52 protein-coding genes and 4 tRNA genes (2 of these 56 running past the window's edge) are annotated in these 57407 nt (G+C 53.8%); 38 read left to right on the top strand and 18 right to left on the bottom strand.

The genetic code is table 11. The annotated features are described in order from the left end of the window. Window positions 1-1354, top strand: the 3' portion of a protein-coding gene (gene rep, locus IV433_RS22920; RefSeq protein ID WP_195816089.1) for a DNA helicase Rep. The gene continues 671 nt to the left of window position 1, outside the view; only the last 1354 of its 2025 coding nucleotides appear in the window; its start codon lies beyond the left edge, outside the window; it ends in the stop codon at window positions 1352-1354. Window positions 1355-1418: 64 nt separating this feature from the next. On the opposite strand, the gene gppA is transcribed toward rep, so the two are convergent. After that, window positions 1419-2912, bottom strand: coding sequence for a guanosine-5'-triphosphate,3'-diphosphate diphosphatase (gene gppA / locus IV433_RS22915; protein WP_195816088.1), 1494 nt, complete (start codon window positions 2910-2912; stop codon window positions 1419-1421). Between the two features lie 6 nt (window positions 2913-2918). Further along, window positions 2919-4211, bottom strand: coding sequence for an ATP-dependent RNA helicase RhlB (gene rhlB / locus IV433_RS22910; protein WP_195816087.1), 1293 nt, complete (start codon window positions 4209-4211; stop codon window positions 2919-2921). Between the two features lie 118 nt (window positions 4212-4329). Here rhlB and trxA point away from each other — a divergent pair, with 118 nt between their 5' ends. From trxA to IV433_RS22825, 17 genes are all read left to right on the top strand, one after another. Continuing rightward, window positions 4330-4656 (top strand): thioredoxin TrxA, encoded by a 327-nt coding sequence (gene trxA, locus IV433_RS22905; protein ID WP_013577537.1) that lies wholly within the window; start codon window positions 4330-4332, stop codon window positions 4654-4656. Window positions 4657-5072: 416 nt separating this feature from the next. Further along, window positions 5073-6332 carry a transcription termination factor Rho gene (rho, locus tag IV433_RS22900; RefSeq protein ID WP_195816086.1) on the top strand — a complete coding sequence of 420 codons (1260 nt, stop codon included), beginning with the start codon at window positions 5073-5075 and terminating at the stop codon, window positions 6330-6332. Between the two features lie 288 nt (window positions 6333-6620). Continuing rightward, window positions 6621-7706 (top strand): UDP-N-acetylglucosamine--undecaprenyl-phosphate N-acetylglucosaminephosphotransferase, encoded by a 1086-nt coding sequence (wecA, locus tag IV433_RS22895; protein WP_195816085.1) that lies wholly within the window; start codon window positions 6621-6623, stop codon window positions 7704-7706. 44 nt (window positions 7707-7750) lie between these two features. Further along, on the top strand, window positions 7751-8803 hold the full coding sequence (gene wzzE, locus IV433_RS22890; RefSeq protein ID WP_195816084.1) for an ECA polysaccharide chain length modulation protein: 1053 nt from the start codon (window positions 7751-7753) through the stop codon (window positions 8801-8803). Continuing rightward, the gene (wecB, locus tag IV433_RS22885; protein WP_195816083.1) at window positions 8800-9930 is read left to right on the top strand and encodes a non-hydrolyzing UDP-N-acetylglucosamine 2-epimerase; all 1131 of its coding nucleotides are present in this window, start codon (window positions 8800-8802) and stop codon (window positions 9928-9930) included. The genes wzzE and wecB overlap by 4 nt, the downstream gene beginning before the upstream one ends. After that, window positions 9927-11189 (top strand): UDP-N-acetyl-D-mannosamine dehydrogenase, encoded by a 1263-nt coding sequence (gene wecC, locus IV433_RS22880; protein WP_195816082.1) that lies wholly within the window; start codon window positions 9927-9929, stop codon window positions 11187-11189. The genes wecB and wecC overlap by 4 nt, the downstream gene beginning before the upstream one ends. A 2-nt stretch (window positions 11190-11191) precedes the next feature. Then, entirely contained in the window at window positions 11192-11881 is a 690-nt protein-coding gene (gene rffC, locus IV433_RS22875; protein WP_195816098.1) for a dTDP-4-amino-4,6-dideoxy-D-galactose acyltransferase, read from the top strand. Window positions 11882-11885: 4 nt separating this feature from the next. After that, entirely contained in the window at window positions 11886-13016 is a 1131-nt protein-coding gene (rffA, locus tag IV433_RS22870; RefSeq protein ID WP_195816081.1) for a dTDP-4-amino-4,6-dideoxygalactose transaminase, read from the top strand. Between the two features lies 1 nt (window position 13017). After that, a complete protein-coding gene (gene wzxE / locus IV433_RS22865) occupies window positions 13018-14268 on the top strand; it encodes a lipid III flippase WzxE (RefSeq protein WP_195816080.1) in 1251 nt (416 codons plus the stop codon). After that, complete coding sequence (locus IV433_RS22860) at window positions 14265-15347, top strand: TDP-N-acetylfucosamine:lipid II N-acetylfucosaminyltransferase (RefSeq protein ID WP_101079459.1); 1083 nt, start codon at window positions 14265-14267, stop codon at window positions 15345-15347. The genes wzxE and IV433_RS22860 overlap by 4 nt, the downstream gene beginning before the upstream one ends. After that, window positions 15344-16717 (top strand): ECA oligosaccharide polymerase, encoded by a 1374-nt coding sequence (wzyE, locus tag IV433_RS22855; RefSeq protein ID WP_195816079.1) that lies wholly within the window; start codon window positions 15344-15346, stop codon window positions 16715-16717. Before IV433_RS22860 ends, wzyE begins: the two co-directional genes overlap by 4 nt. After that, window positions 16707-17447: a lipopolysaccharide N-acetylmannosaminouronosyltransferase gene (wecG, locus tag IV433_RS22850; protein WP_195816078.1), complete on the top strand. Its 741-nt coding sequence runs from the start codon at window positions 16707-16709 to the stop codon at window positions 17445-17447. Before wzyE ends, wecG begins: the two co-directional genes overlap by 11 nt. A gap of 256 nt (window positions 17448-17703) precedes the next feature. Beyond that, a complete protein-coding gene (gene thrP, locus IV433_RS22845) occupies window positions 17704-19098 on the top strand; it encodes a bifunctional threonine/serine APC transporter ThrP (protein ID WP_195816077.1) in 1395 nt (464 codons plus the stop codon). Window positions 19099-19241: 143 nt separating this feature from the next. Next, window positions 19242-19318, top strand: a tRNA-Arg gene (locus tag IV433_RS22840). 63 nt (window positions 19319-19381) lie between these two features. Beyond that, a tRNA-His gene (locus IV433_RS22835) sits at window positions 19382-19457 on the top strand. A 29-nt stretch (window positions 19458-19486) separates the two neighbouring features. Next, a tRNA-Leu gene (locus tag IV433_RS22830) sits at window positions 19487-19572 on the top strand. A 59-nt stretch (window positions 19573-19631) separates the two neighbouring features. Further along, window positions 19632-19708: transfer RNA gene (locus tag IV433_RS22825), tRNA-Pro, on the top strand. A gap of 603 nt (window positions 19709-20311) precedes the next feature. Here the strand turns inward: IV433_RS22825 and hemY are convergent. The 4 genes from hemY to hemC are packed head-to-tail and all read right to left on the bottom strand — an operon-like array spanning window position 20312 to window position 24364. After that, window positions 20312-21508 carry a protoheme IX biogenesis protein HemY gene (gene hemY, locus IV433_RS22820; RefSeq protein WP_195816076.1) on the bottom strand — a complete coding sequence of 399 codons (1197 nt, stop codon included), beginning with the start codon at window positions 21506-21508 and terminating at the stop codon, window positions 20312-20314. 3 nt (window positions 21509-21511) lie between these two features. After that, window positions 21512-22663: a uroporphyrinogen-III C-methyltransferase gene (hemX, locus tag IV433_RS22815; protein WP_195816075.1), complete on the bottom strand. Its 1152-nt coding sequence runs from the start codon at window positions 22661-22663 to the stop codon at window positions 21512-21514. Between the two features lie 13 nt (window positions 22664-22676). After that, on the bottom strand, window positions 22677-23426 hold the full coding sequence (hemD, locus tag IV433_RS22810) for a uroporphyrinogen-III synthase (RefSeq protein ID WP_195816074.1): 750 nt from the start codon (window positions 23424-23426) through the stop codon (window positions 22677-22679). Further along, complete coding sequence (hemC, locus tag IV433_RS22805) at window positions 23423-24364, bottom strand: hydroxymethylbilane synthase (RefSeq protein ID WP_195816073.1); 942 nt, start codon at window positions 24362-24364, stop codon at window positions 23423-23425. The genes hemD and hemC overlap by 4 nt, the downstream gene beginning before the upstream one ends. A 330-nt stretch (window positions 24365-24694) precedes the next feature. On the opposite strand from hemC, the gene IV433_RS22800 reads away from it, so the two are divergent. From IV433_RS22800 to uvrD, 7 genes are all read left to right on the top strand, one after another. After that, window positions 24695-27253, top strand: a complete 2559-nt coding sequence (locus tag IV433_RS22800; protein WP_195816072.1) for a class I adenylate cyclase — start codon at window positions 24695-24697, stop codon at window positions 27251-27253. A gap of 158 nt (window positions 27254-27411) precedes the next feature. Continuing rightward, window positions 27412-27615: an LPS translocon maturation chaperone LptM gene (gene lptM / locus IV433_RS22795; protein WP_152324774.1), complete on the top strand. Its 204-nt coding sequence runs from the start codon at window positions 27412-27414 to the stop codon at window positions 27613-27615. Window positions 27616-27712: 97 nt separating this feature from the next. Beyond that, complete coding sequence (gene dapF / locus IV433_RS22790; RefSeq protein ID WP_195816071.1) at window positions 27713-28537, top strand: diaminopimelate epimerase; 825 nt, start codon at window positions 27713-27715, stop codon at window positions 28535-28537. After that, window positions 28534-29238: a DUF484 domain-containing protein gene (locus IV433_RS22785; protein WP_101079448.1), complete on the top strand. Its 705-nt coding sequence runs from the start codon at window positions 28534-28536 to the stop codon at window positions 29236-29238. The genes dapF and IV433_RS22785 overlap by 4 nt, the downstream gene beginning before the upstream one ends. Then, window positions 29235-30146: a tyrosine recombinase XerC gene (gene xerC / locus IV433_RS22780; RefSeq protein ID WP_195816070.1), complete on the top strand. Its 912-nt coding sequence runs from the start codon at window positions 29235-29237 to the stop codon at window positions 30144-30146. The genes IV433_RS22785 and xerC overlap by 4 nt, the downstream gene beginning before the upstream one ends. Continuing rightward, on the top strand, window positions 30146-30862 hold the full coding sequence (gene yigB, locus IV433_RS22775) for a 5-amino-6-(5-phospho-D-ribitylamino)uracil phosphatase YigB (protein WP_195816069.1): 717 nt from the start codon (window positions 30146-30148) through the stop codon (window positions 30860-30862). The genes xerC and yigB overlap by 1 nt, the downstream gene beginning before the upstream one ends. Window positions 30863-30958: 96 nt before the next feature. Beyond that, on the top strand, window positions 30959-33124 hold the full coding sequence (gene uvrD / locus IV433_RS22770; RefSeq protein WP_195816068.1) for a DNA helicase II: 2166 nt from the start codon (window positions 30959-30961) through the stop codon (window positions 33122-33124). A gap of 128 nt (window positions 33125-33252) precedes the next feature. Here the strand turns inward: uvrD and IV433_RS22765 are convergent, their stop codons facing one another. Further along, entirely contained in the window at window positions 33253-33729 is a 477-nt protein-coding gene (locus IV433_RS22765; protein ID WP_104924057.1) for a WbuC family cupin fold metalloprotein, read from the bottom strand. Between the two features lie 420 nt (window positions 33730-34149). Here IV433_RS22765 and corA point away from each other — a divergent pair, with 420 nt between their 5' ends. Both corA and IV433_RS22755 read left to right on the top strand, forming a co-directional pair. Continuing rightward, complete coding sequence (gene corA / locus IV433_RS22760; protein ID WP_104924058.1) at window positions 34150-35100, top strand: magnesium/cobalt transporter CorA; 951 nt, start codon at window positions 34150-34152, stop codon at window positions 35098-35100. A gap of 139 nt (window positions 35101-35239) precedes the next feature. Continuing rightward, window positions 35240-36307: an AbrB family transcriptional regulator gene (locus tag IV433_RS22755; RefSeq protein WP_370530276.1), complete on the top strand. Its 1068-nt coding sequence runs from the start codon at window positions 35240-35242 to the stop codon at window positions 36305-36307. On the opposite strand, the gene rarD is transcribed toward IV433_RS22755, so the two are convergent. Continuing rightward, the gene (gene rarD / locus IV433_RS22750) at window positions 36272-37186 is read right to left on the bottom strand and encodes an EamA family transporter RarD (RefSeq protein WP_195816067.1); all 915 of its coding nucleotides are present in this window, start codon (window positions 37184-37186) and stop codon (window positions 36272-36274) included. The two genes, IV433_RS22755 and rarD, sit on opposite strands and share 36 nt — an antisense overlap. A 102-nt stretch (window positions 37187-37288) precedes the next feature. Beyond that, window positions 37289-37771, bottom strand: a complete 483-nt coding sequence (locus IV433_RS22745) for a thioesterase family protein (RefSeq protein WP_195816066.1) — start codon at window positions 37769-37771, stop codon at window positions 37289-37291. A gap of 250 nt (window positions 37772-38021) precedes the next feature. On the opposite strand from IV433_RS22745, the gene pldA reads away from it, so the two are divergent. The 3 genes from pldA (at window position 38022) to rhtC (ending at window position 41518) form a co-directional block, all read left to right on the top strand. Further along, a complete protein-coding gene (gene pldA, locus IV433_RS22740; protein ID WP_195816065.1) occupies window positions 38022-38900 on the top strand; it encodes a phospholipase A in 879 nt (292 codons plus the stop codon). A gap of 128 nt (window positions 38901-39028) precedes the next feature. After that, window positions 39029-40861, top strand: a complete 1833-nt coding sequence (gene recQ, locus IV433_RS22735; protein ID WP_195816064.1) for an ATP-dependent DNA helicase RecQ — start codon at window positions 39029-39031, stop codon at window positions 40859-40861. A gap of 39 nt (window positions 40862-40900) precedes the next feature. Then, the gene (rhtC, locus tag IV433_RS22730) at window positions 40901-41518 is read left to right on the top strand and encodes a threonine export protein RhtC (RefSeq protein ID WP_165061892.1); all 618 of its coding nucleotides are present in this window, start codon (window positions 40901-40903) and stop codon (window positions 41516-41518) included. Window positions 41519-41581: 63 nt separating this feature from the next. Here rhtC and rhtB read toward each other — a convergent pair whose 3' ends face one another. Further along, window positions 41582-42202, bottom strand: a complete 621-nt coding sequence (gene rhtB, locus IV433_RS22725; RefSeq protein ID WP_101079436.1) for a homoserine/homoserine lactone efflux protein — start codon at window positions 42200-42202, stop codon at window positions 41582-41584. A gap of 121 nt (window positions 42203-42323) precedes the next feature. On the opposite strand from rhtB, the gene pldB reads away from it, so the two are divergent. Both pldB and yigL read left to right on the top strand, forming a co-directional pair. Next, window positions 42324-43316: a lysophospholipase L2 gene (gene pldB, locus IV433_RS22720; protein WP_195816063.1), complete on the top strand. Its 993-nt coding sequence runs from the start codon at window positions 42324-42326 to the stop codon at window positions 43314-43316. Between the two features lie 48 nt (window positions 43317-43364). Continuing rightward, complete coding sequence (gene yigL, locus IV433_RS22715; protein ID WP_195816062.1) at window positions 43365-44168, top strand: sugar/pyridoxal phosphate phosphatase YigL; 804 nt, start codon at window positions 43365-43367, stop codon at window positions 44166-44168. Window positions 44169-44238: 70 nt separating this feature from the next. Here the strand turns inward: yigL and glpT are convergent, their stop codons facing one another. From glpT to IV433_RS22700, 3 genes are all read right to left on the bottom strand, one after another. Next, entirely contained in the window at window positions 44239-45591 is a 1353-nt protein-coding gene (gene glpT, locus IV433_RS22710; protein ID WP_195816061.1) for a glycerol-3-phosphate transporter, read from the bottom strand. Window positions 45592-45830: 239 nt separating this feature from the next. Continuing rightward, a complete protein-coding gene (locus IV433_RS22705) occupies window positions 45831-46397 on the bottom strand; it encodes a DcrB family lipoprotein (RefSeq protein WP_195816060.1) in 567 nt (188 codons plus the stop codon). A gap of 131 nt (window positions 46398-46528) precedes the next feature. After that, on the bottom strand, window positions 46529-47200 hold the full coding sequence (locus IV433_RS22700) for a 7-cyano-7-deazaguanine/7-aminomethyl-7-deazaguanine transporter (RefSeq protein ID WP_195816059.1): 672 nt from the start codon (window positions 47198-47200) through the stop codon (window positions 46529-46531). Window positions 47201-47435: 235 nt separating this feature from the next. Here IV433_RS22700 and tusA point away from each other — a divergent pair, with 235 nt between their 5' ends. Further along, a complete protein-coding gene (gene tusA, locus IV433_RS22695; protein ID WP_104924837.1) occupies window positions 47436-47696 on the top strand; it encodes a sulfurtransferase TusA in 261 nt (86 codons plus the stop codon). 17 nt (window positions 47697-47713) lie between these two features. On the opposite strand, the gene IV433_RS22690 is transcribed toward tusA, so the two are convergent. The 4 genes from IV433_RS22690 to rsmD all read right to left on the bottom strand — a co-directional run bounded on the left by IV433_RS22690 (window position 47714) and on the right by rsmD (window position 51939). Further along, the gene (locus tag IV433_RS22690; protein ID WP_195816058.1) at window positions 47714-50083 is read right to left on the bottom strand and encodes a zinc/cadmium/mercury/lead-transporting ATPase; all 2370 of its coding nucleotides are present in this window, start codon (window positions 50081-50083) and stop codon (window positions 47714-47716) included. Window positions 50084-50199: 116 nt separating this feature from the next. Then, entirely contained in the window at window positions 50200-50826 is a 627-nt protein-coding gene (locus IV433_RS22685; protein WP_195816057.1) for a lysoplasmalogenase, read from the bottom strand. 221 nt (window positions 50827-51047) lie between these two features. Beyond that, window positions 51048-51326, bottom strand: a complete 279-nt coding sequence (locus tag IV433_RS22680) for a DUF1145 family protein (RefSeq protein WP_152324792.1) — start codon at window positions 51324-51326, stop codon at window positions 51048-51050. 1 nt (window position 51327) lies between these two features. Continuing rightward, entirely contained in the window at window positions 51328-51939 is a 612-nt protein-coding gene (gene rsmD, locus IV433_RS22675) for a 16S rRNA (guanine(966)-N(2))-methyltransferase (protein WP_195816056.1), read from the bottom strand. A 226-nt stretch (window positions 51940-52165) separates the two neighbouring features. Here rsmD and ftsY point away from each other — a divergent pair, with 226 nt between their 5' ends. From ftsY to rpoH, 4 genes are all read left to right on the top strand, one after another. Next, the gene (ftsY, locus tag IV433_RS22670; protein ID WP_195816055.1) at window positions 52166-53593 is read left to right on the top strand and encodes a signal recognition particle-docking protein FtsY; all 1428 of its coding nucleotides are present in this window, start codon (window positions 52166-52168) and stop codon (window positions 53591-53593) included. A gap of 5 nt (window positions 53594-53598) precedes the next feature. Then, window positions 53599-54261 carry a cell division ATP-binding protein FtsE gene (gene ftsE, locus IV433_RS22665; protein ID WP_195816054.1) on the top strand — a complete coding sequence of 221 codons (663 nt, stop codon included), beginning with the start codon at window positions 53599-53601 and terminating at the stop codon, window positions 54259-54261. Continuing rightward, a complete protein-coding gene (gene ftsX / locus IV433_RS22660; RefSeq protein ID WP_195816053.1) occupies window positions 54261-55241 on the top strand; it encodes a permease-like cell division protein FtsX in 981 nt (326 codons plus the stop codon). Before ftsE ends, ftsX begins: the two co-directional genes overlap by 1 nt. A gap of 319 nt (window positions 55242-55560) precedes the next feature. After that, window positions 55561-56418 (top strand): RNA polymerase sigma factor RpoH, encoded by an 858-nt coding sequence (rpoH, locus tag IV433_RS22655; RefSeq protein ID WP_152324796.1) that lies wholly within the window; start codon window positions 55561-55563, stop codon window positions 56416-56418. 70 nt (window positions 56419-56488) lie between these two features. Here rpoH and panM read toward each other — a convergent pair whose 3' ends face one another. Then, complete coding sequence (gene panM, locus IV433_RS22650; protein WP_195816052.1) at window positions 56489-56869, bottom strand: aspartate 1-decarboxylase autocleavage activator PanM; 381 nt, start codon at window positions 56867-56869, stop codon at window positions 56489-56491. A 404-nt stretch (window positions 56870-57273) separates the two neighbouring features. On the opposite strand from panM, the gene IV433_RS22645 reads away from it, so the two are divergent. Continuing rightward, on the top strand, window positions 57274-57407 hold the start of the coding sequence (locus IV433_RS22645; RefSeq protein ID WP_101079415.1) for a branched-chain amino acid ABC transporter substrate-binding protein. Its footprint extends 979 nt past the window's final position; only the first 134 of its 1113 coding nucleotides appear in the window; the start codon lies at window positions 57274-57276; its stop codon lies off the right edge, out of view.

Raw genomic sequence — 57407 nt, 5'->3', positions numbered from 1 at the left:
CATGATGGTGAAACTGCTGGTTGGCAACCGCGCACGTTTTACCGTAGTTGGCGACGACGATCAGTCTATTTACTCCTGGCGTGGTGCCCGGCCGCAAAACCTGGTGCTGCTCAAAGAAGATTTCCCGCAGTTGCAGGTCGTTAAGCTTGAACAGAACTACCGTTCCTCGCAGCGCATTCTGAAAGCGGCCAACATCCTGATAGCCAACAACCCGCATGTGTTCGAGAAGCGGCTTTTCTCGGAGCTGGGTTACGGCGAAACGCTGAAAGTAGTGACCGCCAACAATGAAGATCACGAAGCCGAGCGCGTGGTCGGCGAGCTGATTGCGCATCACTTTATCAACAAGACCGGCTATGGCGATTACGCGATTTTGTATCGCGGTAACCACCAGTCACGCCTGTTTGAAAAAATGCTGATGCAGAACCGCATTCCGTACCGCATTTCCGGCGGCACGTCGTTCTTCTCGCGGCCTGAAATTAAAGATTTACTGGCCTATCTGCGCGTCCTGACTAACCCTGACGACGACAGCGCATTTCTGCGTATCGTGAATACGCCGCGTCGTGAAATCGGTGCCGCGACGCTGCAAAAGCTCGGCGAGTGGGCAAATCAGCGCAACAAAGGTTTGTTTAAAGCCAGTTTTGATATGGGGCTTAGCCAGTATCTGACCGGGCGCGGCCTGGAATCATTGCAACGGTTTACGCACTGGATGGGCACGATTTCTGAGCTGGCCGAACGCGAACCGGTCGCGGCGGTACGGGATCTGATCCACGGCATTGATTACGAAAGCTGGTTGTTTGAAACTTCGCCGAGCCCGAAGGCGGCGGAAATGCGCATGAAAAACGTCAATCAGCTTTTCAGCTGGATGACCGAAATGCTTGAGGGCACCGATCTGGATGAGCCGATGACGCTCACGCAGGTGGTCACGCGCTTTACGCTGCGAGACATGATGGAGCGCGGTGAAAGTGACGAAGAGCTGGATCAGGTTCAGCTGATGACGCTGCACGCCTCGAAAGGTCTGGAATTCCCCTATGTATTTCTGGTCGGTATGGAGGAAGGATTATTGCCGCATCAGAGCAGTATCGATGAAGACAATGTCGATGAAGAACGGCGTCTGGCGTATGTGGGCATCACCCGCGCCCAAAAAGAGCTGACTTTTACGCTTTGTCGCGAACGTCGCCAGTACGGGGAATTAATTCGTCCTGAACCCAGCCGCTTCCTGATGGAACTGCCGCAGGATGATTTAGCCTGGGAAAGTGAGCGTAAAGTGGTCAGTGCGCAGGAGCGTATGGTGAAAGGGCAAAGCCATCTGGAGAAAATCCGTGAGCAGCTGGCGAAAGCCAAAGGCGGAAGCTGACAGGCAAAGAAAAGGCAGGGGATAAGCCCTGCCTCATTACTCGGTACGCGTTTTAACGAAAAAATCAGAGCTGTTCTTCGACGAACAGCGGCCAATGGACATAACTTTGCCAGTGGCTTTCCTGTTCCAGCTCTTCTGCCCTCAGCGGATGCTGGGCCAGCCAGCCCTGTGGCACAATCACATTCAGTTCATCGTCATTTGCCCGTAAACGCACGGCGGGCAACGTGTCGTCACGGCGGCGGCTGGCAAAGATAATCGCAAGCCGGAGAATGCGACAAAGACGTTGTGCCTGACGCGGCGGCACGGCGTTTTGCTCATTGAGCAACGGTAAATCGAGCGTCCCGTTCTGATTTTGCAACAGCGTCGCCAGCAGTTTTTTCTGCGCCGGCGTAAAGCCCGGTAAGTCTAAATGACTGATCAGATAAGCTGCGTGCTGAGGCGCTTTTTTGAAATCAACGCTCAGCCCGATTTCGTGGATCAGACAGGCGCTGTTCAGCAACTCGCGTGCGCGTGCATCGAGCTTCCATTCCTGCGCCACCTGCAACGAAAAGTTCTCTGCAAGCTGTGCTACGCGCTGTGCCTGTTCATTATCAAGCAGATAGCGGCGTTGCAGATTTCGCAATGTGCGCTGGCGAATATCCTGTTCAATCGGCAGATGCAGCATGCCGTAAACCAGACCTTCACGCAGTGCGCCACCGGCCAGCGTCATGGTTTCGATATTCAGGGTTTTGAAAATGGCGATGAGAATCGAAAGACCGCTTGGGAAAACCAGCGCACGTTCAAGCGTCAGGCCTTCAATTTCCAGCTCTTCCAGTTTCCCGCACTGAATCGCACGCTGTTTGAGCTGCTGAAGTTTCGGCAACGTAATGCGCTCATCCATACCCTGAGCGACCATGATTTCCTGCAGTGCCTGAACGGTGCCGGAAGCACCGACGCAAATCTGCCAGCCATTGGCGATCAGCTGAGGCGCTACCGGAAGGATCATGTCGATCGCAGCCTGTTCGGCCTGATCGAAGTTTTCTTTTGCCAGATTGCGGTCGGTAAAATAGCGCTCCAGCCAGGTCACACAACCCATCGAAAGGCTGAACAGTGTGGTGGCCTGTGCGCCGATACCGGTGACCAGCTCTGTACTGCCGCCGCCAATATCGACGACCAGACGTTTATCCGGGCCACCCGTGGTATGGGCAACGCCGTGATAAATCAGACGAGCTTCTTCTTCACCGGCAATGACCTGAATCGGGCAACCAAGGATTTCCTGAGCTTTACCCAAAAATTCGTCGGCATTGCTGGCAAGCCGCAGCGTTGCGGTGGCAACGACGCGGATTTGTTCGCGGGGAATATCCTGCAATCTTTCGGAAAACAGCTTCAGGCATTGCCAGCCACGTTGCATGGCTTCCTGAGAAAGCAGGTTTTGCTTATCCAGACCGGCAGCCAGACGTACTTTGCGCTTAATTCTGGCGAGGGTCTGGATACTGCCTGCCACCTCACGAACAACCAGCATGTGAAAGCTGTTAGAGCCCAAATCAATTGCTGCATAGAGTGAGGTGGAGCTTAGCATAGGTTATCAGCCCGGACGTTTACGGTTGCTACGTGGTGCGCTGCTGCGACGTGAAGACGAATTGCTGTTACGACGCGGACCGTTACCGGTACGAGAGCGAGCCAGACGTTTCGGCGCAGGTAAATCAGTTAACAGCGCTTCGCTGCTGTATTTGCTGACAGGAATGCTGTGACCGGTGTAGGTTTCGATTGCCGTCAGGTTCAGCGCGTACTCTTCACAAGCCAGGCTGATGGAATGACCGCTCAGACCCGCACGGCCGGTACGACCAATACGGTGAACGTAGTCTTCACAGTCGTCAGGCAGGTCATAGTTAAAGACGTGCGTAACGGCAGGAATGTGCAAACCACGGGCAGCAACGTCAGTCGCAACCAGAATGTCCAGCGTGCCTTGGGTGAAGTCCTCGAGAACGCGAAGGCGTTTTTTCTGCGGGACATCGCCGGTCAGCAAACCTACGCGATGGCCGTCGGCTGCCAGATGGCCCCAAACGTCTTCACAGCGGTGTTTAGTGTTAGCAAAAATGATGCAACGGTCTGGCCATTCTTCTTCAATCAGCGTCTGTAACAGGCGCATTTTCTCTTCATTCGAAGGGTAGAAGAGTTCTTCTTTAATGCGGTGCCCCGTTTTTTGCTCCGGTTCGATCTCAATCGACTCGGCATTATTCATGTTTTCGAACGCCAGTTCTTTCACACGATAGGAAAGGGTTGCTGAGAACAGCATGTTGAGGCGTTGAGTCGCAGGTGGCATCCGGCGGAAGATCCAGCGGATATCTTTGATGAAGCCCAGATCGAACATGCGGTCTGCTTCATCCAGCACCACCACCTGAATCGCGCCCAGGTCGATGTGGTTCTGTTTGGTGTAATCGATTAAACGGCCAGTGGTTCCGATGAGGATGTCCACGCCGCTTTCCAGCACTTTAAGCTGTTTGTCGTAACCGTCGCCGCCATAGGCCAGACCTAATTTCAGCCCGGTAGATTCAGATAATGCTTCGGCGTCGGAGTGGATCTGCACCGCGAGTTCACGCGTAGGTGCCATGATCAAGGCACGCGGCTGGTTAGTCTGACGACCTTCCGCAGCAGGGTGAGAAAGCAGATAATGGAAAGTAGACGCCAGAAAAGCCAGCGTCTTGCCGGTACCGGTTTGCGCCTGACCTGCAACATCACGCCCAGCGAGCGTGATCGGCAATGCCAATGCCTGAATAGGCGTACAGTAATGGAACCCTTTCTTTTCAAGGGCTTCAACTGCCAGCGGGTGCAGGGCGAAGTCGGAAAACTTCTGTTCGGTCAAGTGTGTTTTGCTCATAGTGTGGTAGAATATCAGCTAACTATTGCTTTACGAAAGCGTATCCGGTGAAATAAAGTCAACCTACTGTTGGTTAATGCTACATCAACAAGGTAAAGATAATCCTTTGGAGTAGAACATGAGCGATAAAATTATTCACCTGACCGATGACAGTTTCGACAACGACGTATTGAAAGCCGAAGGGCTGGTGCTGGTCGATTTCTGGGCAGAGTGGTGTGGTCCTTGTAAAATGATCGCTCCGATTCTGGATGAAATTGCCACTGAGTTCGAAGGCAAGCTGACCATCGCGAAGCTGAACATCGATGAAAACCCAGGTACTGCACCTAAATACGGCATCCGTGGTATTCCTACCCTGCTGTTATTTAAAGGCGGCGAAGTCGCAGCAACTAAAGTTGGCGCACTGTCGAAAGGTCAGCTGAAAGAGTTCTTAACAGCTAATCTGTAATCGGTCGGGATGACCAAAGCCAGGTGTTTAGCGGGCTGCCGTGTTTTTCACATTGTCCGCTAGACGCCTGTCAAGAAGCGTGCTAAGTTTACGCTTACTGCAAATAGAGCTTACCTGTAGTTTGATTCTTACGTTTTACTCTGTTGTGTCAAAAACATCTGCCTATAAAGTTTCTTTGAATAATAATTAAATTGAACTGGCGCTGTGCTTGACCATCTAACGGTTTTAACAAAAATCGGCTTTAAGACACCTTCAATATCATTGCCCCTCTAGAATATCGCCCGCGAGCGACTGCCTGCGGCTGGATTTCAAAGCTGTGATTTGAAGTGTCAGACAATAAACAGGCATGGATGACCCTGCCATACCCATTCACGACAGATGTTCGAGACATACCCCGAGTTTAAGAACCCACCATTATGAATCTTACCGAATTAAAGAATACGCCGGTCTCTGACCTGATTGCACTCGGCGAAAATATGGGGCTGGAAAACCAGGCCCGCATGCGCAAGCAAGACATTATCTTTTCAATATTGAAGCAGCATGCGAAAAGCGGAGAAGACATCTTCGGTGATGGCGTACTGGAGATATTGCAGGATGGATTTGGTTTCCTCCGCTCCGGAGACAGTTCCTACCTCGCAGGCCCCGACGACATCTACGTATCTCCAAGCCAAATTCGCCGCTTCAACCTTCGCACTGGCGACACCATTTCCGGTAAAATCCGCCCACCTAAAGAAGGTGAACGTTATTTTGCCCTGTTGAAAGTTAACGAAGTTAACTACGACAAACCAGAAAACGCCCGCAGCAAAATCCTGTTCGAAAACTTAACCCCTCTGCATGCAAATTCCCGTCTGCGTATGGAACGTGGTAATGGTTCAACAGAAGATTTAACCGCACGTGTACTGGATCTGGCCTCTCCGATTGGCCGCGGCCAGCGTGGTCTGATTGTTGCTCCGCCGAAAGCGGGTAAAACCATGCTGCTGCAAAACATCGCAACAAGCATTGCGTACAACCATCCTGACTGTGTGCTGATGGTTCTGCTGATTGACGAACGTCCGGAAGAAGTGACCGAGATGCAGCGTCTGGTTAAAGGTGAAGTTATCGCTTCTACCTTTGATGAGCCGGCATCCCGTCACGTTCAGGTGGCTGAAATGGTCATCGAAAAAGCTAAACGCCTGGTTGAACACAAGAAAGACGTCATCATCCTGCTGGACTCCATTACCCGTCTTGCACGTGCTTACAACACCGTGGTTCCGTCATCAGGCAAAGTTCTGACCGGTGGTGTGGATGCTAACGCCTTACACCGTCCAAAACGTTTCTTCGGTGCAGCACGTAACGTGGAAGAGGGCGGAAGTCTGACCATCATCGCTACTGCGCTGGTCGATACCGGTTCTAAAATGGATGAAGTTATCTATGAAGAATTCAAAGGTACCGGCAACATGGAATTGCATCTGGCGCGTAAAATTGCTGAGAAACGCGTATTCCCTGCGATTGATTACAACCGTTCTGGTACCCGTAAAGAAGAGCTCCTGACCACGTCAGAAGAACTTCAGAAGATGTGGATCCTGCGCAAAATCATTCACCCGATGGGTGAGATTGATGCAATGGAATTCCTCATCAACAAACTCGCCATGACGAAAACCAATGACGACTTCTTCGATATGATGAAACGTTCGTAATTTGGTGTAAAACTCAAACTAACGCCACGCTAAGCCGTGGCGTTTTTTGCTTTTGGTAGCTACCATAATGCTACTTTGGTGAAATTGTCAGACTATTCGGATAATAGCTGATGGTTTTTCCAGTGCCCTTTCTTTATTTTATCGGTTTACTGCCCAAGAAATGGCAACAGATAAGGTCTTGCCTGAGACAAAACCATAACTGTCACCATAGGATTTGATTTAAGGCTGTGAGGTTTATGATGCTCTCGATTCCACGCACCTTATTTTTGCAGAAGAGATCTCTTAACTGTGAATTTACTCAATATGAGTACTGAGCTTGCCATTGTTTTCGTATTTTCATTCCTGTTTCTGTTCGTTGCCCGGAGGGTGGCGAATAAAATCGGACTCGTAGATAAACCCAATTTTCGCAAACGCCATCAGGGTTTGATCCCGCTGGTCGGCGGTATTTCTGTGTATGCAGGGGTTTGTTTCGCCTTTCTTATCACCAGCTATGTCATTCCCCATGGCAACCTTTATCTCGCCTGCGCGGGCTTGCTGGTGCTGGTCGGCGCGCTCGATGATCGTTTCGATATCAGTGTAAAAACCCGCGCGATGGTGCAGGCCGTGGTGGCCGTAGCGATGATGAGCTTCGCGAATCTTACGCTGCGTAATCTCGGGCATCTTATCGGTCCATGGGAAATGGCACTGGGGCCGTTCGGCTATCTGGTGACCCTGTTTGCCGTCTGGGCGGCGATCAACGCCTTTAATATGGTGGATGGTATCGACGGACTGCTGGGCGGATTATCCTGCGTCAGTTTCGGTTCTCTGGGCATCATTATGTATGGCAGCGGGCACATGGAGCTGGCGCTCTGGTGCTTTGCCATGATTGCCGCCATCCTGCCTTATATCCTGCTCAATCTGGGCGTCTTCGGCCCCCGATATAAAGTGTTCATGGGCGATGCGGGTAGTACGCTGATTGGTTTTACGGTGATCTGGATCCTGCTGCAAAGCACGCAGGGCGAAACGCATCCGATGAATCCGGTAACCGCGCTCTGGCTTATCGCAATCCCTCTGATGGACATGGTTGCCATCATGTACCGCCGTCTGCGCAAAGGCATGAGTCCGTTTTCTGCCGATCGTCAGCACATTCATCATTTGATCATGCGCGCCGGTTTTACTTCCCGTCAGGCCTTTATGCTGATTACCGTGGCCGCTGCACTTTTGGCGGCGGTTGGCGTGATTGGTGAACATCTGCCTTTCGTGCCTGAATGGGTCATGCTGGCTTTATTCTTTGTCGCTTTCCTGTTGTACGGCGTTTGCATCAAGCACGCCTGGCGCGTGGCCCGGTTTATCAAACGTCTTAAAAGGCGTTTGCGCCGTTCATCTCCTCAATAATTTATCTTTTACACAAGGGCATACTGGCTGTGGATAAACCAGAAATGATAAGAAACCAGAATGATCGTGACATCGAAAATGAACTCGATATTCGTGGTTTGTGCTGCACCTTATGGAAAGGTAAATTTTGGATTGCGGGCCTGGCAATACTGTTCGCGTTAGTGGCTTTGGGCTCCTCTTATCTGATGAAACAAGAGTGGAGCTCGACGGCCATAACCGACCGTCCTACCGTGAACAATCTCTCGTCTTATTTCTCGCAAGCGCAGTTCCTGCGTAATCTGGATGTGCGCACTGCGTTACCGTCGGATACCGGTCGTCCGCCGATCTCTGATGAATCCTATAATGAATTTGTGATGCAGCTGGCCGCTTACGACACACGTCGTGATTTCTGGCTGCAAAGCCCTTATTACAAGCAGCGCCTGGAAAATGATGCGCGCGCGGATGCCGTTTTGCTCGATGATCTGATTAACGATATTCAGTTCACACCGCGCGATGCAATGAAAGTCCCGAACGACATTGTGAAACTGACGGCGGAAGATGCCGCTGATGCCAACAAACTGCTGCGCCAGTATGTTAATTTCGCCAGCCAGCGCGCCGCGCAGCATCTTTACGATGAGTTGCAGGGTGCGTGGGCTGCCCGAACTCAGTCGATGAAAGCGCAGGTCAAACGCCAGGAAGAAGTGGCGCAAAGCATTTTCAAACGCACGGTGAATAACACCGAGCAGGCGCTGAAAATCGCCCAGCAGCAAAACATCACCAAAAGCGTGACGGACACACCAGCCGAAGAGCTGCCGGATTCCGACATGTTCCTGCTGGGAGTGCCTATGTTGAAAGCGCGCCTGGAATTATTACAGGCTTCCGGGCCGGGCTATGATCTGGATTACGACCAGAACCGCGCCATGCTGTCGACGCTGAATGTGGGCCCGACGCTGACCGCGAAATTCCAGACTTACCGTTACCTCAGAACGCCTGAAGAACCTGTAAAACGTGACAGCCCGCGCCGTGTGTTCCTGATGATCATGTGGGGGATTGTCGGTGGTCTAATCGGGGCAGGAGTTGCCCTGGCTCGCCGTAAAAAGAAGAGAAACACATTGTGAAAGTGTTAACGATTTTTGGTACTCGTCCTGAGGCCATTAAAATGGCGCCGCTGGTGCTTGCTTTGTCGCAGGATCCGGCATTTGAATCTAGGGTTTGTGTCACGGCTCAGCACCGTGAAATGCTTGATCAGGTTTTGCGACTCTTTGAAATCACCCCTGATTATGATCTTAATATTATGAAGCCGGGGCAAGGGCTGACCGAAATCACCTGTCGGATACTGACCGGACTGAAGCCTATACTGGATGAATTTAAACCTGATCTTGTCCTGGTGCATGGAGATACCACAACTACCTTATCTGCAAGTATTGCCGCCTTTTATAATCAAATTCCAGTTGGCCACGTTGAGGCAGGATTACGCACAGGTGATTTGACTTCTCCCTGGCCCGAAGAGGGTAACCGCCTCTTAACTGGTCACTTAGCTAAATGGCATTTTGCTCCAACCAAAAATGCGTGTGCCAATTTACAAAGGGAAAATATTTCCTCTCAGAACATTTTCATCACCGGAAATACAGTCATTGATGGTTTATTGTGGGTACGCGACCGCCTGAATAATGACGAAGTATTTTCTCAAAAGCTGGCTGAAAACTATAAATTTCTTGATCCTAACAAAAAACTTGTTTTAGTGACCGGCCATCGTCGAGAAAGCTTTGGGAAAGGTTTTGAAAGGATTTGCTCTGCACTAGGTGAAATCGCCCGCCAACATCCTGATGTACAAATTGTTTATCCTGTCCATCTTAACCCTAATGTTAGCGAGCCAGTAAACCGCATCTTGCAAGGTATTGATAACATTGCCCTGATTGCTCCTCAGGACTATCTGCCTTTCGTTTATCTAATGGATAAAGCTTATCTAATCCTGACGGATTCCGGTGGCGTGCAGGAAGAAGCCCCTTCTCTGGGCAAACCGGTGCTGGTGATGCGCGAAACCACAGAGCGTCCGGAAGCTGTTGATGCCGGAACGGTCCGATTGGTTGGGACAGATCCCGCTAAAATAATAGAGGAAGTGAATCGCCTGCTGACGGATAAAAGTGAATACAACAGCATGAGTCGGGCGCACAATCCTTACGGTGACGGGCATGCATGCCGCCATATTTTGGATGCATTAAAAAAACATTGGGTATCACTTTGAGTTTCAATTCCATTTCTGTTATCGGACTGGGTTATATCGGGCTGCCTACCGCTGCCGCTTTTGCCTCACGCCAGAAAAAAGTCGTGGGTGTGGACATCAATCAGCACGCGGTTGAGACTATTAACCATGGCGCCATTCATATCGTTGAACCCGATCTCGACACGCTGGTAAAACAGGCGGTAGAAGACGGTTTCCTCCGCGCCGTCACTCAGCCCGAACCTGCGGATGCTTTTCTGATTGCCGTGCCTACGCCTTTTATGGGCGATCATCTGCCGGATATGAAATACGTGGAATCCGCCGCGCGCTCTCTGGCGCCGGTACTCAAAAAGGGTGACCTGATCATTCTGGAATCCACGTCTCCGGTCGGCGCGACAGAACAGATGGCAGCATGGCTGGCAGAGGTCCGCCCGGATCTGAGCTTCCCGCAACAGGTGGGTGAACAGGCGGATATCAATATTGCCTACTGCCCTGAACGCGTTTTGCCGGGCCAGGTGATGGTCGAGCTGATCAAAAATGACCGCGTGATTGGCGGGATGACCTCCGTGTGCTCGCAGCGCGCCAGTGATTTGTACAACATTTTCCTGAAAGGGGAATGTGTGGTTACGAATTCGCGTACGGCGGAAATGTGCAAGCTGACCGAAAACAGCTTCCGTGACGTCAACATCGCTTTTGCTAATGAGCTGTCGCTGATTTGTGATGCGCAGGGCATTAATGTCTGGGAGCTGATCAGCCTGGCAAACCGCCATCCGCGCGTAAATATTTTGCAACCTGGACCGGGCGTAGGCGGCCACTGTATTGCAATCGATCCGTGGTTTATTGTGGCGCAGAATCCTGAACTGGCGCGGATTATCCGTACGGCGCGTGAAGTGAACGACAGCAAACCGCACTGGGTGGTTGATCGCGTGAAGGCCGCGCTGGCAGATTGCCTGACCACCACCGGCAAGCGCGCTTCCGAAATCAAAATCGCCTGCTTTGGTCTGGCGTTTAAACCGAATATTGACGACCTGCGCGAAAGCCCGGCCGTGGAAGTCACCCATCTGATTGCCGACTGGCATGCAGGCGAGACCTGGGCCGTTGAACCGAATGTTCATCAGCTTCCGGCGCCGCTGGCAGAAAAAGTGACACTGCATTCTCTGGATGATGCCCTGAAAGACGCGGATCTTCTGGTGATGCTGGTTGATCACACCTCGTTCAAGGCGATCCCGGCCAGCACGATCCGCCAGTCCTGGATCGTGGATACCAAAGGTGTGTGGCGTTGAGCCTGCCCGTCCACGGCAATATTGAACCGCTCGACTGGGAGAGCGATTTCTTCCAGTTGCGCAGTGCCAAATTGAGCCTGGATGCGTCGGCGGAAACCGTCGTAACGCCTGAAGCGCTGGCGCAATATGCGCTGGTGCAGGCAAAAGTGGACGCGGATCAGACCGAAATGCTGGATGCGCTGTCCGCGCTCGGCTTTCGTCTGGCCGAAGGTGAAACCGATGTGTGCGTCGCGGTGAGAGCGCAGGATATCGCGTTGCCCGCCGGGCGTCTGGCGGTGCCGGAAGATATTGCTAACGTGGTGATGATCGTCCGTCAGGCGTTTCGCCTGAGCCGTTTTCGGTCGCCGTGGTATCAGCCGGATGACAGCGCACGGTTTTACGCGATGTGGGCGGAAAAAGCAGTGCTGGGCACATTCGACCATCTTTGCCTGTGGGCCGATGACGCGAGCGGATTTGTGACGCTGCGTCAGTTAGCCAATGGCGAAGCAAGAATTGGCCTGCTGGCCGTCAGACCTGAATGTCAGGGGCGGGGAGTGGGCAAGACATTAATGGCGGCTGCGAAACAATGGTGTGCCGGTCAGGGCGTTTCGCGTCTGCACGTCGCGACACAAACCGGCAACCTTCCGGCTTTAAACCTTTATCTCGCCAGCGGTGGCAAAGTCACGCGCACGGCGTACTGGCTGTACAGGTGAAACGATGATCCCTTTTAATGCGCCGCCGATTGTTGGCACTGAAATTGATTTCATGCGCGAGGCGATGAGCAGCGGCAAACTTTGCGGCGATGGCGGATTCACGCTGCGCTGCCAGAAATGGTTTGAACAGCATTTCAACTGCCCGAAAGTATTGCTGACGCCGTCCTGCACGGCGTCGCTGGAAATGGCCGCATTGCTGCTTGATATCCAGCCGGGCGATGAAGTGATTATGCCGAGCTTCACGTTCGTCTCGACCGCCAATGCGTTTGTTCTGCGTGGCGCGAAAATCGTCTTTGTGGATGTCCGCCCGGACACCATGAATATCGATGAAACCCTGATTGAAGCGGCGATTACGGCTAAAACCAAAGTGATTGTGCCGGTTCATTACGCAGGCGTGGCCTGTGAAATGGACACCATCATGGCGCTGGCCGAAAAGCATCACCTGTTTGTGGTGGAAGATGCCGCGCAGGGCGTGATGTCGACTTACAAAGGCAAAGCGCTGGGAACGATCGGCCATATCGGCTGTTTCAGTTTCCACGAAACGAAAAACTACACCGCAGGCGGCGAAGGTGGTGCGACGCTGATCAACGATCCGGCGCTGATTGATCGTGCTGAAATCATTCGCGAAAAAGGCACCAACCGCAGCCAGTTCTTCCGCGGGCAGGTGGATAAATATACCTGGCGCGATATTGGCTCCAGCTATCTGATGTCTGATTTGCAGGCCGCGTATTTGTGGGGAAATCTGGATGCCGCTGAAAAAATTAATCAGCGCCGTCTGGCTATCTGGAATCAGTATTACGAAGCCTTGCAGGATCTGGCCGATGCGGGTCGTATCCAGCTTCCGGCAATCCCGCAGGAATGTGTGCAAAACGCACACATGTTCTATGTTCGCCTGAACGATATCGAAGATCGCGATGCGTTCATCCGTCATATGAAAGCGGCCGATATCCTCACCGTATTCCATTACATTCCGCTGCATGCCTGTCCGGCTGGCGAAAACTTCGGGCGTTTCTCTGGCACCGACCGCTTTACCACGCAGGAAAGTGAGCGTCTGGTGCGCCTGCCGTTGTTCTATAACATGGCCGACGACACACAGCGCACTGTGATTGCGGCCATGCTGCAATACTTCGCCTGATATGTCGCTGGCAAAAGCGTCAGTCTGGACCGCCGGTTCCACGCTGATTAAAATTGGCGCCGGATTGCTGGTGGTCAAACTGCTGGCCGTGGCGTTCGGGCCGGAAGGCGTGGGGCAGGCGGGGAATTTCCGTCAGATGGTCACGGTGTTGGGCGTGTTGTCCGGTGCCGGGATCTTCAACGGCGTCACCAAATATGTCGCCGAACACCATGATAATCCAGAGCGTCTTCAAGCCGTGCTCGGGACATCGTCATCGCTGATTTTAGGTTTCTCCACGCTGCTGGCGGCGATATTTCTGCTGCTTGCCGGGCCGATCAGTACCGGTCTGTTCGGGCATGAGCGCTATCAGGCGGTCGTCCGCGCCGTAGCCTTTATCCAGATGGGTATCGCCTATGCCAACTATTTTCAGGCGATCCTGAAAGGGTATCGCGATGCGATAGGTAACGCGCTGGCGGTGATTGGCGGAAGCCTGATTGGGTTAGTCGCTTATCTGGCGTGCTTCAAACTGGGTGGTTACGAAGGCGCGCTGGCCGGTCTGGCGCTGGTGCCTGCGCTGGTTATCCTGCCCGCGGCTGGCATGTTGTGGAAGCGCAAATCCTTTCCGCTGGAATACTTAAAGCCGGGCTGGGATCGTTTTATTGCCAGCCATCTCGGTAAATTTACGCTGATGGCGCTGATCACTTCCGTCACGATCCCGGTGGCGTATGTGATGATGCGAAATCTGCTGGCTGAACATTACAGCTGGAAAGATGTGGGGATCTGGCAGGGCGTCAGCAGTATTTCGGATGCTTACCTGCAGTTTATTACCGCCTCATTCAGCGTGTATTTGTTGCCCACATTATCCCGGCTGACTGATAAACGGGATATTTCCCGCGAAATCGTGAAGTCGCTGAAATTTGTCATCCCCGCCGTGGCCGCGGTCAGTTTCACGGTCTGGTTACTGCGCGATTTTGCTATCTGGCTGTTGTTTTCAAAACAATTTATCGCGATGCGCGATTTGTTTGCCTGGCAACTGGTGGGCGATGTACTGAAAGTCGGCTCGTATGTTTTTGGGTATCTGGTGATCGCTCGCGCGTCTCTGCGCTTTTATGTGCTGACAGAAATCAGTCAGTTCGCGCTGCTGACCGGTTTCTCACACTGGCTGATCCCGATTCACGGTTCTCTGGGCGCCGCGCAGGCGTATATGGCGACGTATATCGTCTATTTTGCCGCGTGCTGCACTGTATTTGTTATCTATCGTAGACGAGCATGACAACGCTGATTCACGTTTTGGGATCTGACATCCCTCATCATAATGTAACCGTACTGCGCTTTTTCAACGACGTGCTGGCTGAATGCACGCCTGAAAAGCGGATTTGTCATTTTATGGTCGCGGCGGCGGATGCTTCGGCGTTTGCTGAGTTTACGCGCCTGGACATTCGGGTTTATCCGGACAAAAAAACTCTGGCGGCGGCGGTGATTTCCCGTGCGCAGGACCGGACGCACCACTTTTTCTTCCACGGGCAATTTAATCCCACCCTCTGGCTGGCGCTGCTGACGGGCAAAATCAAAGCCTCGCAGGCGAGCTGGCATATCTGGGGTGCAGATTTGTATGAATCTGCCGGAGGCCTGAAATTTCGCCTGTTTTATTTCATGCGCCGCCTGGCGCAGGGACGTATCGGGCATGTCTTTGCCACGCGCGGCGATCTGATTCATTTCCATCAGCGATACCCGCGTACGCCGTCTTCTTTACTGTATTTTCCGACGCGGATGGATCCGGCGCTGACCCAACCCGCTGATCTGCCTGAACCTGAAGGGCCGATGACGGTGCTGGTGGGGAATTCCGGTGACCGCAGTAACCGCCACATTGAAGCACTGCGTTCGCTGCATCAGCAGTTCGGTAGCGGTATCCGCGTGATTATCCCGATGGGATACCCGGCGGATAATCAGACTTACATTGAGCAGGTTCGCACCGAGGCATTAACGCTGTTTGCGCCCGAAAATGTTGACCTGATGACCGGCGCCATGGCGTTCGACGATTATCTGAATGTGTTGCGTCGCTGCTCGCTGGGCTATTTTATTTTCGACCGTCAGCAGGGTATCGGGACGCAATGCCTTCTGATTCAGTTCGGCGTGCCGTTTGTCGTCAGCCGTCAGAATCCTTTCTGGCAGGATCTGGCCGAGCAGCATCTGCCGGTGCTTTTCTACGGTGATACGCTGGATGAAAAAGTGGTCGCTGAGGCGCGGCGTCAGTTACTGAATGCCGATCGTAAAAACATCGCCTTCTTTAATCCGAACTATATTTCGGGCTGGCAGCAGGCATTACTGCTCGCGGCGGGAGAAACGTCATGACGCTGGCACAATTAGGCGGCCTGACCGTCGTTTACGTGCTGTCGCTGCTGTTTATTCTCACGCTGACGTACAAAGAGTTCCGGCGCGTGCGTTTCAACTTTAACGTCTTATTTTCGTTACTGTATCTGCTGACGTTCTACTTTGGTTTTCCGCTGACCTGTCTGCTGGTTTTCCAGTTTGACGTCAAAGTGGTGCCGGTGGAAAACCTGTTGCAGGCAATGCTGGCCGCGACCTGTTTCTATGGCATTTATTACGTTTGCTACAAAACGCGGCTGAAGGCTAAACGCGACGGCCCTTCACGGCCACTGTTTACCATGAACCGGGTCGAAACCCATCTGACCTGGATGCTGCTGGCGCTGATTGCAGTCGTCACCGTTTCCATCTTCTTCATGCACAACGGTTTTTTGCTGTTTAAGCTGAAATCCTACAGCCAGATCTTCTCCAGCGATGTCTCCGGTGTGGCGCTTAAACGCTTCTTTTACTTCTTTATTCCGGCGATGCTGGTGGTGTTTTTCATCAAACCGGATGTCCGTCGCTGGCTGTTTTTCCTCGCCAGCACCGTGGCTTTTGGCTTCCTGACGTACGTTATCGTCGGCGGAACCCGCGCCAATATCATCATCGCTTTTGCGCTGTTTTTGTTTATCGGCATTGTGCGCGGCTGGATCAGCCTGTGGATGCTGGCGGTGGCGGGCGTGCTGGGGATTGTCGGCATGTTCTGGCTGGCGCTTAAACGCTATGGCCTGAACGTCAGCGGCCCGGAAGCGATTTATACTTTCCTGTATCTGACGCGCGACACGTTTTCTCCGTGGGAAAATCTGGGGCTGCTGTTGCAGAACTACGACAAAATCAGCTTCCAGGGTCTTGCGCCGATTGTGCGTGATTTCTACGTTTTCATCCCGACCTGGCTGTGGCATGACCGTCCGGGTATCGTGCTCAATTCTGCCAACTATTTCACCTGGGAAGTGCTCGATAATCACTCCGGCCTGGCGATTTCCCCGACCCTGATTGGTTCTCTGGTGGTCATGGGTGGCGTGTGGTTTATTCCGCTGGGCGCCGTCGCCGTGGGCATGATCATGAAATGGTTCGACTGGTTATACGAAAAAGGGAAAGCGGACGCGAACCCTTATAAGGCCGCCATTTTGCAAAGTTTCTGCTTTGGTGCGGTGTTTAATATGATTGTGCTGGCCCGTGAAGGCGTGGATTCCTTCTTCTCACGGGTGGTGTTTTTCTGCCTGGTGTTCGGTGCATGTCTGGTCGTCGCCAAACTCCTGTACTGGATGTTCGATGCCGCCGGGCTTATCCGTGTCAAAATGCCGCGCAGAAAAAACCTCATGGAGCCTGACTCTGGCAGGAATTTTAATGAACTCTGAGAATAATGTTCCACAATATGATATCCGCGGGATCCGCCTCTGGGGCTTCCGCGATATGGCGCATTTTATTGATTATCTGTTTGCCGATAATCAGGTTAAAACCGGTTCGCTGGTGGCGATGAATGCCGAGAAAGTGCTGACCATCGAAAGCAATCCGGAAATGAGTGCGCTGATTAAAGTGGCGGAATACAAATATCCCGACGGCATCAGTATCGTGCGTGCCATTCGCCGTAAGTATCCCGGGGCGAAAATATCGCGCATCGCCGGTGCTGATTTGTGGGAAGGGCTGATGCAGCGCGCCGGTGCCGAAGGAACGCCGGTGTTTCTGATTGGCGGTAAACCCGAGATTCTTCAGCAAACCGAAGAGAAACTCCGTGCGCGCTGGAACGTCAATATTGTCGGCAGTCAGAACGGTTATTTCACGCCGGAACAACGTGATGCGCTATTCGAACGGGTGAAAGCCAGCGGAGCGGCGATTGTGACAGTCGCAATGGGGTCGCCGAAACAGGAAATCCTGATGCGCGATTGCCGTCTGGTTCATCCCGATGCGCTGTATATGGGGATCGGCGGGACGTATGACGTTTTCACCGGCCACGTAAAACGCGCGTCTAAACTCTGGCAGACGCTGGGGCTTGAATGGCTGTACCGCCTGATTTTGCAGCCCAGCCGTTTACGCCGTCAGCTCAAACTGCTGAAGTTCGTCCGCTATTACTACACCAACCGTCTGTAAATCCTGACCGCCTTAAAACCTTCGCCGCCCCAATTTCTCCGGGCGGCGAGCGACCTCTCATTTTTGCCTTCCTCTTGCTTACGTTTGCAGTCTGTCTTGTCTATCAATGCGTATCTTTCTCAATTGTGGTTTGCAACTCGTTAAAAAATACGAAACCATAACGCCGTTTTTCCGCCTTCAGCGGGGAATATCACAATAAAAATAACAATTCGGTCATTCCGAAAGGCAAACACAAATACAGAGAAATTGAGGATCTATGGCGAATCAAGAAGAAAAAGGTGGGCTACACCGGGGGCTTGAAGCGAGGCATATCGAGCTGATTGCACTGGGTGGCACCATCGGTGTCGGGCTGTTTATGGGCGCGGCGAGTACGCTCAAATGGGCGGGCCCGTCGGTACTGCTTGCGTATATTCTGGCGGGCGTTTTTGTCTTCTTTATCATGCGTTCAATGGGTGAAATGCTGCATCTTGAGCCGGTTGCCGGTTCGTTTGCAGTCTACGCGCACAAATATCTCGGGCCGTATTACGGCTATCTGACGGCGTGGAGCTACTGGTTTATGTGGATAGCGGTGGGGATTTCTGAAATCACCGCGATCGGCGTCTACGCGCAATACTGGTTCCCGGAACTGCCGCAGTGGATCCCGGCACTGATTGCCGTGGCGATTGTGGCGTCGGCGAATCTGGCCGCCGTTAAGCTTTATGGCGAAATGGAGTTCTGGTTTGCGCTGATCAAAATCACCACCATTATTGTGATGATTGTGGTCGGGCTGGCTGTGATTTTCTTCGGCTTTGGTAATCACGGCGAACCGGTGGGATTTGCAAACCTGACGGCGCACGGCGGCTTCTTTGCTGGCGGCTGGAAAGGGTTCCTCTTCGCGCTGTGTATTGTCGTGGCGTCGTATCAGGGCGTTGAGCTGGTGGGGATTACCGCCGGTGAAGCGAAGAACCCGCAGGTGACGCTCAAGCGCGCCATCAATAATATCCTGTGGCGTATCCTGATTTTCTACGTGGGCGCGATTTTCGTCATCATCACGATTTTCCCGTGGAACGAAATGGGCACGCACGGCAGTCCGTTCGTTTTAACCTTTGCGAAAATTGGTATTGCCTCTGCGGCCGGTATCATCAACTTTGTGGTACTGACGGCGGCCCTTTCGGGCTGTAACAGCGGCATGTACAGCTGCGGACGTATGCTTTACGCCTTGTCAAAGAACCGCCAGTTACCTGCGTTCCTGAGCCGGGTTTCTAATAGCGGCGTCCCGGTTTATGGCATCGCGATTACGATTTTATGTCTGCTGGTGGGTTCATGCCTGAACTACGTAATCCCGAATCCGGAGAAAGTGTTCGTTTATGTCTATAGCGCCAGCGTGCTGCCGGGCATGGTACCGTGGTTTGTTGTGCTGATTAGCCAGTTGCGTTTTCGTGACGCGCATAAAGAGAAACTGAAAAACCATCCGTTCAAATCTGTGCTGTTCCCTTACACCAACTATCTGACGCTGATTTTCCTGGCGTGTGTGCTGGTGGGTATGGCAATTAACCCGGATACGCGGGTTTCTCTGCTGGTTGGCGGTATTTTCATCGCGGCGGTGTCACTGATATACTTCGGCCTGGGCATGCATAAGCGTGCTGCACTTACGGCGGAAAAGGTAAAATAACGTCGTAAGTCATGGGTGGGGAAGGGAAGGCGCTTACTTTTAATGCGGATTGGATAAAGCGTAATCAAACGCAATATTTCTGATAAAAAGCACTAGACAGCTTGGCGTTAAAACCGTAGTATCCCCACCCGCAACGGCGCTAAGCGCCCGTAGCTCAGCTGGATAGAGCGCTGCCCTCCGGAGGCAGAGGTCTCAGGTTCGAATCCTGTCGGGCGCACCATTAGTTTGCGCTAGAGTTGCGGTGAATTGTTGAATTAAACATTTCACGTTAGTTAGAGATATGGTGGCTATAGCTCAGTTGGTAGAGCCCTGGATTGTGATTCCAGTTGTCGTGGGTTCGAGCCCCATTAGCCACCCCACTCTAATAATGATTTTGTGATTGTGACATGCGATGGTGGCGGAATTGGTAGACGCGCTAGCTTCAGGTGTTAGTGTCCTTCGGATGTGAGGGTTCGAGTCCCTCCCTTCGCACCACACACAAAATTCATTTAAATGATGCAGTTAGCATCATAAAGTAGTAAGATGCACGACATCGGCGAGTAGCGCAGCTTGGTAGCGCAACTGGTTTGGGACCAGTGGGTCGGAGGTTCGAATCCTCTCTCGCCGACCACATTTAAGAAACCTGCTTTTTAAAGCAGGTTTTTTTTCGTCTGTTGTTTCTCGAATCCCTTACCTGCCCGATGTAGCCGTTTCACGACATTCCCCCTGTTATCTGTCTCTGTCTTGAGACATTTATCTTATTGATAAATAAAGAGTCACTCAGGTAAGGTTTTAGCTGTCGTTCAGCGGAGACAGATTGAGGTGGTTGCGAAATGCTATTGAGCGTGGAGCGTTTTGACTCTGGCTGAGCTGGAAAATAAAACGCTTACTTTTCAATGAGATTAAAAATTTCACATCGACTATTGCCATACTGGCACGCCTCCTGCAATATTCACGCCGTAGATGCTCATTCCACCTATTATGTTTGCTCCGGCTTCATAAACCTGGGAATGATGCAGAGCCAATTTATAGTGCCTATTGTCATCCTGACCGATAACGCTGATGCGCTATCAACCAGAAGGCAAAACGTTGAGTGAGGCACTCATCTGTTGTCCTGGACCTGATTGTTTTATACACCTGCTTATATTGCAGGTGTTTTTTTATGTGCGATTTGCGCCAGGCGTAAAAAAGGCTCCCGAAGGAGCCTTTTGCATAATGTGAAGCCCGGTTTTGTTTAAAGCTGCTGATCGTTATTGAGCGTCAGCATCAGCCCTTCACGGCGCATCTCTGCTGCTTCAGCCGGTTTATGCAGTTTATCCAGCGCATCAGCCAGCCACGCGTAATCGTAAGCATCAGGACGCTGTTTCAGCGCTTCACGGAAAGCCTCGCTCGCTTTCAGCCATTCGCCATGCTTCATCAGCAACTGCCCCAGCGTACTGCTCAGCAGCGGCGACGGACCGTTATGTTTAATCAGCTGATACAGCGTTTTTTCCAGTTGCTCCGGATTCCCGGAACGCAGCTTAGGCATCAGTGCGACCAGACGATCGTCATACTGGCGTTTCAGGCCGTCAAGGATCACTTCCTGCGCCAGATCCTGATCGTTGCATTCAATCAGGTGTTTCGCCATCGCGACCTGCAACGCCACCTCATGGCGGGTCTTGCGACTCTGATCTTTCCACCAGCGCTTGAGGCCGTCGCTGCCTTCTTCTGCCATCAGCTGGTTCATCATGCCGATATACGCTTGTTCCTGAAGAACGCGCAGTTCGTCGTCGGTATGAATATCCGCTTTCGCCATGGAAGGTAAAATTTCCAGCAGCGAACCGTAAGCGCCGGTGCGAAGATAAGCCTGTTCCGCCAGACGTAAAATTTCCGGATGGCGCGGCGACTGCCCGAGCAACCGGTCAACGCCGTGGCGCGCAGCATGGATTTCACCTTGCGCCAGCTGGATGCGGACTCGGGTGATGTCCACCGGCATCTGGTCGGTATCGGCAATTTCTGCCGCACGTTCAAGATACTGATTTGTGCGGATATCATCCCCACGCTGTTGCGCTGCTTCGGCGGCAAGCAGGTAATTCACCACCGGTTGATCGGCGTGATCGGCATTACGCGCCAGTAATTTTTCCATCTGCCGATGATCGCCTTCCGCCAGTTTCAGCATGGCGGCTTTGGTCTGCTTACGTGCTTTGGAGCTTTTACGTCCGGCAAACCAGCCGCATGTCCGTGCGCCAGTGCGCAGAACGCGGCGAAGGATCCACTCGATGAAAAACAGCACCAGAATCAGGACGATCAGCATGATGACCAGGCCGGTGACGCTGGTTTCAATGTTGTAATTGTCCGTCTGAATCAGAACGTAGCCCTGATGGCCGGCCAGTATCGGGCCGACGATGATCCCGGCAAACACAATCAGGAACAGCACGAAAACTCGTAACATGCGTTATTCCCCCTGTGTGGCGGCGGCGGGCTGCTGAAGCAGGTTACGCACGCGGGTCTGCATCAGTTTTTCCAGCATCGGCTGGCTTTTCAGCTCATCCGGCACATCCATCGAAACGGATTGCTGGCTAAGGTTGTCCAGTTCCTCAAGGAAAGCTTTGGTCGACGGATCTGACGTATCAAAGTAGGCGCGAACCCAGGTCGATACACTTTCCAGCGACTGTTTGTAGATTTCATCCTGATGGCGCGGAACGGCTTGCGCGGCAATCAGCAGGCGCGAGCGGATATTTTCCCGCAGATACACATCCTGATTTGGCGCCAGCAGCGGTTCTGCGCTGGTATCACGGCGGCGGATGGTGATGAAGTCATCCATAAAGTTGTGCCAGCTTTTGGTCAGGTTCTGACGCCATTCGGCCAGTGAGCCGGACAAACTGGAACTGTCGCTGTCCATCGGCGAATCGTCGGTGTCATTGTCTGCCAGACGCAGGTTATCCACCTGATTCGACAGCTGATTCAGCTTCAGAATGATGCCGTCGAAATCGACCTGAGCCACAGCGGACAAACTGCCGACGTCTTCGTTCAGCGCGCGGCGAACGTCGATGAGGCTGGGATCGTTCATATCAGCCAGGCTTGCATCAGCACTTTTTAGCAGCGCGGCGGCAGTCGTGACATCCTGATCGCTCCAGAGTTTACGACCCGCGAGTTTCACCAGATAGTCGGCTTGCGCCAGTAACCAGGTTTTGGCATCGCTGCCGGAAATGCTTGCCACTTTGTCCTGCAATTCGTTCAGCTGACGGCCGAATGACGCCTGCTGACGTTCGGCATCCTGCCGGGTTTTGTCCTGCTGAGCGAGCAGGGCAGCAATTTGCTGTTTATCCTGTTGCTGGGTTTTTTGCAGGGCATCGAGTTGTTCAGAAAGCGCTTCGTTGGAAGCCGCCTGAGCCAGCGATTGCTGATGACCGTGGTAATAAAGGCCTGCGCCAAGCGCAATCACTAAGACAATCGCGATAGCGCCTAACACCGGCGCGGTACGCTGCTTTTTACGCAACGATTTCAGCTCCTGGTCGCGGCCGGAGGCGTCTGGCTGGGGGCTCTCAACCGCGCCGGAGATCATCACTTCATCATCCGCAGCGGAAGGATTTTTTTGTTCCGTCATTTTGGCACATCCCTTAGTCAGGTAGTTGTAATGCGCGGATCAGCGCATCATTATCTGCATTATCGGCAACCCGAATGGCGCTCCAGCCAAGCTGGCGGGCAAGGGTTGCCAAACGTTCGCTGACTACCACCAGATTACAGCGCAGTAACCATGAATTTCGGTAGTAATCAGGAACTAACTGGTACAGCTGTTGCAGCATTTCTCCGCTGGTGACCACCAGCGTGTCAATTCCGGCGCGTTGCCATTGGGCGCTTTGCTCGCTGGCATCGTAATGAATCGGGCTGCGCTGATAGCACTCGCAGTACGTCACGTCGACGCCCCGTTCAGTCAGCGTTTCCGCCAGCAATTCACGCCCGCCGTTGCCGCGCAATATCAACGCTTTTTTGCCTTCGAGGCGGCGCAGCGTCGGAAGATTGAGCAGCATTTCGCTGGTTTCACCGTCCTGCGGATAGAGTACAGGCAGGCTGCTGACCCGGTGAAACAGCAGGCCGGTGGTTCGGCCAATCGCGTAATAATTGAGGTTGTCCGGCCAGCGAACCGCAGCCTGACGTAATGCGCGATCGGCGTAATTCACGGCATGTTGTGAGAGTACAAACACCAGATCCTGCTGATTTAATGAGGATAGCAGGTTCGGCAACATTGCGAGCTGGTTCCCCGGTGCAAATTCAATCAGCGGGGAATGGAAGGCCACCCGGCCTAAAGTGCGCAACCGGCTGACCAGTGCTTCTCCTCCCGGAGAGGGGCGGGTGACCAGAATGGTCATTTAGGGGCGTTCCCCTGATAGACCTCATGCAGAATTTCACGGGCACCATTGGCCAGCAACTCTTCGGCCAGATCAACACCCATGCTTTCGGCATTTTCAGAAGGGCCGCGACGTTCGCCGCATACCATCTGGCTGCCGTCCGGTGCCCCAACCAGCGCACGGAGCCACAGTTCATTACCTTCCAGCTCGGCGTAACTGCCGATAGGCACCTGACATCCGCCTTCAAGGCGCATATTCATGGCGCGTTCGGCCTGCACGCGCAGCGTGGTTTCGCGGTGTGCCAGCGGCGCGAGTAAATCGCGGGTGATCTGGTCATCTAGGCGACATTCGATACCGACAGCGCCTTGTCCGACGGCGGGCAGACATTCTTCCGGCGTCAGGGCGGCGCGGATACGGTCTTCCAGACCCAGACGTTTCAGCCCGGCAACGGCCAGAATGATGGCATCGTATTCGCCGTTATCGAGTTTGGATAAACGTGTGCCGACGTTCCCGCGCAAATCGCGGATTTGCAGGTCGGGACGCTTCTGACGCAGCTGGCACTGGCGGCGCAGGCTGGACGTTCCGACGATGCTGCCGTGCGGTAAGTCGGCCAGACTGGCGTAATGATTGGAGACGAAAGCATCGCGCGGATCTTCGCGTTCGCAAATAGTGACCAGGCCGAGACCTTCGGGGAATTCAACCGGTACATCTTTCATGGAATGCACGGCGATATCTGCGCGTCCATCCAGCATGGCCAGTTCAAGCTCTTTAACGAACAAACCCTTGCCGCCCACTTTGGCCAGAGGGGTATCTAAAATGATATCTCCCTTCGTCACCATTGGGACCAGTTCCACCTGTAAACCGGGGTGACAGGCCATCAGCCGGGTTTGAACATATTGTGCCTGCCACAAAGCCAGAGGGCTCTGCCGGGTGGCAATTCGAATGATTTTGTCTAACATGTTTGTTACCGTTTAACTGTCTCTGCGACCATCCTACCACTGACAATAGAAAGCTGTCAGCGTAAGAAGGCATTCGTAAAAGAGGGTTAACGATGATGAAGGTCATTTGTTCCATTCAGGAACAGGCGGTAAAATCCAGAGAAGCGGAAGAGTAATTGTGGTGCGTTACTTTCTTTACGGTCAATCAGCAAGGTGTTAAATTGATCACGTTTCCAGCAATTATTCGTCAACTATTTGCACAATCGCGGTTGTTCAAAGCATAAGCATTACGATAAATGACGGATTTGGAACGGGGTTATTTCCAGACACTGTATAATCAGGCGAAACGTCTTGTACCTCTACATCGAGACATTGAAGCAAAGATTGGATGCGATCAACCAGTTACGAGTCGATCGTGCACTGGCAGCAATGGGCCCTGCGTTTCAACAGGTCTATCAGCTGCTTCCTGTCTTTCTACATCAACATCACCCTCTGATGCCGGGATACCTTGAAGGTAAGGTTCCGCATGGTATCTGTATTTTCACGCCTGATGAATCCCAAAACACCTATTTAAATGACCTCGAAGATAAATGGGGAAGCGCGCTCGAACCTTTGGCGAAAGGCGAATTGCCGATTACCGGCGTGTATTCGATGGGCAGCACCTCCTCTATTGGTCAAAGCCAAAGCTCAGATCTCGATATCTGGGTATGTCACCAGTCCTGGCTTGATAACGAAGAACGCAACCGCTTACAGCAAAAAGGCAGCCTGTTAGAAAAATGGGCCGCGTCGCTGGGCGTTGAAGTCAGTTTCTTCCTGATTGATGAAAACCGCTTCCGCCACAATGAAAGCGGCAGTCTGGGTGGTGAAGACTGCGGTTCAACGCAGCACATTTTATTGCTCGACGAATTTTACCGCACGGCAGTCCGTCTGGCCGGGAAACGTATTCTCTGGAACATGGTGCCGGGCGAAGAAGAAGGGCATTACGATGAATATGTTCTTTCTCTTTATGCGCAGGGCGCGCTGACGCCTAACGAATGGCTCGATCTCGGCGGCCTCAGTACGCTGTCGGCAGAAGAGTATTTCGGCGCGAGCCTCTGGCAGCTCTATAAAAGTATTGATTCGCCGTACAAAGCGGTGCTGAAAACGCTGCTGCTGGAAACCTATTCGTGGGAATACCCGAAAACACAATTGCTGGCGATGGATATCAAACAGCGCCTGCATCAGGGTGAGATCGTCTGCTTCGGTCTTGATTCCTATTGTATGATGCTCGACCGCGTGACCCGTTACCTCACCCAGATTGAAGATTTTACCCGCCTCGATTTAGTCCGCCGTTGTTTCTATTTAAAAGTTTGCGAAAAGCTGTCCCGCGCCCGTGCGTCGGTGGGCTGGCGTCGCGAAATTCTCAGCCAGCTGGTGGCAGAATGGGGCTGGGATGAAGAGCGTCTGGCGATCCTGGACAACCGGGCGAACTGGAAAATCGAGCGCGTGCGCGAAGCACATAACGAACTGCTCGATGCCATGATGCAAAGTTATCGCAACCTGATCCGCTTTGCCCGTCGCAACAATTTAAGCGTCAGCGCCAGCCCGCAGGATATCGGCGTGCTGACCCGTAAGTTGTACGCCGCATTCGAAGCACTGCCGGGCAAAGTCACGCTGGTGAATCCGCAGATTTCGCCTGACCTGTCCGAAAACGATTTAACCTTTATTCATGTGCCGATTGGCCGTGCGAACCGCACCGGCTGGTACCTGTATAACCAGTCGCCGTCGATGGAATCTATCGTCAGCCATCAGCCGCTGGAATATAACCGTTATCTGAATAAACTGGTGGCGTGGGCGTATTTCAACGGACTGCTGACATCGACCACGCGGCTGCACATTAAAAGTGGCAGCCTGTGTGACATCGCCAAACTGCGCGAACTGGTGGCGGATGTGTCCCACAGTTTCCCGCTACGTTTACCTGCCCCGACGCCAAAAGCGTTGTACAGCCCGTGCGAAATCCGCCATCTGGCGATTATCGTTAACCTCGAACACGATCCGACTGCCGCATTCCGTAATCAGGTCGTGCATTTTGATTTCCGTAAACTGGACGTTTTCAGCTTCGGTCAGAATCAGGAATGCATGGTCGGCAGCATTGATTTGCTTTACCGCAACTCGTGGAATGAAGTGCGTACGCTGCATTTCAGCGGCGAGCAGGCGGTGCTGGAAGCGCTGAAAACCATTCTGGGCAAAATGCACCAGGACGCCGCGCCGCCGGAATCGGTGGAAGTGTTCTGCTACAGCCAGCATTTGCGCGGGCTTATCCGCACGCGCATTCAGCAACTGGTATCGGAGTGTATTGAGCTGCGCCTGTCGAGCAAACGTCTGGAGCCTGGCCGTTTCAAAGCGGTACGCGTTTCCGGCCAGACCTGGGGACTGTTCTTCGAGCGTCTCAGCGTTTCCGTACAGAAACTGGAAAATGCCGTCGAATTTTACGGAGCCATTTCCAATAACAAACTGCACGGTTTGTCGGTGAAATTGCAGACCGATCAGGCGCATCTGCCTGCGGTCATTGACGGTTATGCGAGCGAAGGGATCATTCAGTTCTTCTTCGAAGACAGCGCCGACGATATCGGCTTTAACATCTATATTCTTGATGAATCGAACCGCGTCGAGGTGTATCACCACTGCGAAGGCAGTAAAGAAGATCTGGTGCGCGACGTCAGCCGCTTCTATTCTTCCTCACATGACCGTTTCACCTACGGCTCGAGCTTCATCAACTTCAACCTGCCGCAGTTCTATCAGATTGTGACCCTTGATGACCGTATCCAGGTGATCCCATTTCGCAGCAACGCGTTATCTGCGACCTGCGCCGTTATCCCGGAAAGCGACGCGGAACCCTCCCGCCTGAAACAGCAATTCCAGCTGCATTAGAAAAAGCGTTCCTCTGGCGGACACGCGGCAGAATATCCGGCTTTCTTTCCCTTTAAATCCCAAAAATGTGCCCGCGGGTTTTATCGATTCCTGTTGCTTTTCATGATCCACCTGCGATGATAGAGAGCTTGGTCGCATGAATTACAGGCATTCATAAAATGAAAAACGTTTTACGCTGGTCTCTGGCCGCGACGATATTATTTGCTCTCTCCGGTTGCGGGCTGAAAGGGCCGCTGTATTTCCCACCACCGGAAAAAGCCACAAAGCAAAAAACCAGCAATGTACCGGGTACTGCTAACGACGGTTCTTCGCAGCAGAAAGGCGTATCACCCGAAGATCTCACGACGAACTCCAGAGATTAATCAACACTTTGTGTCGGCGTACCGGCGGCTTTGTGCCGGTTCGTATCATGAAGGGATCATCGCGACTGGATTTGACCAGCGGTAAACGGAGTCAGTTATGCAGTTCTCCAAAATGCACGGCCTGGGCAACGATTTTATGGTCGTTGACGCCGTCACTCAAAATGTCTATTTCTCTCCTGAGTTGATCCGTCGTTTGTCCGATCGTCACCGTGGCGTGGGTTTTGACCAGCTGCTGGTGGTAGAGCCTCCTTACGATCCCGAATTAGACTTCCATTACCGTATTTTCAACGCGGATGGCAGCGAAGTGGCGCAATGTGGTAACGGTGCGCGCTGTTTTGCCCGCTTTGTCCGCATTAAAGGTCTGACGAACAAACGCGACATTCGCGTCAGTACGCAGACTGGCCGTATGACGCTGACTGTCACGGAAGATGAAGAAGTTCAGGTCAATATGGGTGAGCCGGTTTTCGAGCCGCAGCAGGTGCCTTTCCGTGCAGCAAAACCGGAAAAGACCTATATTCTGCGTGCGGAAGAGCGCACAGTATTTTGCGGCGTCGTGTCGATGGGAAACCCGCACTGCGTATTGCAGGTTGAGGATGTTCTGACGGCCGAAGTCGAAATTCTCGGCCCGGTGCTGGAAAGCCACGAGCGTTTTCCTGAGCGCGTGAACGTCGGGTTCATGCAGATTGTCAGCCCGGAAAGCGTCAAGCTTCGCGTATACGAGCGCGGAGCAGGCGAAACACAGGCATGCGGAAGCGGCGCCTGTGCGGCGGTTGCCGTAGGAATTCAGCAAGGTTTACTTGCAGAAGAAGTTCAGGTGGAACTGCCGGGAGGCAGCCTCGATATTCGCTGGAAAGGGCCGGGTCACCCGCTGTATATGACCGGACCTGCCACTCACGTTTACGACGGATTTATTCATCTATGAACAATCTTGATGACCAGATTGAACCGGTGATTGCGCTCGACGACGACAGCGTCATGCAATACCTGCTGCAAAACCCGGATTTCTTTATCCGCAATGCCCGCAGCGTTGAACAGATGCACGTTCCGCACCCGGTAAAAGGCAGCACTTCGCTGGTGGAGTGGCAGCTCGGACGTCAGCGTCATCAGATTGCTCAGCTCGAAGAAGAAATTACATTGCTGATGGAACAGGCGTCGATCAACGAATCGTTGTTCGGACGCATGATCGAACTTCAGGCCACGCTGGCCGCCGCCAGCAGTTTGCAGGATATGCTTAACCGCCTGCAACGCTGGGCGCGCAGTCTGGGGCTGGCTGGTGCGAACGTCCGTCTGTTCAGCGAAGGCTGGCGTATCGGCGCGCCGTCTGATTTCACCCACCTTGCCGTCAGCCGCAGTGCTTTTGAATCCATGCGCATTCAGCGTCTGGGCGAAACCCCGCATTATCTCGGTGGCCTGAACGGCCCTGAACTTTTGTTATTGTTGCCGCAGGCCAAAGCCGTCGGTTCCGTTGCCTTATCGCTGATGGGCGAGCAAGGCGAACTGGGCGTGCTGATTTTCAGCAGCCGCGACCCGCAGCACTATCAGCCGGGAATGGGCACTGTATTACTCGACCAGCTCGCCAAAATGTTACCCGGCCTGCTGGAACGCTGGATTGAACGGGTATGAGCCCGTCTGAATCGCCTCTGTATCCCGCAGTCGGGGCGTTTCTGCGTTATTTGCACGTCGAGCGTCAGCTCAGCCCGTTAACGACCACCAATTACAGCCGCCAGTTAGACGCCCTGATCGTGATTGCAGGCGAGATTGGTATTGCTCACTGGCAACAGCTTGACGCGCCGAAAGTGCGTATGTTGCTGGCCCGCAGTAAACGCGCCGGTCTCGGCGCATCCAGTCTGGCTTTGCGCATGTCTTCGCTGCGCAGTTTTCTCGACTGGCTGGTGCGTCAGGGCGTGTTAAGCGCCAATCCTGCCAAAGGGATTTCCACCCCGCGTTCTCCAAAACATCTGCCGAAAAATCTCGACGTCGATGAAGTGAATAAACTGCTGGAAATCGATCTCGACGATCCGCTTTCCGTGCGTGATCGCGCGATGCTGGAAGTGATGTACGGTGGCGGGCTGCGTTTATCCGAACTGGTGGGCATCGACTGCAAGCATATTGATATGGCTTCAGGCGAAGTGCGTGTTCTGGGGAAAGGGAGCAAAGAGCGCAAAGTGCCGATCGGGCGAACGGCGGTGACCTGGCTGGAACACTGGCTGGAAAGACGTGCCCTGTTTGGCCCGAAGGACGACGCGATGTTTCTGTCGAGTCAGGGCAACCGGATTTCCGCCCGCAACGTACAAAAACGCTTTGCCGAGTGGGGTGTGAAACAGGGCGTGAACAGCCATATTCACCCGCATAAACTGCGCCACTCTTTTGCGACGCACGTGCTGGAATCCAGCGGTGATTTGCGCGCAGTACAGGAATTACTGGGCCACGCCAACCTGTCCACCACGCAAATCTATACCCACCTCGACTTTCAACATCTGGCGACGGTTTACGACGCCGCGCATCCCCGCGCAAAACGAGGAAAATCCTGATGAAGTTCTATCGTCCGCTGAAACGCATTGAAGCGATCACTTTCGATTTAGACGACACGCTGTACGACAATTATGACGTCATCCGCCGTACCGATTCTGAAACGCTGAAATTTATTCAGGGTTACCATCCGGCGCTGGCGGATATGGCGCCGGGCGCTATCCGCGATATGCGTAACGAACTGCTGGCCGAAGACGCGGAGATTTATCACGATGTGACGGAATGGCGTCGTCAGGCCGTGCATCTGGCCATGACCCGCGCGGGTCTCGGTGAAAGCGATGCAAAACAGGGCACGAAAGCTGCCATGGAAACCTTCGCTTTATGGCGCAGCCGTATTTATGTTCCGCAGGAAAACCACGATGCGCTGGCGGCTCTGGCAGAACGCTGGCCTCTGGTAGCGATCACCAACGGTAACGCCGATCCGCACGCCTGCGGTCTGGCGCAGTATTTCCAGTTCACGTTACGCGCCGGCGATCATGGCCGCGCCAAGCCTTATGCCGACATGTATAAAAAGGCGGCGATGAAACTGGATTTACCGCTGGAGCAAATTCTCCACGTGGGTGATGATCTGATCACCGACGTCGCCGGTTCCGTGCGTTGCGGCATGCAGTCATGCTGGATTAATCTGCGCGAAGGCGACCTGATGCACATTCAGGATGCCCGTCTGTTACCGCATATTGAGATTTCGCAGTTGGCATCGCTGACAGCATTGCTATAATCCCTTCTTAAATTACTCTGTATAAATTCACAGTAGAAAAGCGTTCACGGCGGCACAGACCCCGTGAATGTTTTCTCATCCTGACAAACGGTGCCTATGGACGTTTCTGACCTGCTCGACAGCCTGAATGAAAAACAACGTGAAGCCGTGGCCGCGCCGCGCAGCAATCTGTTGGTGCTGGCCGGGGCAGGCAGTGGCAAAACCCGCGTGCTGGTGCACCGCATCGCATGGCTTCTGGCGGTAGAAAATTGCTCGCCGTATTCCATCATGGCGGTGACGTTTACCAACAAAGCCGCAGCGGAAATGCGCCACCGTATTGATCAGCTGATCGGTACCAGTCAGGGCGGCATGTGGATCGGGACTTTCCACGGGCTGGCGCACCGTTTGTTGCGTGCGCACCATCTCGACGCCAATCTGCCGCAAGATTTCCAGATTTTAGACAGCGACGACCAGATGCGTCTGATTAAGCGCCTGATCAAGGCGCTGAACATCGACGAGAAACAATGGCCGCCGCGGCAGGCGATGTGGTACATCAACGGCAAGAAAGACGAAGGTTTGCGTCCGCAGCATGTTGAAACTTATAACAATCCCATTGAAGCGACCTGGTTACGCATTTATCAGGCGTATCAGGAAGCCTGTGACCGCGCCGGGCTGGTGGATTTCGCCGAATTACTGTTGCGCGCTCACGAGTTGTGGCTGAACAAGCCGCATATCCTTCAGCATTACCGCGAGCGTTTCACCAACCTGATGGTGGACGAATTCCAGGACACCAACAGCATTCAGTATGCGTGGATCCGTCTGCTGGCGGGCGACAACAATAACGTGATGATCGTCGGCGACGATGACCAGTCGATCTACGGCTGGCGCGGTGCGCAGGTCGAAAACATCCAGCGCTTCCTGAAAGATTTCCCGAATGCGGAAACTATCCGTCTGGAACAAAACTACCGCTCCACCAGCACCATTCTGAAAGCTGCTAACTCACTGATTGAGAATAATAACGGTCGTATGGGGAAAAACCTGTGGACCGAAGACGGCGCGGGCGAGCCGATTTCGCTGTACTGCGCGTTCAACGAACTTGATGAGTCGCGCTTTGTGGTCAGCCGGATTAAAACCTGGCAGGACAACGGCAATGTGCTGAAAGATTGCGCTATTTTGTACCGCAGCAACGCCCAGTCGCGCGTGCTGGAAGAAGCATTATTGCAGATGGCGATGCCGTACCGCATTTACGGCGGCCAGCGATTCTTCGATCGTCAGGAAATCAAAGATGCGCTGGCGTATCTGCGTCTGATGTCCAACCGCAATGACGATGCCGCGTTTGAACGTGTGGTGAACACGCCAACGCGTGGCATCGGCGACCGTACGCTGGATGTGGTTCGCCAGACCGCGCGCGACCGTCAGATGACCATGTGGCAGGCGACGCGCGCCCTGTTACAGGACAAAGTGCTCGCGGGCCGTGCGGCTTCGTCGCTGCAACGTTTTACTGAACTGGTGGACGCGCTGGCGCATGAAACTGCGGATATGCCGCTGCACGTACAGACTGACCGCGTGATCAAAGATTCCGGACTGTTCATCATGTATGAGCAGGAAAAAGGTGAAAAAGGTCAGGCACGAATCGAAAACTTAGAGGAACTGGTGACGGCAACGCGCCAGTTCAGCTATCAGGATGAAGACGAAGATCTGATGCCGTTGCAGGCATTTTTATCCCACGCCGCGCTCGAAGCGGGCGAAGGGCAGGCGGATGCGAATCAGGATGCGGTGCAGCTGATGACGCTTCACTCGGCCAAAGGGCTGGAGTTTCCGCAGGTCTTTATCGTCGGCATGGAAGAAGGCATGTTCCCGAGCCAGATGTCGCTGGAAGAGGGCGGGCGTCTGGAAGAGGAACGTCGTCTGGCGTATGTGGGCGTGACCCGCGCGATGCAAAAACTGACGCTGACGTATGCGGAAACCCGCCGTCTGTATGGCAAAGAAGTGTCGCACCGGCCTTCACGTTTTGTCGGCGAGCTGCCGGAAGATTGTGTCGAAGAAGTGCGGCTACGCGCCAACGTTTCACGCCCGATGAGCAACCGCAGCATGGGCACGCCGACCAACGTCAGTGACACCGGTTTCAAACTCGGCCAGCGCGTTAATCACCCTAAATTCGGTGAAGGCACCATCGTCAATATGGAAGGCAGCGGCGAACACAGCCGTCTGCAAGTCGCGTTCCCGGGAGAAGGGATCAAGTGGCTTGTTGCGGCCTACGCGAAACTCGAGGCAGCAAGCTAGCTTACTGGTGCTTTTGAGATTGGGCAGTGCTCGCAATCCTCACGTACTTGAGTACGCTCCGGTTGCTGTGCGCTGTCCGCACTCAAAATCCCTGCGCCGCTAACGCTTGCCCGGTGTTACCTTAAAAACTAAAGGGCAAAAATCTCACCTTCTTCCGCTTTCGCATACCATTCCAGCGTCGCTTTTACGCGTTCGTCGCCTTCCGGTGGAGTGCCAGGCAGATAATCCTGTTCCAGCACCGGCTGGTACGCACCGTGCTTCACTTCAAAGATTACGCCGCCTTCATCAAGCGATAATACGCTGTGCCAGGTATTGGCCGGGATTTCCAGCAGACGGGTTTCTGCGCCGAGCCACAGACGGTCGGTCACTTTTCCGCTGGCATCATAAATCAGCACCAGGAAGCGTCCGCGCAGGGCTGTCAGCATTTCCCAGGTGTGCGGATGGCGGTGAATACGCACATAAGTGCCCGGTTCCATGGCGATCGCCAGACGCTGAACGTCGTCTTCCGGTGCCGGATGCATATTCAGGTTCTGACGCAGTCTTGGCGAGTGAGCCGCTTTGGTGATCAGGTCGCACAGCGTGTCTTGGTTAATCTGCTTAATCATTAGGGTCATCTGAAAAGTGTGGGGAAATCAGGTCTCTGAGTGTAGCCAAAAAAACGGCTGCACATAAGCCGGGAAACGTTGCTAACAATGCCTGAAATTTATGCATAAATGTTGCCAGAATCGATTTACTGGCGGTTGACAGTCTTTTTATTCCCGGCGTAACATGCGCGCACTATTATCAATGAGGAACTGCGCCTTGGACACACCCAGTAGATACTGGCTCAATAACCTGTTCATTAGGTACCACTTCTAAGGCCCTCCTCTTTGCTGATGGCCTTAGTGGTTGTCAGCGACCCCCGTTTTGTCGCTGTGAGTCAGATCTGAATTTGGTCTGAATTACGCCGGTGACACCTCTCACCTCGTGATTTTCTGTGCTTCAACGCGTTGTCCACTTTCCGTATTTATTGGGAGAACGGGCACATGCTGAGTGCTTTTAAATTAGAAAACAGCCGCTTATCCCGTTTAGAGCTGGACGAGTCAGACGATCTCAAAACCTCATTGTGGGTCGACTTGGTTGAACCTGATGAGCAAGAGCGCGAACGCGTTCAATGCGAATTAGGGCAAAGCCTGGCCACACGGCCTGAACTGGACGATATCGAGGCTTCCGCACGTTTCTTCGAAGATGAAGATGGCCTGCACATTCACTCCTTTTTCTATTACGAAGACGCTGAAGACCACGCGGGCAACAGCACCGTCGCCTTTACTGTGCGCGAAGGGCGTCTGTATACCCTGCGCGAGCGCGAATTACCGGCGTTTCGTCTCTACCGTATGCGCGCCAGAAACCAGAAACTGGTCGACGGCAACGCGTATGAACTGCTGCTGGATTTGTTCGAAACCAAAATCGAACAGCTGGCGGATGAGATTGAAAATATCTACAGCGATCTGGAAAAACTCAGCCGCGTGATCATGGAAGGGCATCAGGGCGACGAATATGACGCCGCGCTTTCCACGCTGGCGGAGCTGGAAGATATCGGCTGGAAAGTCCGGTTGTGTCTGATGGATACCCAGCGCGCACTGAATTTCCTGGTGCGTAAAGCGCGTCTGCCGGCGGGCCAGCTGGAACAGGCGCGTGAAGTGTTGCGCGATATCGAATCCCTGTTGCCGCACAACGAATCTCTGTTCCAGAAAGTGAACTTCCTGATGCAGGCGGCGATGGGCTTTATCAACATCGAACAGAACCGCATCATCAAGATCTTCTCGGTGGTTTCGGTCGTCTTCCTGCCGCCAACGCTGGTGGCATCCAGCTACGGGATGAACTTCGAATTCATGCCGGAACTGAAATGGTCATTCGGTTATCCGGGCGCGATTGCTCTGATGATCCTCGCCGGACTGGCACCTTACCTGTACTTCAAACGTAAAAACTGGCTATAACCGGTCAGACAAAATATCCCCCTCTTGCGCCTTGTCGCGACGGGGGATTCCGTCTTTGTTGTGTCTTTGCGGTTCCCTCTCCTGTTTAAAATATGTTAATAAAGAGCGCTGAACTCTCTTAAAAAACAGACCAACTGCCATGTTGATGGAAAGGATGGCTCCGGCGGGCCAGTGGATAATCCTCGTCGTTTCCTCGCTGATTCTCGGTATTATTTTTCAGACATTCCATGTCCCGGCTGCGCTGTTGCTCGGGCCGATGATTGTCGGCGTGCTGATGGGGCTACTGGGCGCCAGTGTGCGCATTCATCCGTTGTTCTTCAAAATCTCGCAGGGCGTGCTGGGCTGCATGATTGCGCAAAGCCTTTCGCCGTCAATTTTACCTCCGCTTCTGAATGACTGGCCGCTGGTGCTGATGGTGCTCGTGGCGACGCTGCTGGCCAGCGGGTTGTCCGGCTGGCTGCTGGTGCGGTTCAGTCAATTACCGGGGCCGACCGGCGCGTGGGGTTCTTCCCCCGGCGGTGCCAGCGCAATGGTGGCGATGGCCGGTGATTTCGGCGCGGACGTTCGTCTGGTCGCGTTCATGCAGTATTTACGGGTGTTGTTCGTTGCCACGGCAGCGGCGTTCGTGGCACGTGTGAGCATGGGCGACAGTGCGTCGCTGGCGGCGGCCGTCGTCTGGTTTCCGCCGCTGACCTGGCGGTTCTTCGCCACCGTTTTTCTGGCGCTGGCCGGTGTCTGGCTCGGGCCGCGTTTGCGTATTCCTTCCGGCGCGCTGCTGCTTCCTGCCGTCGTCGGCGCGGTGTTGCATTCAACCGGCACTGTCACTTTAGAAGTGCCCGAATGGCTGCTGGCGATGGCGTACACGCTGATTGGCTGGAGCGTCGGCCTGCGGTTCACCCGGCCCATCTTCAAACTGGCGCTGCGCACATTGCCGCAGATGATTGCGTCAATTATCGGCCTGATGCTGATTTGCGGGGGAATGGCGTGGGTGCTGACGAAGTTACTGCATGTAGATATGCTGACGGCGTATCTGGCGACCAGCCCCGGAGGGCTGGACACCGTCGCGATTATTGCAGCGGGAAGTCATGCGGATTTGGGCTTTGTGATGGCGATGCAGACGTTGCGTCTGATCACCATCCTCGTGACCGGCCCGGCGATGGCGCGTTTTATATCACGCAGCGCTGTGCCCGCTTCTTCCTCGTCTTAACCGGCCTTGCGTGTAAAGTGCATCGCCGATAAAGAACAGCAGCCCGACCCAGATAAAGCCGAACGTAATCAGCTGGGAAGGGTGAACGGTCTCGCCGTAGAACACCACCGCCAGCAGGAACATCAGCGTCGGGCCGAGATACTGGAAAAAGCCCAGCGTTGAAAGCTTCAGGCGCGCTGCGGCGGCGGTGAAGAACAGCAGCGGGATCGTGGTAATGATCCCGGCGGCCATCAGGAGTAAATCCAGCGACCACGGATTTGCCGCCAGGTTACTGGTCGGGCTGTGGGCGATAAAGAACAGATAAATCGCCGCGACCGGCAGCAACCACAGCGTTTCAATCAGCATCCCGGTCTGGGAATCGACGCCAATTTTCTTACGCAGCAAACCGTAGAACGCGAAAGTCAGCGACAGCCCGATCGCTATAACAGGCACGGAGCCAAATATCCAGACCTGCACCAGAACACCGGCGAAGGCCAGCGCCACGGCAAACCATTGCAAACTCCGGAATCGCTCCCGCAAAAACAGCATCCCCAGCACCACGTTGACCAGCGGGTTGATAAAATAGCCCAGACTGGCTTCCAGAATGTGGTCATGGTTAATGGCCCAGATGAAAATCAGCCAGTTCCCACCGACAAGCAGCGCGGTGACCAGTAACATGCCGACTTTCTTCGGTTGTGCGAACACCCGCCGGACATCGCCCCAGCTGCGGCTGACCGACAGAAGCACTAGCATGAAGAAGAATGACCAGATCACCCGGTGCGTCAGAATTTCATCAGCAGGAACCTGTTTGATGAGCTTGAAGTACGCCGGAGCGATCCCCCAGATCAGATAGGCAACAAAGGCAAAAATAATGCCCTGCCGGGTACGGTGTGCGTCCATGTGGGTACCTGAAAAAGATGAAGAGAAAAGAAGCGCAAGTTTACCTGATTTATTGCCGCAGATTACGCTTCTGATGCAGCCGAAAGCACAACGCGCTTAGCGTCAGCCCACCATGTACGTGGCGGTGGTGGTGGCGATATGAACGCCTGTGTCGCTGTGCAAATCCACGCGTGCGACCGAAACTTTGTTCCCGGCGCGGATCAGGCTGCTGGAGGCGATGAAGAACTCGCCGCGCCCCGGACGCAGATAATCGACGCGCAGGTCAATGGTGCCCATTTTTGATAAACGCTGGCGCATCTCGGCTTCCAGCAAAGGATGATCGGGTTTATCGCGGCGGATCAGAGAACTGGTCACACACACCAGCCCGGCGGCGACGTCCAGAACCGCGGCAATCACACCACCGTGTAAGATTTTTTGTGCGGCGTTACCGACCAGCTTGGTCTGATTGGAAAATTTCAGCTCAGCGTAATCAAGGTCGAGGCGTTTCAGTTCGAGCCCAAGTTCGCGGTTAAACGGCATGTCATAAACGAAAATATTGCCGATCAGTTGCAGGGCAGCCTCGTGGCTGAGGGATGAAGCAGACATGGAGTGATTCCTGACGAAAATGTAAGACGCGTATGTTCGCCGAAAAAGTTAACGGGATGTTGATTTTAGGTGCGGGAGAAAGGGAATTCCAGAGTGCGACCGATAAATGTATTCAGTGGTCATGTAGAAATGTATTTGTGTGTAAAATGTCCCGCTTTGGATTTCCGGACTTAAGTCAGCAGGAAAACGGCCAGGTAGCAGGCCAATAAACAATAACTCATTTTAAAATTTTAGGGCGAGGGTAAGGAAAATGCGTAAAAATTGGGCTGTCGGTGCCGCCATTCTGGCGTTGCCAGCATTGAGCTATGCGGCTGAAGCCACCATTCAGGAAGTGCATGATAAACCGGCCGTTCGCGGCAGCATTATCGCCAGTATGTTGCAGGATCACGACAACCCGTTCACGCTTTATCCCTACGAATCAAACTATTTGCTGTATACCGACACCAGCAATATTAACAAAAAAGCCATTCAGTCTTATGACTGGGCGGACAATGCCAAGCACGATGAAGTTGAGTTCCAGCTGAGCCTGGCATTTCCGCTGTGGCGCGGTATCGCCGGGGATAACTCGGTGCTCGGCGCGTCTTATACGCAGAAATCGTTCTGGCAGCTTTCCAACCGTGGCGAATCTTCACCGTTTCGCGAAACTAACTATGAGCCGCAACTGTTCCTGGCCTGGGCGACGGATTACGACTTCCTGGGCTGGACGTTACGCGAAGCCGAATACGGCGTGAATCACGATTCCAACGGTCGTTCAGACCCGACTTCGCGCAGCTGGAACCGCGTCTATGCGCGCTTTATGGCGCAACACGGCAACTGGCAGGTCGATGTCAAACCCTGGTATCGCCTGCCGGAAAGTGACAAAAATGACGATAATCCGGACATCACCAAATATATGGGGTATTACCGTCTGAAAGTCGGTTATGCCCTCGGGGACAGCGTGTTCAGCGTCGAAAGCCGCTACAACTGGAACACCGGCTACGGCGGCGCGACAACGGGCTGGAGCTATCCGATCAGCAAACACGTTCGCTTCTATACGCAGGTGTTCAGCGGTTACGGCGAATCGTTAATCGACTACAACCACAAGCAAACTCGCGTCGGTGTCGGTATCATGCTTAACGACATGATGTAATATCCGTCATACTCAGGTTGCATGCCCTTTGGCTGCAACCTGAATTATTTAGGGTATATTATGTCGGTGCAGTACAGCCCCGGCGGCTTTAGGGTTTAGCCGGGTGGTTTGAACAGTTGGGGAATTGAGTGTCTACGGCGGCAGTGATAAACAAAGAAGAGCTGGCTCATCAGGTATTACGCGATACCTTCGGCTATCAGCAATTCAGACCAGGTCAGCAAACTATCATCAATACCGCCATTTCTGGCCGGGATTGTCTGGTTGTGATGCCGACCGGCGGCGGTAAATCGCTGTGCTACCAAATCCCTGCGCTGGTGATGGACGGCCTGACGCTGGTCGTTTCCCCGCTCATCTCGCTGATGAAAGATCAGGTTGATCAGCTGATGGCGGCGGGCGTTGAAGCGGGCTGTCTGAACTCCACGCAAACCCGTGAGCAACAGCAGGAAGTGATGGCCGGTTGCCGTACGGGCCGCATCAAAATGCTGTATATCGCGCCGGAACGCCTGATGATGGGCGACTTCCTCGAACAACTGCAACAGTGGAATCCGGCCATGCTGGCCGTTGATGAAGCCCACTGTATTTCCCAATGGGGCCACGATTTCCGTCCGGAATATCGCGCGCTCGGCCAGCTGAAGCTGCGCTACCCGCAATTACCGGTGATCGCGCTGACCGCGACCGCCGATGAAGCCACCCGTAACGACATTGTTCGTCTGCTTGAACTGAATGATCCGCTGATTCAGGTCAGCAGCTTCGATCGCCCGAACATCCGTTACACGCTGGTGGAAAAGTTTAAACCGCTCGATCAGCTGATCCGTTTTGTGCAGGACCAGCGCGGTAAAAGCGGCATTATTTACTGCAACAGCCGCGCCAAAGTTGAAGACACCGCCGCACGCCTGCAAAGCCGCGGGCTGAGCGTCGGCGCGTATCACGCCGGTCTGGACAACGAAACCCGCGCCCGCGTGCAGGAAGGGTTCCAGCGCGATGACCTGCAAATTGTGGTCGCGACCGTCGCATTCGGGATGGGCATCAACAAACCGAACGTCCGTTTTGTGGTTCACTTTGATATTCCGCGCACCATCGAGTCTTACTATCAGGAAACGGGGCGCGCAGGACGTGATGGTCTGCCCGCCGAAGCGGTGCTGTTGTACGATCCGGCGGATATGGCGTGGCTGCGCCGCTGTCTGGAAGAAAAACCGGCCGGTGCGCAACAGGATGTGGAACGCCACAAACTGAATGCGATGAACGCATTTGCCGAGGCACAGACCTGCCGCCGTCTGGTACTGCTTAACTATTTTGGTGAAGGCAAACAGAACGCTTGCGGCAACTGCGACGTCTGCCTTGACCCGCCAAAACGCTACGACGGCCTGCTGGACGCGCAAAAAGCGCTGTCGGTGGTGGCGCGCGTCGGGCAACGCTTTGGTTTGGGTTACGTGGTCGAAGTGCTGCGCGGCTCGAACAACCAGCGTATCCGCGAATACGGTCACGAAAAACTGACCGTCTACGGCATCGGTAAAGAGCACAGCAATGAGCACTGGACCAGCGTGGTACGCCAGCTGATCCATCTCGGGCTGATTACTCAGAACATCGCCATGCATTCGGCGCTACAACTGACCGAATCTGCCCGTCCGGTATTGCGCGGCGAAATTCCGTTGCAACTGGCGGTGCCGCGTATCCAGACGCTGAAAATTAAAAGCACATCACGCCAGAAAACCTATGGCGGAAATTACGATCACAAGCTGTTTGCCAAATTGCGCAAACTGCGTAAATCGCTGGCGGATGAAAATAACGTGCCGCCGTACGTGGTCTTCAATGACACGACGCTGCTGGAAATGGCAGAACATCTGCCCGTCAGCCCGAGCGATTTGCTGGATATCACCGGCGTCGGTCAGCGTAAGCTCGAGAAATTCGGGCGGCCATTTATGACGATGATCCGCGACCATATCGATAACGGCGACGAGTAACAGAATTCAGTTCCCTACACATAAAACAGAGAGTTAATCATGCTGATGCTATTCCTGACGGTTGCGATGGTTCATCTGATCGCGCTGATGAGTCCGGGGCCGGACTTCTTCTTTGTCTCGCAGACGGCGGCCAGCCGTTCACGCAAAGAAGCTATGATGGGTGTGATTGGTATTACGCTGGGTGTGCTGGTCTGGGCGGCGGTTGCGCTGATGGGCTTACACTTAATTCTGCAAAAAATGGCGTGGCTGCACCAGATCATCACCGTCGGCGGTGGCTTGTATCTGTGCTGGATGGGCTGGCAGTTGCTGAAATCTGCACGGGCTAAAAAGCAGAATGGCGATGAAACGCCGGTGGTTCTGCCCGCGCGTGGCCGGACTTTTATGCGCGGCCTGCTGACCAACCTCTCGAACCCGAAAGCCGTGATTTACTTCGGCAGCGTGTTTTCCATGTTCGTCGGTGACAGCGTCAGCGGCGGCGAGCGTCTGGGTATCTTCCTGCTGATCGTGGTGGAAACGCTGGCGTGGTTCTCTTTAGTGGCGATGGTGTTTGCGCTGCCAAAAATGCGTCGTGGCTATCAGCGTTTAGCGAAATGGATCGACGGCGTGGCGGGTGTGGTTTTCGCAGGATTTGGCATTGCGCTGATCGTAAATCGCTGATTAAAACGTTCTGCATAAAAAAGGGTCCGGTGATTTGCCGGACCCTTTTTGCATTTCAGGGATTTACACTTTTCGCGCACTGGCCAGCAATACGCCAACCAGCATAAACAGAGAACCGAAAATCCGGTTCAGCAGCTGCATTTGCTTCGGGGCTTTGACCCAACCGGCAATTCTGGTGGCCAGCGTGGCGTAACCGATCATCACAATGATATCGACGACCACGGTGGTGACGCCCAATACCACGTATTGTGCAGCCTGCGGCTGGTGCGGAATGATAAACTGCGGGAATAATGCGGCCAGAAACACAATGCTTTTTGGATTGGTCAGATTCACCAGAATGGCGCGTTTGAACAAACGGCGGCGCGGCATACTGCTGGCGAGCGCGTTCAGATCAATCGCTCCGGCAGAACGCCACTGGCAGATGCCCAGCCAGATTAGGTAGGCGGCGCCAAACCATTTCAGCAACTCAAAGGCGAGCAGTGATTGCGAAATCAGCGCGCCCAGCCCGATGCCGACCAGAACGATGTGGATCGACAAACCGAGCTGTAAACCGGCAATCGACGCCACCGCACCGCGGTAACCGTGGCTGATGCCGGTACTCATGGTGTTAATCGCGCCGGAACCCGGGGACAAACTTAAAATAGAAGTGGTGAGCAGGTAGGTTAACCACCAGTCCAAGGTCATTGTGAGACTCCCTGAATACGTTTTGTGTTGTTTTATGGCACAATACGCCATTGTCTATAATTGCGCTATAACTCACAAATAACACTTTCTTCCTCCCTGCCATGCGACTTTGGATTATTGAATGCCTGTAAATATTGCGAAGTGGTTAACACGTGAGAAAGAGTTCTCCGCCTTTGCGACCGGGCCTTTGCTCGATTTCTGGCAGCAACGCGAAGAAGGTGAGTTTAGCGGCGTCGATGACGTCCCGATCCGCTACGTTCGCTTCTGTTCCCCCTCACACGATAAAGTCATTGTGGTGTCACCGGGGCGTATTGAAAGCTACGTAAAATACCCGGAAGTGGCTTACGACTTATTCCACTGTGGCTACGATGTGATGATCCTCGATCATCGCGGGCAGGGGCGTTCGGGGCGTATGCTTAAAGACCCCCACTGCGGTCATGTCCAGCATTTCGACGACTATGTTGACGATTTCGAAACCTTTTATCAGCTTGAAGTCGCACCGCGTCAGTACGTGAAAAAGTTCGCGCTGGCCCATTCAATGGGGGGCGCAATTCTGGCGTTGTTTATGGCGAAGTATCCTGAGCGTTTCGATGCGGCAGCGTTATTAGCGCCGATGACCGGTATCTATCTTCCGATGCCCGGCTGGGTTTCGCGCCGTATTCTCAACTGGGCGGAGAATCGCCCGGTTCGCCGTGATGGCTACGCGCTGGGCACCGGCCACTGGCGTCCGCTGCCGTTTGTGGTGAATCAGCTGACGCACAGCCGCGAGCGGTATCGTCGTAATCTGCGTTTTTATGCGGATTACCCGGAACTCCAGGTCGGCGGACCTACGTATCACTGGGTGCGTGAAGGCATTGAGGCGGGCATGCATATCCTCAGGGAAGCCGAAAAAATCACGACTCCTGTTCTTTTATTGCAGGCGAGCGAAGACCGTGTAGTAGACAACCGGTCGCATCTCGCTTTTTGTCAGGCCATGGCCGTTGCGGGACACCCTTGTGAAGGGGAAAAGCCGCTGGTCATCGAAGGCGCGCGCCACGAGATCCTGTTTGAGCGGGACGACCTGCGGGCACAGGCGCTGGACGCCATCATGCGCTTTTTTGCGCGACAGCTTTAATCCGCGGTTCGCCGCGCACAACTCCATCAGAGGTTAGAACCTAACGCTATGTATCCTGTTGTTGCTTCCGATTTAGATGGCACACTGCTATCACCTGACCATACCCTGAGCCCGTTCGCGAAAGAGACGCTGAAATTGCTGACCCAGCGCGATGTGCATTTCGTGTTCGCGACCGGACGTCACCATATTGACGTTGCGCAGATGCGCGACAATCTCGAGATCAGCGCGTACATGATCACCTCAAACGGTGCGCGTGTGCATAACACCGACGGCGAGCTGATTTTCGCCCACAATCTGGATGAAGACATTGCCAAAGACCTGTTTGGCATCATGCACAACAATCCGGATATCCTGACCAACGTTTACCGTAACGACGACTGGTACATGAACCGTGACCGCGCCGATCAGGATGATTTTTTCCGTGAATCCGTTTTCAAATACAAACTTTATGAACCGGGTTTGCTGGAAACTGACGGCATCTGCAAAGTGTATTTCACCTGCGAAGATCACGAAAAACTGCTGCCACTCGAAGAAGCCATTAATGCGCGCTGGGGCGATCGTGTAAACGTCAGCTTCTCACTGCCGGTTTGTCTGGAAGTGATGGCGGGCGGCGTATCGAAAGGTCACGCGCTGGAATACGTGTCCAAACTGATGGGTTATACGCTGAAAGATTGCATCGCGTTTGGCGACGGTCTGAATGACCTGGAAATGCTGTCGATGGCCGGTAAAGGTTGCCTGATGAGTGGCTCATTGCCACGCCTGAAAGCGGCGATGCCGGATGCGGAAATCATTGGTTCCAACGCCGACGACGCGGTGCCGCATTACCTGCGCAAAATGTATCTGTCTGAATAATCGTTTCCTGAATCGTCATTGAAAAAGGCACCTTCCGGTGCCTTTTTGCTTTCTATGCTTTCAGCCTGAATCAGGCGTTTTTCGCCAGCTGCGCTTTGTGTTTATTTTCACTCAGCATCGTCAGTACCAGCAGAAGTACCGCCAGCACGCACCCGGCGATCATCACGATAAAGCCGCCATCCCAGCCAAAGAAATCAACGGTATAGCCGACGATTGCGCTCGCCGCCACCGAACCGCCGAGATAGCCAAACAGGCCGGTAAAGCCCGCCGCCGTCCCCGCCGCTTTCTTCGGTGCCAGTTCCAGCGCATGCAAGCCAATCAGCATGACCGGGCCATAAATCAGGAAGCCGATGGTGATCATACAGGCCATGTCGATACCCGGATTCCCGACCGGATTCAGCCAGTAAATCACGGTGGCGATTGTCACCAGCACCATAAAGAACACGCCGGTCGCGCCACGATTCCCTTTGAAGACTTTATCCGACATCCAGCCGCACAGCAGCGTGCCCGGAATACCGGCATATTCATACAGGAAATACGCCCACGAGGATTTATCCAGCGCGAAATGTTTCACCTCTTTCAGGTAAGTCGGTGACCAGTCCAGAATGCCGTAGCGCAGCAGGTAAACAAACACGTTGGCCAGCGCGATATACCACAGCAACTTGTTGGGCAAAATGTACTGCATGAAGATCTGTTTTGCCGTCAGCTCCTTCTCGGCGGATTCTTTCACGTAGTCCGGCGGATAATCGTTTTTGTATTCTTCAATCGGCGGTAAACCACAGGACTGCGGGGTATCGCGCATCGTCATGAACGCGAAAACGGCCAGCAGGATTGCGCCGAACGCGGGCATATACAGCGCCGCGTGCCAGTCGTTAAACCAGGCCATGCCCAGCAGGAACAGCAGCGGAGGAATGCCGCCGCCGACGTTATGCGCACAGTTCCAGACGGAAACAATGCCGCCACGTTCTTTCTGCGACCACCAGTGAACCATCGTGCGCCCGCACGGCGGCCAGCCCATCCCCTGAAACCATCCGCACAGGAACAGCAGCACGAACATGATGGCGATACTGGACGTAGCCCACGGCACAAAGCCCATAAACAGCATCACGGCGGCAGCGAGGATTAAACCCGCAGGCAAAAATACGCGCGGATTCGAGCGGTCTGAGACCGACCCCATGATGAATTTTGAAATGCCGTAGGCAATAGAAATCCCGGAAAGCGCAAAGCCTAAATCACCCCGCGAAAAACCCTGATCGATGAGATAGGGCATCGCTAACGCGAAGTTTTTACGAACCAGATAGTAAGCGGCATAACCGAAGAAGATCCCCATGAAAATCTGCCAGCGGAGACGGCGGTAGAGCGGATCGACGTGGTTTTCATCCACGGGCGCTTTGTGGGGCGCGGGTTTGAAGATACTGAGCATAAATGCCTCCGATGGCATAAATCAGGTCTGACTCCTCATGAGCCAATGACGAAAGGGCGGTGCCAGGGTGTTCCAAAACGAACATGATTTTAGCTATTCGCGCACAAACGAACTGTGATTTATGACCGAAATGTTACATTTTTATTACAGTGAAGGTGGGTTTTGTGAGACGGAGTAACAGCATGAGACAAAAAAAGGCGGAGCCTGAGCCCCGCCTGATATTTTCACAACATCTGAATTTACTGAATTTTCAGCGTATTAATAATCGCTTCGGCATCGGTCTGTGCCTGTTGCTGATTGTCCGCTGGCAACGTGATTTGCATTGTCAGCAGGTGGCTGTCGACTTTGCCCAGCACGATAGAGGAATACGCTTTCTGACCGGCAGAGGTGATGACGCTGTCGTACTGCTGCAATGTCTGGCCGTTCACCTGAATCGCTTTATTGGTGACGACTTGCAGATTGGTATCGCGCGCTTTTTGCTGATCCTGTAAACGACCCGCCAGAACGTCCAGTGTCTCGGTGGTGTTATCACCCAGGATCACAATCACCGCTTTCTGGCCGGTGCTGTCTGCGTAGACGTGCATATTGTTTGCCTGAGTACCCAGCTTACCGCTCTGGTCGCTCATTCCCTGCGGCAGGGAGAAAGTCACTTTTCCGTCCAGCAGGCTGACTGGCGTTGTCGCCGCGGCTGCTGTCGCTGCCGTTGCGCCTTTATCTGCGGCTGGCGCGTCTGTTGATTTACCATCACACGCAGCCAGACCGGCGATCAGTACTGCCATTCCCATCATTTTTGCGACATTACGCATCGGGCTTCCTTAAGTGGCCTGTCTATCAGGCTTACATGTTGACTTAACAGCCGTTATGGCAACCTATTCAGGCCACAAATGCAAGTCAGATTATGGCGCGATTTGTGTCATCTGAGACGCCGTCGTCACTCTTAGTGCGCACTGACCGCAGAAGCATCGTGATTTCCGTGCGCCGACAGCCGCTTAAGCAACATGTTGAGCAGCATGCCGTACATCGGCAGGAAGAACACCAGACAGATCAGTACTTTGAAGCTGTAATCCACCAGCGCGATTTCAACCCAGTGCGCCGCCATAAAGGCATCGGTACTTTTGTAGAACGCGATGAAGAAGAAGGACAGCGTATCGCTGATATTGCCGAGGAACATCGAGGCGACCGGCGCAATCCACCAGCGGCGGTTCTGGCGCAGGCGGTTAAACACGTGAACGTCGAGGATTTGTCCCAGCACGTAAGCCATAAAGCTGGCGGTTGCGATGCGGGCAACCATGATGTTCAGGCTGCTGAGCGCTTCAACGCCCTGCCACTGTGCTTCAAAGAACAGCGCGGAAATCACGTAAGAGATTGCCAGTGCCGGGATCATGACGGAAAGGATAATCCGGCGTGCCAGCGGTGCGCCAAAGATTCGCACCGTGAGATCGGTGGCCAGGAAAATAAACGGAAAAGTGAACGCGCCCCAGGTGGTATGGAAACCAAAAATGGAGACAGGCAACTGAACCAGATAGTTGCTGGAGGTAATGATGGCGATGTGGAATAGCGAAAGCCATATCAACGCGGAAAACCGCTGTTGAGCAGTAAAAGAGTACATAGATGTGACCTTTTTTTATAAAGAAATTGGGGTGAGGGAACCCAAACGTTTTTTTACTTCTGAACTGTTACTTCTGCACTGAGTTATCACGTGCGGCGCGCATAGTACCTGTTTGCGCACCGTTTGCGCAACAGCTGCGATGGTTAATTTTAGCGCAATGCGCCTTGTTTGTTGCACCAGAAAACCAGCGGGTTAAACTGTCGCGCATCCACGTATGAAGATGTTGAGACATGAAATGACCGACCCCTTTATCAATCCCGACCATCAGCTTGATGCGCTGGGTCTGCGTTGCCCGGAACCTGTCATGATGGTTCGCAAAGCGGTGCGTACCATGAAAGACGGCGAAACTCTGCTGATCATCGCCGATGATCCGGCAACGACCCGCGATATTCCCGGTTTCTGCCGTTTTATGGAACACCGGCTTTTAGCGTCTGATACGGAAAACCTGCCGTACCGCTATTTGCTGTGCAAAGGTCTGGTGGAAAAGCAGGGCTGATTACTCAGCCCTGACGGTCAGTGTGATTTCTTGCGCAACAGGCGCAAGGCATTGGCAGTGACTAACGCCGTTGCGCCGGAATCGGCCAGCACCGCCAGCCACAAACCGGTCAGCCCCATAATCGTGGTCACCAGAAATATCGCCTTCAGCCCCAGCGCAATCGTGATGTTCTGACGGATATTCGCCCGCGTTGCGCGTGACAAACTGATCATCTGCGCCAGCCCGCTCAGACGGTTGTGCGTCAGCGCCGCGTCGGCAGTTTCCAGCGCCACGTCGGTGCCACTTCCCATCGCAATCCCGATCGTAGCGGCTTTCATGGCGGGCGCATCGTTAATGCCGTCGCCGACCATCGCGACCGGTTTAACCGCATTCAGCGCGGTGACCGCCGAGACTTTGTCCGCAGGCAACAAGCCCGCGCGGAATTCAATCCCCAGACGATCCGCGATAGTTTTCGCTGCACGCGGGTTATCGCCGGTCAGCATCACCGCAGACACGCCCAGCGCTTTAAGTTTCTGCAACGCATTCACCGCATCGTCACGCAGACGATCCTGCATCGCGATGAGCCCGACCGCTGTTTCATCTTTTAAGACCACAACGACCGTTTTGCCGGTCGATTCCCAGTCCGTGATTTGCGCGCGAGTCTCCGGCGTCAGTACCGGTTCCGCCACACGCACCGGCGCGAGAACCTGAACCTTACTGCCAGATACCACGCCTTCCACGCCGGAACCGGCCAGCGCGCGGCGGTTCTGCGCCGTCATTGGCACCGGATTACTCTCTTGTGCGCGCGTCAGAATCGCCTGCGCCAGCGGGTGGTGCGAACCTTCTTCAACGGCGGCGGCCAAGCTTAACAGTTCTTTTTCGCTGGTATCATTGAGCGCGAAAACGTCCGTGACTTCCGGTTTGCCTTCGGTAAGCGTGCCGGTTTTATCCAGCGCGACGGTTTCAATCAGCGCCAGCTGTTCCAGCGCCGCGCCGCCTTTGATCAATGCGCCCTGACGCGTTGCCGCCGCCAGACCGGAAGTAATCGCCGCCGGTGTGGAAATCACCAGCGCGCACGGGCATCCAATCAGCAGCAGCGTCAGGCCACGGTAAATCCAGGTTTCCCATGATAAGCCCATCGCCAGCGGCGGAATGATAATAACCAGCAGCGACAGCAGCATGATGACCGGCGTGTAGTAACGGCTGAAGGTATCAAGGAAACGCTCGATCGGCGCACGGCGCTCATCGGCTTCTTCAATCAGTTGCAGGATGCGGTCAATCGCGCTGTTGCCGGGCGCGGAAGCCACTTCAAGGCGCGCCAGACGGTCAACGCACAGGCTTCCCGCCGGGACTTTTTCGCCGGGCTGATGTTCAACGGGTACTGATTCGCCGGTTAATGCGCTTTCATCGAAACTGGCGTGGCCTTGTAAAATGGCGTCTGCGGGCAGGCGCGCGCCCGCCGCGATTTCAATGATATCGCCGGGGCGCAGGCTGCTGACCGGCACCGTTTCTGTTTTGTCGTCCACCACGCGTACGGCGGTATCCGGGATCAGCGCCATCAGGGATTTCACGCCACTGCGTGCGCGGCTCGAGGCGAAGGATTCCAGGCGCTCGCCCAACATAAACAGCAGCAACACCATCGCGGCTTCGGCGGTCGCGCCAATGAACAGCGCACCGAGCGCCGCTATGCTCATCAGCGTTTCGATGGCAAAAGGCGAACCGGAACGCGTCTGGCGGATGGCCTGACGCAGCACCGGCCACAGCCCGACCAGAGTGGTGGCGATAAACGCGATTTTACCCGCCTGCGGGCTGACGTGATCGAGCGCCCAGCTCAGCAGCATCAGCACCGACAGGGCGATCAGCGGCAGCATTTCTTTCAGGCGGGACTCTTCAGGTTCGGAAGCAGCGGTTTTTTTATCGAGAGATTGCAGCGTAAAACCGGCGGCGGTAACGGCCTGCTGAACATTGTGTGAAATGTCATAACCCGCATCAATGACCAGTTTTTCTGTCGCAAATAAGACTCTGGCGCGGCTGACGCCCTCGAGGCCGGAGACGGCATTTTCAATTTTACGGGCGCACGCAGGGCAATCCATTCCGGCGACTTTCCAGCTGTACTGTAAGTCACCGGAATGCGCGGCTTCGGGGGCATCTTCCCCCAGCGAGCCTTCTGCATTGCCGTCGCCAGAAGTGTGTGAGTGCTCACCTGACTTCGGTGCGCAGCAGCTGTCGGTAGCGCAACTGTCTGTGGCCGCGCTGGCCGAAACCGCCAGTGTGGCACGCGTGTCACAGCAGCCCGCAGGATGTGTACCGGACTGAACCGGTGCGCTGATTTTGTTGATTCGCAGCCCGGCGCCGCGTTTGGCCTGACAGCCGCAGCTGCATCCGGTGTTTTTTTGAAGTGGGGTCATAGTGCCTCCGGTTTAAAACCGAGTGGAATTGCACTCAGTGTAAACGTTGGAGTCAGCTCTAAGGTCAAGTGAAATTTAAAACGGCAGATCCGGAACAGATCTGCCGTAAGGGAGAATTACAAATACAGCGAGCGGACAATCAGGAAGTGCCCGCCGAAATAACACGCGGCAACCAGCGCGTCGGAGGCGCGGAAAGTGAAGCGATAACGACTGATGAGCCAGAAAATATTCCCGAGCAACAGCAGCGCTGCGCCGCAAAACAGCGAGAACGCCATGTCGGTGCTGCGTGCGAAATATTGTTCACCCGCCAGCCAGACCATCAGCAGCGTCATCGCGATGTAAGTGGTCACTGCCCAGCGAAGTTCCGCCAGCCGCGTCCAGATCACCGCCAGTAATATCGCGCCGATAATCAGCAGCGTCAGCGGCAAAGGCCAGAAGAACGTAATCGTCATCTGGCTGGCAAAACTGAGCGTATACAGCAGATGCGAGAGGAAAAACGCCCCGATGGCGTACATAAACCGCTCTTCCGGCAGCAACAGCAGACCGTCGGCGACCAGCGTTGCGGCCAGACCCAGCAGGATCAGATAGCTGTAAACATTGAGCGTCGGTGCCTGCCAGGCGAGTAAAAGCAGCAGTAATAAGGTAACGGGTTTGAATACCCAGCGTTGCCAGCGCGGGCCGCGATAGCTGGCGTCAACGAACAACCAGCCTGAGAAAAATACTGCGAGGAATGGCCAACTCATTGTTTATCCTTTCATATCTAAAAAACAGAAGATAAAACCAACGCAAGGATCTGCCTTCAGGAAAACACCTCCTGGTTTCCCGTACTTATTCTCAGTGTAGGAGAGGCGCGGTGCCGCAGACAATCAGAAATAACCTTATCAGGCCGTCTGTTCAGGCAGAGTTGAAGAATAGCAGCCGCAAAGGGGCTTTTTACGGCGCAGGACGCGCCGTAAAACGGGGATTACTTTTTGGTGGGCAACGGAGGCTGTTTTTTCTGCCAGGCCAGCAATTCAAACACGCCGAACAGGAAAATACGGGTTTGCAGCCAGCCGCCAATGGTGTCTTTTTCCTTGCCCTGCGTGGCTTTGAGCAACATCACCTGCAAGCCGTGCATGAAGAACATGAACACAATCGCCACGTCTAAAAAGTATTTGATCGGTTTCGGGAAAGGGTGAATCAGGTTAAACGCCAGAAACGCCCAAATACACAACATCAACAACCGACCAATATTGATCAACATCTTACTGCTCCTGTTCTGGTGAGCCGGTTTCAGGCGTCACATCGCGATGATAAAGGCGATAAGCAACTTGTCCGGCGACTTTCTCACGATGTAAACGCCAGCTGGCAGGCACATCCAGAGTGTCGTGTTCGGCTTCTGTTTCGACATAAATCCAGGCTTCGTCTGCCAGCCAGTTATTTTGCTCCAGCAGATTCAGTGTGTCTTGCAGAATGCCTTTACGGAAAGGCGGATCGAGGAAAACCACATCAAAAGCATTCCCGGCTTTTGCCAGCCAGTTCAATGTATTGACGTTAAAGACTTGCGCATCTTTGGCGTTTAGCAGCGCCAGGTTTTTCTCTAACTGTTGCGCAACCGGGCGCTCAAACTCCAGCAGGGTGGCGCTGGCGGCGTAGCGCGATAGCGCTTCCAGACCGAGTGCGCCGCTGCCTGCAAAACAGTCCAGACAATGTGTGCCCTGCAAAACCGGCGCGAGCCAGTTAAACAGCGTTTCTCGCACGCGATCGGTGGTCGGGCGCAGTCCCGGACTGTGTGGAACCGGAAGTTTGCGTCCGCGCCAGAGACCGCCAATAATTCGGATCTGGCCTGCGGCTGGAGTGTTGGGTTTCTTTGCCATAGTTCGCTTGTGTAATCCAAAGCCGTCGGGCTTCGTTGCATATCGTTTGGAGGGCTATTCTACCGGTGTGCGGGCAATGGGCAAATGTTTAACATGGGCGATTGAAAAACCACCGGAATTCAATACGCGGGCGTGTTGCCGGAAGGGGAAAGTGATAGACTGCCCGACCATAACCCTATTAATAATCCGTTCGCCAATCATTAGCGGCGAGGAGTGAAGTTGTAAAATGGCAAAAGATAAAAAACGCGGTTTCTTCTCCTGGTTTGGCCGTGGCCGTCAGGAAGAAGAGCAGCAGAAAGAAGAAACTCGCGTAGAACAGCCGGTTGCCGAAGCGCCACTGAGCGATACGCCCGAACAGGAAGCGCCTCCGGCCGCTGAAGAACCTCGCGAACAGGCAGCGGCGGAACTGGCCGAAGAAATTGTTCACATCACCGAACAGGTCGCGGCGCAGCCCGTTGCTGAAACGCCTGTGGTTGCAGAAGTCGTCACCGAAGAACCGGTGCTGGTTGAAGAACAGGTTGTTGAAGACGAATTCGTTGAGTCAGCCGCTGAGATTGCAGAAGACGCCCGCGAAGATTCTCTCGACGCCGTCGACGACAGCCTGGTGGTGGAAGATCACGTTGCTGAAGAAGAGATTGTCGAAGAAGAACCTGCTGAAGACGCGCCGCTGCCCGTTGCGCTCGATCCTATCGTTGTGCTGCCTGCCGCTGAAACTGAGCAGGAACGTCCGACGAAAGAAGGTTTCTTTGCCCGCCTGAAACGCAGTCTGGTTAAAACTAAGCAGAATCTCGGTTCCGGTTTTGTCGGGTTGTTCCGCGGTAAAAAAATCGACGACGATCTGTTTGAAGAGCTGGAAGAACAGCTGCTGATCGCCGACGTTGGTGTTGAAACCACGCGTAAAATTATCACTTCGCTGACTGAACACGCTTCCCGCAAGCAGCTGAAAGACGCCGATGCGCTCTACGGCAAGCTGAAGGAAGAAATGTCCGAAATTCTGTCGAAAGTGGACGAGCCACTGGATGTCAGCGGAAAAACCCCGTATGTCATTCTGATGGTTGGCGTGAACGGCGTCGGTAAAACGACCACCATCGGTAAGATGGCGCGTCAGTTTGAAGCGCAGGGTAAATCTGTGATGCTGGCGGCGGGTGATACTTTCCGTGCGGCGGCTGTTGAACAGTTGCAGGTCTGGGGCCAGCGCAACAAGATCCCGGTCATCGCTCAGCATACCGGTGCCGATTCCGCTTCCGTGATTTTCGATGCCATTCAGGCGGCGAAGGCCCGTAATATCGACGTGCTGATCGCCGATACCGCCGGGCGTTTACAGAACAAAGCGCACCTGATGGAAGAGCTGAAGAAAATCGTCCGCGTGATGAAGAAACTCGACGAAGACGCACCGCATGAGGTTATGCTGACGCTCGACGCCAGTACCGGCCAGAATGCCGTCAGTCAGGCAAAATTGTTTAACGAAGCGGTCGGGCTAACCGGCATTACGTTGACTAAACTGGACGGCACCGCCAAAGGCGGCGTGATATTCGCCATCGCCGATCAGTTCAGTATCCCGATCCGTTATATCGGCGTCGGCGAAGGTATCGAAGATTTGAGGCCGTTTAAGGCAGACGATTTTATTGAGGCACTTTTTGCCCGAGAGGATTAATACGGATGATTCGCTTTGAACAGGTCAGTAAAGCTTATCTGGGCGGACGACAGGCGCTTCAGGGCGTCAATTTTCACATCCAGCAAGCGGAAATGGCATTTCTGACCGGACACTCTGGCGCGGGTAAAAGTACCCTGCTGAAGTTGATTTGCGGCATTGAGCGCCCGAGCGCCGGGCAGATTTTGTTTGGCGGCCACGACATCAGCCGCCTGAAATCCAGCGAAGTGCCGTTTTTGCGCCGTCAGATTGGCATGATTTTTCAGGATCACCATCTGCTGATGGATCGCACGGTGTATGACAATGTGGCGATGCCGCTGATTATTTCCGGCGCCAGCAGTGAAGATATCCGCCGTCGCGTTTCGGCGGCGCTGGATAAAGTCGGGTTGCTGGATAAAGCCAAAAACCTGCCGATTCAGTTATCCGGTGGTGAACAACAGCGCGTGGGCATTGCCCGCGCCGTCGTGAACAAGCCTGCGGTGCTGCTGGCGGATGAACCGACCGGTAACCTCGACGGCGAATTGTCGGAAGGCATTTTGCGTTTATTCGAAGAATTTAACCGGGTTGGCGTCACCGTTCTGATGGCAACACATGATGTGGGCCTGATTGCCCGCCGTAATTACCGCACGCTGACGCTGAGTCAGGGGCGTATGTCGGGAGGGGTTTACTGATGGCAAACAGCCCAAACCCGGCGAAAACCGCAAAAAGCGCCCGCGCTGCGAAAAGCAAAGCGTTGCAGGGTGGCTGGCGCGAACAGTGGCGTTACGCGTGGATGAACGCGCTGGCGGACATGCTTCGCCAGCCGCTGGCAACTTTGCTGACGGTCATGGTGATCGCCATTTCCCTGACGCTGCCAAGCGTGTGTTATCTGGTGTGGAAGAACGTCAGTTCGGCGGCTGAGCAGTGGTATCCGACGCCGCAGCTGACGGTGTATCTCGACAAAGCGCTGGATGACGACGCGGCAGAAAATGTGGTGAAAACCCTCAAAACCGAAGCGGGTGTGGATAAAGTCAATTATCTCTCCCGTCAGGAAGCGATGGGCGAATTCCGCAACTGGTCAGGCTTTGGCGGCGCAATGGATATGCTCGAACAAAATCCGCTGCCTGCCGTGGCTATCATCACGCCAAAAATGAATTTCCAGGACTCCGCCACGCTGAACACCCTGCGCGATCGCGTGGCGGCTGTTCACGGTGTGGATGAAGTGCGTATGGATGACAGCTGGTTTGCCCGCCTTGCGGCGCTGACCGGTCTGGTGGGGCAAATTGCCGCAATGATTGGCGTGCTGATGGTGATCGCTGTCTTCCTGGTAATTGGTAACAGTGTGCGACTGAGTATCTTCAGCCGTCGCGATACCATCAACGTTATGAAGCTGATTGGTGCGACCGATGGCTTCATTTTGCGGCCATTCCTAAACGGTGGCGCGATGCTCGGTTTTACCGGCGCGCTGTTGTCGCTGATCCTGTCGGAAGTGCTGGTACTGCGCCTTGAGAGCGTGGTGACGCAAGTCGCGCAAGTGTTCGGCACGACCTTTGATCTGCACGGTTTGGGCTGGGACGAAAGTCTGTTGCTGCTGATCGTGTCCGCAATGATTGGCTGGATTGCGGCGTGGCTGGCGACCGTTCAACATTTACGGCGATTTACACCACAGTAGCGAGAGTTTGCTATAATGTCCCCCTGCTGCTCAGTCATTGTGTCTCAGGGGGAAGCTGTTTTCGGCCTTTCCGCCACATCATTTCCCTGCTTTCTCCGCAATGGCACAAATTCACTATCCAATAGTCAGTCTGTCACATACAGTCGTCAGACTGTTGAATCCGGCCGTGAACTTTATGTAAAATTCGGGGTCGAAGAGCAGCGGATATTAAGGGCTCGGCGTTGCTTCTGTGGTCGCCAGATGGCACACAGCGTAGCGGTATCATCCCGCAGCAACGTGGTATAAAACCTGCACAACGTCATACATGAGAGGCTTTTGAATGACTAACGAAATGCGCACTTTAGCATTAGTACCCCAAGGTAGCCTGGAAGCCTATGTTCGGGCAGCCAATACTTATCCTATGCTTACCGCAGAGGAAGAACGGGCACTGGCTGAGCGGCTGCATTACGACGGTGACCTGGACGCAGCGAAAGAGCTGATCCTGTCTCACCTGCGCTTTGTTGCTCATATTGCCCGCAACTATTCAGGCTACGGTTTGCCACAGGCAGACCTTATCCAGGAAGGTAACATCGGCCTGATGAAAGCGGTTCGCCGTTTTAATCCGGAAGTCGGTGTACGTCTGGTCTCCTTTGCGGTGCATTGGATTAAAGCAGAAATTCACGAATACGTACTGCGCAACTGGCGCATCGTGAAAGTCGCGACGACGAAAGCACAGCGTAAGCTGTTCTTTAACCTGCGTAAAAACAAACAGCGTCTGGGCTGGTTCAGCCACGACGAAGTGGAGCACGTTGCCCGCGAACTGGGTGTGACCAGCAAAGATGTGCTGGAAATGGAATCGCGCATGGCCGCACAGGACATGACGTTCGACCCGACACCGGACGACGAACCACGCGACGGCGCCGCGATGGCACCGATGCTGTATCTGCAAGATAAAAGCTCTGACTTTGCAGAAAGCATCGAAGAAGATAACTGGGATCGCGATGCGACAGACAAACTGAGCTACGCGCTTGAAGGTCTGGACGAACGCAGCCAGGATATCATCCGTGCCCGCTGGTTAGATGACGATAACAAATCGACTCTGCAGGAACTGGCCGATAAATACGGTGTTTCAGCAGAACGTGTTCGTCAGCTTGAAAAGAACGCGATGAAGAAACTGCGTCTGGCGATTGAAGCCTGATACGACAGCTTTCTGAAACAAAAAAGCGACCTTCGGGTCGCTTTTTTTTATGCCTGAAATTCAGCGCGGATTAGTGCTTCTTCCAGATATTCCCTGTCAGGGAAAAACCGCAGGCCTGCATAAAGGTATCGGTCACGGCTTCGCCATCGGACGGCATTTCCCAGCTTTTGACCTGCGGCAGTTGCGCCTGCAAATCTTCCATCAGATACAGCCCGACGCCGCGGCGCCGCGTCACTTCGCGAACCCGCAGATCCCTGAGCTCGCCGTGGTCGCCATTCAGCCGGACTTTCACCGCGCCAAGAATGCGCTCGTTAAACACGGCGGCGAACAGCGCGTGGTGTTCGCTCAGGCTGCCTTGCCAGTCACTTTCCGTCTGTTCAGGCCAGACTTTTGCCAGATCGATAAGATCCTGCGGGCTGAGCGAAGTGAGTTTTTGGATGGTTAATTTCATGATGTGGACGGTCAGAAAAAAGAGGCGTTTAGTGTAGCGGATCCGTCTGAAAATCGGGCGTAACTTTTTTTGTACAGTAACAGGTTGAAAACTTTTTCAGCGATCCCTGTATAAGCGATAAATGTTGGCTTTAATCAATAATGCCAGCGTTAACGGCTGATTGTTTAAAAGGGAACCGATTTTCCATCCAAATAAAATTCTGTTTACACCTCATATTTCTGACTGTGCTATTTGATTTGCAGAAGAAAATTCCTGTTTAATGATATGAATTATAAAGTCTTATTCGAAAATAAGGCGAAATAAGCCGGTAACTCATTATTACTTATACTAAATTTCTTAAGTGATGATGTTTTGAACAGGCAGGCAAAGAGCAAACCACAACACACATCAAACGGGGTAATCGGATGAAAGTAACTAAGGGTAAGATCTGGCTGGCAGGGTGTATTGCATTAGCAATGAGTCAGGCGGCATTCGCAAAAGATATCAAAGTCGCCATCGTTGGTGCTATGTCAGGTCCGGTCGCCCAGTATGGTGATAT

It is taken from the genome of Rahnella laticis (assembly GCF_015644585.1).
GTDB classification, from domain to species: Bacteria; Pseudomonadota; Gammaproteobacteria; order Enterobacterales; family Enterobacteriaceae; genus Rahnella; species Rahnella laticis.
Note: the sequence above shows the minus strand (reverse complement) of the source record. Positions and strands in the feature narration are given on the sequence as shown.

What these genes read in the sequence shown, in the direction of transcription:
- hemX (WP_195816075.1), bottom strand. Translation starts at nt 22,663, where the DNA reads ATGACGGAACAAAAAAATCCTTCCGCTGCGGATGATGAAGTGATGATC.
- wzyE (WP_195816079.1), top strand. Translation starts at nt 15,344, where the DNA reads ATGACGCTGGCACAATTAGGCGGCCTGACCGTCGTTTACGTGCTGTCG.
- rsmD (WP_195816056.1), bottom strand. Translation starts at nt 51,939, where the DNA reads ATGGCAAAGAAACCCAACACTCCAGCCGCAGGCCAGATCCGAATTATT.
- gppA (WP_195816088.1), bottom strand. Translation starts at nt 2,912, where the DNA reads ATGCTAAGCTCCACCTCACTCTATGCAGCAATTGATTTGGGCTCTAAC.
- rho (WP_195816086.1), top strand. Translation starts at nt 5,073, where the DNA reads ATGAATCTTACCGAATTAAAGAATACGCCGGTCTCTGACCTGATTGCA.
- IV433_RS22700 (WP_195816059.1), bottom strand. Translation starts at nt 47,200, where the DNA reads ATGTACTCTTTTACTGCTCAACAGCGGTTTTCCGCGTTGATATGGCTT.
- rhtC (WP_165061892.1), top strand. Translation starts at nt 40,901, where the DNA reads ATGCTGATGCTATTCCTGACGGTTGCGATGGTTCATCTGATCGCGCTG.
- yigL (WP_195816062.1), top strand. Translation starts at nt 43,365, where the DNA reads ATGTATCCTGTTGTTGCTTCCGATTTAGATGGCACACTGCTATCACCT.
- rhtB (WP_101079436.1), bottom strand. Translation starts at nt 42,202, where the DNA reads ATGACCTTGGACTGGTGGTTAACCTACCTGCTCACCACTTCTATTTTA.
- glpT (WP_195816061.1), bottom strand. Translation starts at nt 45,591, where the DNA reads ATGCTCAGTATCTTCAAACCCGCGCCCCACAAAGCGCCCGTGGATGAA.
- ftsE (WP_195816054.1), top strand. Translation starts at nt 53,599, where the DNA reads ATGATTCGCTTTGAACAGGTCAGTAAAGCTTATCTGGGCGGACGACAG.
- IV433_RS22765 (WP_104924057.1), bottom strand. Translation starts at nt 33,729, where the DNA reads ATGATTAAGCAGATTAACCAAGACACGCTGTGCGACCTGATCACCAAA.
- ftsX (WP_195816053.1), top strand. Translation starts at nt 54,261, where the DNA reads ATGGCAAACAGCCCAAACCCGGCGAAAACCGCAAAAAGCGCCCGCGCT.
- IV433_RS22680 (WP_152324792.1), bottom strand. Translation starts at nt 51,326, where the DNA reads ATGTTGATCAATATTGGTCGGTTGTTGATGTTGTGTATTTGGGCGTTT.
- ftsY (WP_195816055.1), top strand. Translation starts at nt 52,166, where the DNA reads ATGGCAAAAGATAAAAAACGCGGTTTCTTCTCCTGGTTTGGCCGTGGC.
- pldB (WP_195816063.1), top strand. Translation starts at nt 42,324, where the DNA reads ATGCCTGTAAATATTGCGAAGTGGTTAACACGTGAGAAAGAGTTCTCC.
- rffA (WP_195816081.1), top strand. Translation starts at nt 11,886, where the DNA reads ATGATCCCTTTTAATGCGCCGCCGATTGTTGGCACTGAAATTGATTTC.
- IV433_RS22705 (WP_195816060.1), bottom strand. Translation starts at nt 46,397, where the DNA reads ATGCGTAATGTCGCAAAAATGATGGGAATGGCAGTACTGATCGCCGGT.
- uvrD (WP_195816068.1), top strand. Translation starts at nt 30,959, where the DNA reads ATGGACGTTTCTGACCTGCTCGACAGCCTGAATGAAAAACAACGTGAA.
- lptM (WP_152324774.1), top strand. Translation starts at nt 27,412, where the DNA reads ATGAAAAACGTTTTACGCTGGTCTCTGGCCGCGACGATATTATTTGCT.
- dapF (WP_195816071.1), top strand. Translation starts at nt 27,713, where the DNA reads ATGCAGTTCTCCAAAATGCACGGCCTGGGCAACGATTTTATGGTCGTT.
- rpoH (WP_152324796.1), top strand. Translation starts at nt 55,561, where the DNA reads ATGACTAACGAAATGCGCACTTTAGCATTAGTACCCCAAGGTAGCCTG.
- hemC (WP_195816073.1), bottom strand. Translation starts at nt 24,364, where the DNA reads ATGTTAGACAAAATCATTCGAATTGCCACCCGGCAGAGCCCTCTGGCT.
- tusA (WP_104924837.1), top strand. Translation starts at nt 47,436, where the DNA reads ATGACCGACCCCTTTATCAATCCCGACCATCAGCTTGATGCGCTGGGT.
- wzxE (WP_195816080.1), top strand. Translation starts at nt 13,018, where the DNA reads ATGTCGCTGGCAAAAGCGTCAGTCTGGACCGCCGGTTCCACGCTGATT.
- wecG (WP_195816078.1), top strand. Translation starts at nt 16,707, where the DNA reads ATGAACTCTGAGAATAATGTTCCACAATATGATATCCGCGGGATCCGC.
- thrP (WP_195816077.1), top strand. Translation starts at nt 17,704, where the DNA reads ATGGCGAATCAAGAAGAAAAAGGTGGGCTACACCGGGGGCTTGAAGCG.
- wzzE (WP_195816084.1), top strand. Translation starts at nt 7,751, where the DNA reads ATGATAAGAAACCAGAATGATCGTGACATCGAAAATGAACTCGATATT.
- hemD (WP_195816074.1), bottom strand. Translation starts at nt 23,426, where the DNA reads ATGACCATTCTGGTCACCCGCCCCTCTCCGGGAGGAGAAGCACTGGTC.
- IV433_RS22685 (WP_195816057.1), bottom strand. Translation starts at nt 50,826, where the DNA reads ATGAGTTGGCCATTCCTCGCAGTATTTTTCTCAGGCTGGTTGTTCGTT.
- IV433_RS22860 (WP_101079459.1), top strand. Translation starts at nt 14,265, where the DNA reads ATGACAACGCTGATTCACGTTTTGGGATCTGACATCCCTCATCATAAT.
- yigB (WP_195816069.1), top strand. Translation starts at nt 30,146, where the DNA reads ATGAAGTTCTATCGTCCGCTGAAACGCATTGAAGCGATCACTTTCGAT.
- rarD (WP_195816067.1), bottom strand. Translation starts at nt 37,186, where the DNA reads ATGGACGCACACCGTACCCGGCAGGGCATTATTTTTGCCTTTGTTGCC.
- IV433_RS22745 (WP_195816066.1), bottom strand. Translation starts at nt 37,771, where the DNA reads ATGTCTGCTTCATCCCTCAGCCACGAGGCTGCCCTGCAACTGATCGGC.
- xerC (WP_195816070.1), top strand. Translation starts at nt 29,235, where the DNA reads ATGAGCCCGTCTGAATCGCCTCTGTATCCCGCAGTCGGGGCGTTTCTG.
- IV433_RS22785 (WP_101079448.1), top strand. Translation starts at nt 28,534, where the DNA reads ATGAACAATCTTGATGACCAGATTGAACCGGTGATTGCGCTCGACGAC.
- IV433_RS22755 (WP_370530276.1), top strand. Translation starts at nt 35,240, where the DNA reads ATGTTGATGGAAAGGATGGCTCCGGCGGGCCAGTGGATAATCCTCGTC.
- corA (WP_104924058.1), top strand. Translation starts at nt 34,150, where the DNA reads ATGCTGAGTGCTTTTAAATTAGAAAACAGCCGCTTATCCCGTTTAGAG.
- pldA (WP_195816065.1), top strand. Translation starts at nt 38,022, where the DNA reads ATGCGTAAAAATTGGGCTGTCGGTGCCGCCATTCTGGCGTTGCCAGCA.
- hemY (WP_195816076.1), bottom strand. Translation starts at nt 21,508, where the DNA reads ATGTTACGAGTTTTCGTGCTGTTCCTGATTGTGTTTGCCGGGATCATC.
- rhlB (WP_195816087.1), bottom strand. Translation starts at nt 4,211, where the DNA reads ATGAGCAAAACACACTTGACCGAACAGAAGTTTTCCGACTTCGCCCTG.
- IV433_RS22690 (WP_195816058.1), bottom strand. Translation starts at nt 50,083, where the DNA reads ATGACCCCACTTCAAAAAAACACCGGATGCAGCTGCGGCTGTCAGGCC.
- panM (WP_195816052.1), bottom strand. Translation starts at nt 56,869, where the DNA reads ATGAAATTAACCATCCAAAAACTCACTTCGCTCAGCCCGCAGGATCTT.
- trxA (WP_013577537.1), top strand. Translation starts at nt 4,330, where the DNA reads ATGAGCGATAAAATTATTCACCTGACCGATGACAGTTTCGACAACGAC.